This is a genomic window from Moritella sp. 36, from assembly GCF_018219415.1.
GTDB lineage: Bacteria > Pseudomonadota > Gammaproteobacteria > Enterobacterales > Moritellaceae > Moritella.
In genome coordinates this window covers 2,652,886-2,710,556 of sequence record NZ_CP056120.1, presented here as the reverse complement: position 1 = coordinate 2,710,556, position 57,671 = coordinate 2,652,886, and the positions used below count along the sequence as shown (strand labels likewise).

Annotated in this window: 36 protein-coding genes (2 of these 36 only partly in view); 31 read left to right on the top strand and 5 right to left on the bottom strand. The window is 39.6% G+C overall.

What is annotated here, in order from left to right; all coding sequences use genetic code 11:
• The 3 genes from HWV03_RS12020 to HWV03_RS12010 all read left to right on the top strand — a co-directional run.
• Positions 1-3,399: the 3' portion of a beta-ketoacyl synthase N-terminal-like domain-containing protein gene (locus HWV03_RS12020; RefSeq protein ID WP_211676125.1), read on the top strand. The gene continues 2,487 nt to the left of window position 1, outside the view; the window shows 3,399 of its 5,886 coding nt (coding positions 2,488-5,886); its start codon lies off the left edge, out of view; it ends in the stop codon at positions 3,397-3,399.
• 185 nt (positions 3,400-3,584) lie between these two features.
• A complete protein-coding gene (locus HWV03_RS12015; protein ID WP_211676124.1) occupies positions 3,585-5,225 on the top strand; it encodes a PfaD family polyunsaturated fatty acid/polyketide biosynthesis protein in 1,641 nt (546 codons plus the stop codon).
• Between the two features lie 245 nt (positions 5,226-5,470).
• Positions 5,471-7,540: an alpha-amylase gene (locus HWV03_RS12010; protein WP_211676123.1), complete on the top strand. Its 2,070-nt coding sequence runs from the start codon at positions 5,471-5,473 to the stop codon at positions 7,538-7,540.
• On the opposite strand, the gene HWV03_RS12005 is transcribed toward HWV03_RS12010, so the two are convergent.
• Positions 7,537-8,337: a PEP-CTERM sorting domain-containing protein gene (locus tag HWV03_RS12005; RefSeq protein WP_211676122.1), complete on the bottom strand. Its 801-nt coding sequence runs from the start codon at positions 8,335-8,337 to the stop codon at positions 7,537-7,539. The two genes, HWV03_RS12010 and HWV03_RS12005, sit on opposite strands and share 4 nt — an antisense overlap.
• Before the next feature lie 368 nt (positions 8,338-8,705).
• Between HWV03_RS12005 and HWV03_RS12000 the strand changes: the two genes are divergently transcribed.
• From HWV03_RS12000 to HWV03_RS11980, 5 genes are all read left to right on the top strand, one after another.
• Positions 8,706-9,158 carry a hypothetical protein gene (locus tag HWV03_RS12000; RefSeq protein WP_211676121.1) on the top strand — a complete coding sequence of 151 codons (453 nt, stop codon included), beginning with the start codon at positions 8,706-8,708 and terminating at the stop codon, positions 9,156-9,158.
• A gap of 226 nt (positions 9,159-9,384) precedes the next feature.
• Positions 9,385-10,272: an MbnP family copper-binding protein gene (locus HWV03_RS11995; protein WP_211676120.1), complete on the top strand. Its 888-nt coding sequence runs from the start codon at positions 9,385-9,387 to the stop codon at positions 10,270-10,272.
• Between the two features lie 5 nt (positions 10,273-10,277).
• Complete coding sequence (locus HWV03_RS11990) at positions 10,278-11,441, top strand: methanobactin export MATE transporter MbnM (protein WP_255546791.1); 1,164 nt, start codon at positions 10,278-10,280, stop codon at positions 11,439-11,441.
• A complete protein-coding gene (locus tag HWV03_RS11985; RefSeq protein WP_211676119.1) occupies positions 11,438-12,583 on the top strand; it encodes a hypothetical protein in 1,146 nt (381 codons plus the stop codon). The genes HWV03_RS11990 and HWV03_RS11985 overlap by 4 nt, the downstream gene beginning before the upstream one ends.
• A 36-nt stretch (positions 12,584-12,619) precedes the next feature.
• Positions 12,620-13,057, top strand: coding sequence for a copper chaperone PCu(A)C (locus HWV03_RS11980; protein ID WP_211676118.1), 438 nt, complete (start codon positions 12,620-12,622; stop codon positions 13,055-13,057).
• 497 nt (positions 13,058-13,554) lie between these two features.
• Here the strand turns inward: HWV03_RS11980 and HWV03_RS11975 are convergent, their stop codons facing one another.
• On the bottom strand, positions 13,555-14,265 hold the full coding sequence (locus HWV03_RS11975) for an SDR family NAD(P)-dependent oxidoreductase (RefSeq protein ID WP_211676117.1): 711 nt from the start codon (positions 14,263-14,265) through the stop codon (positions 13,555-13,557).
• A 476-nt stretch (positions 14,266-14,741) separates the two neighbouring features.
• Here HWV03_RS11975 and HWV03_RS11970 point away from each other — a divergent pair, with 476 nt between their 5' ends.
• Positions 14,742-15,257: a hypothetical protein gene (locus HWV03_RS11970; RefSeq protein ID WP_211676116.1), complete on the top strand. Its 516-nt coding sequence runs from the start codon at positions 14,742-14,744 to the stop codon at positions 15,255-15,257.
• A gap of 148 nt (positions 15,258-15,405) precedes the next feature.
• Here HWV03_RS11970 and HWV03_RS11965 read toward each other — a convergent pair whose 3' ends face one another.
• Positions 15,406-17,340, bottom strand: coding sequence for a serine/threonine-protein kinase (locus tag HWV03_RS11965; protein WP_211676115.1), 1,935 nt, complete (start codon positions 17,338-17,340; stop codon positions 15,406-15,408).
• 619 nt (positions 17,341-17,959) lie between these two features.
• On the opposite strand from HWV03_RS11965, the gene tagH reads away from it, so the two are divergent.
• From tagH to HWV03_RS11855, 22 genes are all read left to right on the top strand, one after another.
• Positions 17,960-19,213, top strand: coding sequence for a type VI secretion system-associated FHA domain protein TagH (tagH, locus tag HWV03_RS11960; protein ID WP_211676114.1), 1,254 nt, complete (start codon positions 17,960-17,962; stop codon positions 19,211-19,213).
• A gap of 56 nt (positions 19,214-19,269) precedes the next feature.
• On the top strand, positions 19,270-19,761 hold the full coding sequence (gene tssJ, locus HWV03_RS11955) for a type VI secretion system lipoprotein TssJ (RefSeq protein ID WP_255546788.1): 492 nt from the start codon (positions 19,270-19,272) through the stop codon (positions 19,759-19,761).
• Between the two features lie 89 nt (positions 19,762-19,850).
• On the top strand, positions 19,851-21,146 hold the full coding sequence (gene tssK, locus HWV03_RS11950; RefSeq protein ID WP_211676113.1) for a type VI secretion system baseplate subunit TssK: 1,296 nt from the start codon (positions 19,851-19,853) through the stop codon (positions 21,144-21,146).
• Between the two features lie 68 nt (positions 21,147-21,214).
• Positions 21,215-22,567: a type VI secretion system protein TssL, long form gene (gene tssL / locus HWV03_RS11945; protein WP_211676112.1), complete on the top strand. Its 1,353-nt coding sequence runs from the start codon at positions 21,215-21,217 to the stop codon at positions 22,565-22,567.
• A gap of 6 nt (positions 22,568-22,573) precedes the next feature.
• Complete coding sequence (gene tssM / locus HWV03_RS11940; RefSeq protein ID WP_211676111.1) at positions 22,574-26,122, top strand: type VI secretion system membrane subunit TssM; 3,549 nt, start codon at positions 22,574-22,576, stop codon at positions 26,120-26,122.
• Positions 26,104-26,859 (top strand): type VI secretion system-associated protein TagF, encoded by a 756-nt coding sequence (gene tagF / locus HWV03_RS11935; RefSeq protein ID WP_211676110.1) that lies wholly within the window; start codon positions 26,104-26,106, stop codon positions 26,857-26,859. Before tssM ends, tagF begins: the two co-directional genes overlap by 19 nt.
• Before the next feature lie 15 nt (positions 26,860-26,874).
• The gene (locus tag HWV03_RS11930) at positions 26,875-27,660 is read left to right on the top strand and encodes a Stp1/IreP family PP2C-type Ser/Thr phosphatase (RefSeq protein WP_211676109.1); all 786 of its coding nucleotides are present in this window, start codon (positions 26,875-26,877) and stop codon (positions 27,658-27,660) included.
• A gap of 36 nt (positions 27,661-27,696) precedes the next feature.
• Complete coding sequence (tssA, locus tag HWV03_RS11925) at positions 27,697-28,887, top strand: type VI secretion system protein TssA (protein WP_211676108.1); 1,191 nt, start codon at positions 27,697-27,699, stop codon at positions 28,885-28,887.
• 72 nt (positions 28,888-28,959) lie between these two features.
• The gene (gene tssB, locus HWV03_RS11920; protein WP_211676107.1) at positions 28,960-29,466 is read left to right on the top strand and encodes a type VI secretion system contractile sheath small subunit; all 507 of its coding nucleotides are present in this window, start codon (positions 28,960-28,962) and stop codon (positions 29,464-29,466) included.
• The gene (tssC, locus tag HWV03_RS11915; RefSeq protein ID WP_211676106.1) at positions 29,466-30,953 is read left to right on the top strand and encodes a type VI secretion system contractile sheath large subunit; all 1,488 of its coding nucleotides are present in this window, start codon (positions 29,466-29,468) and stop codon (positions 30,951-30,953) included. Before tssB ends, tssC (HWV03_RS11915) begins: the two co-directional genes overlap by 1 nt.
• A 77-nt stretch (positions 30,954-31,030) precedes the next feature.
• Entirely contained in the window at positions 31,031-32,656 is a 1,626-nt protein-coding gene (gene tssC / locus HWV03_RS11910; protein WP_211676105.1) for a type VI secretion system contractile sheath large subunit, read from the top strand.
• A gap of 54 nt (positions 32,657-32,710) precedes the next feature.
• Positions 32,711-33,550 carry a type VI secretion system accessory protein TagJ gene (locus HWV03_RS11905; protein ID WP_211676104.1) on the top strand — a complete coding sequence of 280 codons (840 nt, stop codon included), beginning with the start codon at positions 32,711-32,713 and terminating at the stop codon, positions 33,548-33,550.
• Entirely contained in the window at positions 33,550-34,041 is a 492-nt protein-coding gene (gene tssE, locus HWV03_RS11900; protein ID WP_211676103.1) for a type VI secretion system baseplate subunit TssE, read from the top strand. The genes HWV03_RS11905 and tssE overlap by 1 nt, the downstream gene beginning before the upstream one ends.
• Positions 34,042-34,128: 87 nt before the next feature.
• Positions 34,129-35,964 (top strand): type VI secretion system baseplate subunit TssF, encoded by a 1,836-nt coding sequence (gene tssF, locus HWV03_RS11895; RefSeq protein ID WP_211676102.1) that lies wholly within the window; start codon positions 34,129-34,131, stop codon positions 35,962-35,964.
• Positions 35,965-35,979: 15 nt separating this feature from the next.
• Complete coding sequence (gene tssG, locus HWV03_RS11890) at positions 35,980-36,957, top strand: type VI secretion system baseplate subunit TssG (protein WP_211676101.1); 978 nt, start codon at positions 35,980-35,982, stop codon at positions 36,955-36,957.
• 115 nt (positions 36,958-37,072) lie between these two features.
• A complete protein-coding gene (locus tag HWV03_RS11885; protein WP_211676100.1) occupies positions 37,073-37,729 on the top strand; it encodes a PGRP and LysM peptidoglycan-binding domain-containing protein in 657 nt (218 codons plus the stop codon).
• A 50-nt stretch (positions 37,730-37,779) separates the two neighbouring features.
• Positions 37,780-40,773 (top strand): toxin VasX, encoded by a 2,994-nt coding sequence (locus HWV03_RS11880; protein WP_211676099.1) that lies wholly within the window; start codon positions 37,780-37,782, stop codon positions 40,771-40,773.
• A gap of 13 nt (positions 40,774-40,786) precedes the next feature.
• Positions 40,787-41,746 carry a hypothetical protein gene (locus tag HWV03_RS11875; protein WP_211676098.1) on the top strand — a complete coding sequence of 320 codons (960 nt, stop codon included), beginning with the start codon at positions 40,787-40,789 and terminating at the stop codon, positions 41,744-41,746.
• Positions 41,747-41,777: 31 nt separating this feature from the next.
• Complete coding sequence (locus HWV03_RS11870) at positions 41,778-42,689, top strand: hypothetical protein (protein ID WP_211676097.1); 912 nt, start codon at positions 41,778-41,780, stop codon at positions 42,687-42,689.
• Between the two features lie 144 nt (positions 42,690-42,833).
• On the top strand, positions 42,834-43,766 hold the full coding sequence (locus tag HWV03_RS11865; protein WP_211676096.1) for a hypothetical protein: 933 nt from the start codon (positions 42,834-42,836) through the stop codon (positions 43,764-43,766).
• A 21-nt stretch (positions 43,767-43,787) separates the two neighbouring features.
• The gene (locus HWV03_RS11860) at positions 43,788-47,330 is read left to right on the top strand and encodes a toxin VasX (protein WP_211676095.1); all 3,543 of its coding nucleotides are present in this window, start codon (positions 43,788-43,790) and stop codon (positions 47,328-47,330) included.
• Positions 47,323-48,054: a hypothetical protein gene (locus tag HWV03_RS11855; protein WP_211676094.1), complete on the top strand. Its 732-nt coding sequence runs from the start codon at positions 47,323-47,325 to the stop codon at positions 48,052-48,054. The genes HWV03_RS11860 and HWV03_RS11855 overlap by 8 nt, the downstream gene beginning before the upstream one ends.
• Positions 48,055-48,218: 164 nt before the next feature.
• On the opposite strand, the gene HWV03_RS11850 is transcribed toward HWV03_RS11855, so the two are convergent.
• Together HWV03_RS11850 and HWV03_RS11845 are read right to left on the bottom strand one after the other, a co-directional pair.
• On the bottom strand, positions 48,219-49,121 hold the full coding sequence (locus HWV03_RS11850) for a S1/P1 nuclease (RefSeq protein ID WP_211676093.1): 903 nt from the start codon (positions 49,119-49,121) through the stop codon (positions 48,219-48,221).
• Between the two features lie 259 nt (positions 49,122-49,380).
• A protein-coding gene (locus tag HWV03_RS11845; RefSeq protein WP_211676092.1) for an RHS repeat-associated core domain-containing protein crosses the window boundary here: on the bottom strand, positions 49,381-57,671 show its 3' portion. The gene runs 190 nt beyond the window's last position; the window shows 8,291 of its 8,481 coding nt (coding positions 191-8,481); its start codon lies beyond the right edge, outside the window — the gene reads right to left on this strand; its stop codon occupies positions 49,381-49,383.

Below are 57,671 nucleotides of genomic sequence, written 5' to 3'. Positions count from 1 at the left end.
ACGTTTAATGCATCCGGTATTGCTAGTATTATTAAAAGTGCTTTACTGTTAGACCAACAAAGTAGTCAAGAGCAAGCAAGTACCAAACAACAGCAAGCGGTACAACATATTGCGATTAACGGTCTTGGTCGTGATTACAGCTGTGCACATCTTATTTTGTCGACTTCGGAGCACGTTCATCAAGCTGCGCCAGCGCCAATCGGTAAACGACGCCCGCAACTGGTTAAAACTATCAAGCTTGGTGGTCAGTTAATTGCCGAAGCAATCGTGAATAGTGCCAGTTCATCGTTGAATGTGATCAAGGCGCAGTTTGCGGGCAAAGTCTTAACTAAGGTTAACCAGCCTGTAATTATGGATAATGTGATACCACAAGGTATTCGTCCTAATTCAATCAGATCCTCAATCCTTTCCCAACATCAACATACAGCGCAGCCAGTATTGGCTCAGAGCGTTGTTGGAGTGACAGTGAAAAGTAAAGCCAGTACAGAAATTTATCAGCAAGCGTCTACGCATCAGGCATTCTTACAAAGCCGCTTAGCTGCACAGAAAAATCTTTCTCAACTTATCGAACTACAAGCGAAAATATCAGCTGGTTTGCCAGTGCAAGATAGCGTTGAAAGCGCAGCCTCAGAAATAGTGACGCCATTAACGGTAGTACCAACTGTTGTTTCTGAGAAGCCTGTAGTCGCTGCTAATCTGACAAGTGTGGAAGCACAGGTTCAAGCCGAAGCGATACAAGCTGGTTTCCAGATCAAAGGGCCAGTTGGTTACAACTATCCACCATTGCAATTAATTGAACGTTATAATCAACCAGAAAATGTTATTTATGATCAAGCTGATCTGGTTGAGTTCGCTGAAGGTGACATTGGTAAAGTATTTGGTGCAGAGTACAACATCATTGATGGTTATTCACGTCGTGTACGTTTGCCAACCTCGGATTATTTGTTAGTAACACGCGTTACCGAGCTTGATGCTAAGATTAACGAATATAAAAAATCATACATGTGTACGGAATATGATATCCCGGTCGATGCACCGTTTCTTATTGATGGTCAGATCCCTTGGTCAGTAGCGGTGGAATCTGGTCAGTGTGACTTGATGCTGATTTCCTACATAGGTATCGATTTCCAAGCTAAAGGAGAGCGTGTTTACCGATTACTTGATTGTGAATTAACTTTCCTTGAAGAGATGGCTTTCGGCGGCGATACATTGCGCTACGAGATCCACATTGATTCTTATGCACGTAATGGTGAACAGCTATTATTCTTCTTCCATTATGATTGTTATGTGGGTGATAAGAAAGTACTTATCATGCGTAATGGTTGTGCTGGTTTCTTTACTGATGAGGAACTTTCTGATGGTAAAGGTGTGATTCAAAACGATAAAGATAAAGCTGAATTTTCAAATGCAGTTAAATCATCATTTACACCGTTATTGCAGCATGGCCGTTGTCAATATGACTACAGTGATATGATGAAGTTGGTTAATGGTGATGTGGCTGGTTGTTTTGGTCCGCAATATGATCTTGATGGACGTAATCCATCGTTGAAATTCTCATCAGAGAAGTTCTTGATGATTGAGCGTATTACCAAGATCGACCCAACAGGTGGTCATTGGGGATTAGGGCTATTAGAAGGCCAAAAAGACTTAGATCCTGAGCATTGGTATTTCCCTTGTCACTTTAAAGGTGATCAAGTGATGGCGGGTTCTTTGATGTCGGAAGGTTGTGGTCAGATGGCTATGTTCTTTATGTTGTCACTCGGCATGCATACTAACGTTAATAATGCTCGTTTCCAGCCCCTGCCAGGTGAATCGCAAACGGTTCGTTGTCGTGGTCAGGTATTACCACAGCACAACACGCTGACTTATCGCATGGAAGTGACTGCTATGGGTATGGAACCGTACCCATATATGAAAGCCAATATTGATATTATTCTTGATGGCAAAGTGGTTGTTGATTTTAAAAACCTTTGCGTGATTATCAGTGATCAAGACGAAAACTCAGACTATCCAGTAACGCTGCCTAATAATGTGAAGCTGAAAACTCGCACGTCTCCAGCCGTTGTAACTGCTTTAGCGCCAGTGGATGTAGCAGCTAACAGTGCGGTTCTGGACGAACGTGGTATTGAACCATTTAAGTTCCCCGAACGTCCATTAATGCACGTAGAGTCAGATTTGTCAGCACCCAAAACGAAAGGTGTAACGCCGATCAAACATTTCGAAGCGCCAGCGGTTGCAGGACACCATAGAGTGCCTAATCAAGCACCATTCACGCCTTGGCATATGTTTGAATTCGCAACTGGAAACATTTCTAACTGTTTTGGTCCTGACTTTGATGTCTATGAAGGTCGTATTCCACCACGTACGCCTTGTGGTGATCTACAAGTCGTTACTCAGGTTGTTGAAGTGCAGGGGGATCGTCTTGACCTGAAGAATCCGTCAAGCTGTGTAGCCGAATATTATGTACCGGAAGATGCTTGGTACTTCACGAAAAACAGCCATGAAAACTGGATGCCATATTCATTGATTATGGAAATTGCGCTGCAACCGAATGGCTTTATTTCTGGTTACATGGGGACTACCTTGAAATACCCAGAAAAAGACCTGTTTTTCCGAAACCTTGATGGCAGTGGAACATTACTGAAACAGATAGATTTACGCGGTAAAACTATCGTTAACAAATCGGTATTAGTCAGCACGGCAATTGCTGGTGGCGCGATCATTCAAAGTTTTACATTTGATATGTCGGTTGATGGCGAGCTGTTTTATACTGGTAAAGCGGTATTTGGTTACTTTAGTGGCGAGTCTCTGACTAACCAATTGGGTATTGATAATGGTAAAACCACCAATGCTTGGTTTGTTGATAACAATACACCGACAGATAATATTGATGTGTTTGATTTAACTAATCAGTCATTGGCTCTGTATAAAGCACCTGCGGATAAACCCCATTATAAATTGGCGGGCGGTCAGATGAACTTTATCGATACCGTGTCAGTAGTTGAAGGTGGTGGTAAGGCCGGTGTTGCTTATGTTTATGGTGAACGTACGATTGATGCTGATGATTGGTTCTTCCGTTATCACTTCCACCAAGATCCGGTTATGCCTGGTTCATTAGGTGTTGAAGCTGTCATCGAGTTAATGCAAACTTATGCGCTGAAAAATGATTTAGGCGCACAGTTCAGTAATCCACGTTTCATTGCGCCAATGACGAAAGTTGATTGGAAATACCGTGGTCAAATTACGCCGCTGAATAAGAAAATGTCTCTGGATGTACATATTACCGAGATCATTACTGAAGCAGGTGAAATACGTATCGTCGGTGATGCTAATCTATCTAAGGATGGTCTGCGCATTTATGAAGTGAAGAATATTGTATTAAGTATTGTTGAGGCGTAGCGTCTGCTCAATGTTGCATTGGTTAAAGACGCTTAGTAGGCTTACTTTAATCAATATGACCGAGGTGATCCAATTAGGAACACTGTGAACTTATTAGATAATAAACGGAATAGTTCGGCTGTTGAATTCACTATTATTTAAAATGTGAATAAAGTGTTCAGCAGCTGCAAAAATAGGAATGAAGTATGTCGAGTTTAGGTTTTAACAATAGCAACACGATCAATTGGGCTTGGAAAGTCGATCCGGCGTCAGTGCATACGCAAGATGTAGAAATTAAGGCCGCCTTGATGGATCTGGCTAAGCCGCTTTATGTGGCGAATAGTGTTGCAAGTAGTGTCGCTAATAATTCGGGTGTTATGGGTATTACTAACCATACTTCAGTACCTGGTGCAATCAGCAACAATGTTGACGTTGATGTACTGGCATTTGCACAAAAACTTACCCCAGAAGATCTGGGCGATGCAGCTTATAAAAATCAACACGGGGTTAAATATGCCTACCATGGCGGCGCGATGGCTAACGGTATTGCGTCTGTTGAGCTTGTTGTCGCGTTAGGTAAAGCGGGACTGTTATGTTCTTTCGGTGCCGCGGGTTTAGTTCCTGATGCCGTTGAAGATGCAATTCGTCGTATCCAAGCGGAATTACCAAATGGTCCATACGCGGTCAACTTGATCCATGCACCAGCAGAAGAAGCACTAGAGCGTGGCGCGGTTGAACGTTTCCTTAAACTGGGTGTTAAAACAGTAGAGGCTTCAGCTTACTTAGGGTTAACAGAGCATATTGTTTGGTACCGTGCTGCAGGCTTATCTAAAAATAGTGATGGCACTGTTAATATTGGTAACAAGGTTATTGCTAAAGTATCGCGTACTGAAGTTGGCCGTCGCTTTATGGAACCTGCACCGCAAAAGTTACTGGATAAATTATTAGCACAAGGCAAGATCACACCACAGCAAGCGGCATTAGCACTGTTAGTGCCAATGGCTGATGATATTACTGCGGAAGCGGATTCTGGTGGTCATACTGACAACAGACCATTTTTAACGTTATTACCGACTATTATTGGCCTGCGTGACGAAGTGCAAGCTAAGTATAACTTTTCTCCTGCATTACGTGTGGGTGCTGGTGGTGGTATCGGAACACCAGAAGCGGCACTCGCTGCATTTAACATGGGCGCAGCTTACATAGTGTTGGGATCTGTTAATCAGGCTTGTGTCGAAGCTGGTGCATCTGAATATACCCGTAAACTATTATCTACCGTTGAAATGGCCGATGTGACAATGGCACCTGCGGCTGATATGTTTGAAATGGGCGTTAAACTACAAGTATTAAAACGTGGTTCTATGTTCGCTATGCGTGCGAAGAAACTGTATGACTTGTATGTCGCTTATGACTCGATTGAAGATATTCCTGCAGCGGAACGTGAGAAGATTGAAAAACAGATTTTCCGTTCAAACCTTGACGAGATCTGGGCTGGCACGATAGCGTTCTTTGCTGAGCGTGATCCTGAAATGTTAGCGCGTGCGAAAAGTAGCCCTAAGCGTAAAATGGCATTAATTTTCCGTTGGTATTTAGGTCTGTCTTCACGCTGGTCAAATACAGGTGAGAAGGGCCGTGAAATGGATTACCAGATCTGGGCAGGTCCAAGTCTAGGTGCATTTAACAGTTGGGTGAAAGGATCTTATCTTGAAGATTATACCCGCCGTGGTGCTGTTGACGTAGCCTTGCATATGCTAAAAGGTGCCGCGTATTTACAACGTGTAAACCAGTTAAAATTACAAGGTGTGAGCTTAAGCACTGAATTGGCGAGCTATCGCACTAGCGATTAATATCGGTTACTGAAATTAAAATATAAAAAGCCCCCTTTCTTTAGGGGCTTTAATAGAGCCGGACTTTTTGAATTTAGTTTGGCGTTAACTTACAGAATGAACTTTGTTCTTTCGCAGATTCTACTCCCTGTTTAACTAAAACTGTGAGTTGACTAACTATTTGGGGCGTAGTTTAGCAGGATGATGTCTGACCAATGGTTCCGTTTTATTATTATATTAATTAATGGAATAACTTAGGTTTGAAGATGAAATTAAATAAAATAAGTCTTGTACTCATGCTTGTCAGCCCAAGCTTGTTTGCCTCACCCAATCTAACCATCTCAACCAGTACCACTAGTCGAGACTTCTTGCTCACTAGTGAATCTCCGCTGGCGGTGCCACTTACTAAAGCAAGCTATACCTTAAATGTTACTGGAATTGAAGGAAGCTGCATTAAGCCAAAAAAACAAAAGGTAAGGTTTAGTCAACCACTGGCTTTGAATTGTGATTCACCGACTGAACTGTCTATTAAGATCAGATTTAATGGTGATTATGCATTTATATTTGATGCAGAAAATAAAACACTGTTAATAAAACGTCAGCCCAAAAAATCCACTGACAAAGCATTCAAACGTCCTTTACCACAAGTGCAATGTGACGTCTATAAAGGTGGAGAGGTTACTATTAACCTTGCCGATACCTATAAAGATGGCACTCAATTAAAAGATAAACTAAGCGGGCAAGTTGTCACTGTTATTCAACAGCAAGTAACCATTACGCCTGCAATTAATAGTGGGGGATTAATATTATTGGAGCCACTAAAAGGTCAACTCAAAGAAGCTAAATTTAACTGGCGCAACGCAAATATTTATTTTGTTATGATTGATCGTTTTAATAATCAAGATACAAGCAATGATAATAGTTATGGTCGCCGTAAAGATGGAAAAGATGAGGTTGGAACCTTTCATGGTGGCGATTTAAAAGGGGTTATTGAGAAGCTTGATTATATTAAGAGCTTAGGAACAAGTGCTATTTGGCTTTCACCTATTGTAGAACAAGTACGGGGATTTGTCGGTGGTGGTAACGCTGGCTCGTTTCCATTTTATAGTTATCACGGCTATTGGGCTCGTGATTTTACTAAAATAGATGCGAATTTTGGCAATGAAAATGATCTCAAGCGTTTGGTTGAAGAAGCGCATAAGCGGGGTATTAAAGTTTTACTCGATGTCGTCATAAACCACCCCGGATATGCCACCTTAACAGATTTACAGCGTGATCAAATTCCTGTTGTAAACCCTGCTCAAAGCTGGCCTGTACAATGGCGTGATTGGCAACCAAATACGGGCCAAAATTGGCATAGTTTCAATGACAATATTGATTATGATAATGTTGCATGGAGTCAGTGGTGGGGAGGTGATTGGGTTCGTGCCAGTTTACCTAATTATCCAAAACCAGGCTCGAATGACCTAACACTTTCACTTGCAGGCCTGCCAGACTTTATAACAGAATCCACCAAGTCTGTTACCCCCCCACAATGGCTATTAAATAACCCCGGAACACGAGTCATTAGCCGTGATAACTATACTGTAGCGGATTACTTGATCGAGTGGCAAACAGACTGGGTGAAGCGTTTTGGTATTGATGGTTATCGTATCGATACTGTAAAACATGTGTCTGGCGATGTATGGATGCGCTTAAAAGAAGCTGCAACAAAAAGTTTAAATGATTGGCGCGAAGCGAATGATGAAACAGGACAACCATTTTGGATGATGGGAGAGGTATGGGGGCATAGCGCTTACCGTAGCCCTTACTATGATGACGGTTTTGATGCTCTGCTCAATTTTGATATGCAGAAAAAAATGGATGAAGGGGCTCTCTGTTTTAGCAAGATGGCCGATACTTACCAACATTACGCAGATACACTCAAAGAAAAACCCGACTTTAATCCTGTTAGTTATATGTCATCTCATGATACAGAGCTTTTCTTTGGGCGATTTAAATCATTTGAAATGCAGCGGAATGCAGCCAGTGCGCTGTTGCTAAGTCCTGGTGCTATTCAAGTTTATTACGGTGATGAAGTAGCAAGAGATATAGGCGCTTATGCAGATGATTTCCATCAAGGAACTCGTTCTGATATGAATTGGTTATTGGATGCTAACCGCCAGAAATTACTCAAACACTGGCAAACACTCGGGCAATTTAGGCAGGCTCATCCAGCTATTGGTGCTGGGACCCATAAGGAGATTAAGCAACAAAATGGCTATGCATTTTCTCGTACGTTAGGTGGTGATAAGGTCGTTGTTGCATTTGTAGGTAAATCAACTGAGCCTTATTAATTTCGATACTGTTTGTTATATTTTCGTGAGAATAACCCCATTATAGCGAACGCGAAAATGACAAGTGTTGATGGTTCTGGGACTTGTTCCACAGAGAAATTTGGATTAATAACATAACCTAAATCTGCGAACGAATTTATAGTTGTTAAACTAATCGTGGTATTAGGATCTAACCAACCAGTCATTAATTCACTGAGCCCGCCTCCATAAGGCTCATTCCAATGGTAGCCCGCAGTTCCTGGGCCGCCATCTTGTTCTACAGGGACAAATGTCGCTTCTGGATTACTAAGTTGATATGTTTCTAATCCATATTGGCCTATATAATTACCAGCGCTATCTAATAAATCATTTAATGTCGGTCCCCATAAAATACCAAAACCAATGGCATGTGCCATTTCATGCATGACAACATGAAATAGATTTCCAGCTGTTTCTATAGAAAGCAGATCTGCACTATCAATTTGTATCGTCCCCTCTGTGGCATAAACATAGCTAGGAATAAATAAACCATAAGTAATTCCTGTTTTTCCAAGAGTGCCTCCAACACCATCTATATTCTGGCCAGAAGCACTAATATCTAAACCTGGGCCTGGGAACTCATCTCGGTATCCTACGATGAATAACTCCCAAAGATTTTCTGCATCAGAAAAAACAGTTTGTTGTGAGTTAGTTAGGCCACTGTCAAAATTGACTCTTATATCAAAGTCATAGATGGTTCCCGCATTAGCTAAGTTAATAAAGTAGCTAGCAGACAAAGTAATCCCGGCTAGAGCAGCATATATAGACTTTAAATACATTTATATTCCTTTTGAAGCCCCTATGGAAAATAAGGCTGTGATTAGGAAATATTGTTTTGGTATTAATTAAAGATATGCAACAAACGGCAACAAATCAATTTATCATTCACCACGTTAAAGTGCTTGGCTTAACGAGCACTGGATTACCGTGAACAGAAATAATATATGCTAGGAAATTATTTATACTACAATGTTTATTGGTACCTGTAATGTGTAATAAGTTACTGTAAATAACGGAGTTAGAGCGAAAAAACAACAATTCCTTACTTTATTATTAACATTGCTACCAAAGTGTGAATTAATTACTACAATTATAAATCTTGTTTGTTATTGTTCTGACCGACTAATTTTTACGGTATATTAATTTTATGCATAGAATAAGAAATAATAATGTATCTCAACAGATAATGGCATTTTTTGTTACTATCTCTTTGCTATTTCAAATTTATATCGCCGCTACAATCGCTTTAAATCCAAGTGAAGTACTGAACAAAAATTGGTTGAGCAAATTACAAGGTGAAAAAATCTTGTTGTGTACGCCGTTAGGCTTTAGGTGGGCTAATGTAAACGAACTTATTACTCAAAATAGTGAAGGTTCTCATTCTGCCGAGGAAGAGCACCAATCGTTACAATTCAGCTGCCAACTTCTTAAAGCATTTCAACATTCTATTTTTTTTGCCGTTCTATTAATATGTTTACTGTCTGTATGGCTTAATCGCTCGACTCCTCGTGCCCCGCAATATAACTATACGAGTTGCCAACAAAAAGTATATTTATCACTCGCGCCTAAACAATCACCGCCTTTTACCTTTTATGCATGATTTATGGCGACAGGGTTAAGTTAACGTTCAAGTGTAACTCGGTCTAGTTATTCCATTATCACGCATTTCCATCACTAAACATTTATTTTCACTTGCTCCAACCTTGTGATGATTTTACGCACCTTATATAAACGGTATTTTGCGTCTCATCACCATTGGCCTTGTGATCTTTTGGCTGCCTGTTAGCAGCCTATATTTTGGAAAAAGAGTTAAAAGGAAGTTAAATATGTGGATGAATAAATTATTGGCAGTGGCAATTGTTGGCGCTTTATCTGGTTGTGGTAGCAGTAGTAGCAGTTCTGAAGATACGACGCAACAATCTCCAACGCCAAGTGTGACTACCACACAGAACGTCGAAATAAAATTTGCTGCTCGTGTCGGCAACGAAGATATATCATGCGATCCAATGTTCAGCCTTGTCGGCCTTAGCAACCTGAACCCTGAATTTAAAGATGCACGTATCTATATCTCGGAAGTTGCGTTGGTAAATGATGCTGATGAGCTGGTTAGCGTAATGCTAGATCAAGATAAGAAGTGGCAGTACAAAAATGTCGCTCTTCTCGATTTCGAAACCGGAACAGGTAGTTGCAGCAACGGTAATACCGCGCTTAATCATGTGATTAAAGGTACTGTCCCAAGTGGTAACTATGATGGTATTCAATTTACTTTAGGTGTTCCCACAGAGTTGAATAACTATGGCATTGACGGTGATGACGCTGTATCTCCGTTAGATGTTATGGGGATGAATTGGAGTTGGCAGATGGGACATAAACATCTGAGAATGGATATTAAAGGCTTGATGATTCACCTTGGTACTACCGGGTGTGAAGTTGTAGATGCGGATACCGAGACCGTGGATTGCAGCAGTTCTAGACCAAATCGCCCGAAATATCAATTTGATAGTTTCAATCCAGCGAGCAACAGTATTGTCTTTGACTACCAAAAGTTGGTGGCTGGGAATGACATAGATGATATGGCGCCGTCAATGTGTATGTCATCGAGTACAGATAGTGTTTGCCAGCATATTTTTGGTCGCTTAGGTCTAGATCTAACGTCAGGGCAATGCATAGACGGTGACTGTAGTGCTGTACAAACCTGGATAGCAGTGGAGTAATAATCATGTCAGCAAACTATATGCTTTGTTTGCTGACATTACTCGCCATGGTAATCATGGCGGGTTGTGACAGTGAATCCAGCTACGAAGTTGTGCCACCGAGTACGCATAATACCAATCAGTTTGATTTTCAAACTGGTTCATTACCTTTGCCTAAAGAACCTGCAGATAACTTGGCGACCGAAGCTAAGTTTCAGCTAGGTCGGCACTTGTTTTATGATAAACGCTTATCGGGTAACCAAACATTCTCATGTGAGTCTTGTCATCACCAAGAACTCGCATTTAGTGATGGCTTAAAAACGCCCAAAGGTTCAACCGGAGAGGTGCTGCACAGGAACTCTCAAACACTGACCAATATAGGTTATAACGCCAGTTATACTTGGGCAAATCCCTTACTTAAAGGGATTGAAGACCAATTGATTATTCCTATGTTTGGAGAATTCCCCGTTGAAATGGGGATCCACGATGCAAACCGTGATGATATTAAGGCGCGTTTTAATCACGAGACAAAATACCAGAATATGTTTGATATGGCGTTTCCAGACGAACAACAGTCAATTTCCTTTCCAAATATAATTAAAGCGCTAGCGGTGTTTAACCGAGCCCTTATTTCCAAGGACTCTGATTTTGATAAAGGCAGGCTAAGCTCCTCTGCGCAGCGCGGTCAAAATTTATTTAATAGCGAAAAGATGGAATGTTTCCATTGTCATAATGGTTTTAATTTTAGTGACTCGACACTCCACGATGAAACGGTATTTGTAAGTCGACCTTTCTTCAATACTGGGCTTTATAACCTGGATGAGGAGGGCAGTTATCCTGCAATTGATAATGGTTTGTTTGCAGTAACTCAAAAAGTCGAGGATAAAGGTAAATTTAGACCGCCGACATTACGAAATATTGCTTATACCGCACCTTATATGCATGACGGTAGTATAGACACACTAGAAGAAGTATTAGGATTTTATGCAGCTGGTGGGCGCCACATCATCAGTGGAGAATATGCTGGTGATGGGCGACAGAATCCTAATAAAAGTGAGTTTGTAACGGGCTTCTCGATGAGCAAGCAAGAGCGCGATGACTTGTTGGCTTTTTTGAATGCTCTCAGTGATCCCGTTTTTATTCGTAATCCCCGTTATTCCAATCCATTTAAGGCGGAGCTGGCACAATGAAAAAGAAATATATTTTAGGTTTGTTCTATACCCTGTTTAGTGCGTCCTTATTGGCACATGGGGATAAATCAGGTCTCCTTGAACGGAGTGATTTTGGTGGTAGCCTGTTTGCCCAACTTGGCTATTATCAAGACAGTCGACAGGCTGAGACTTGGTCTATTCCTGGGGTTATCACAGGTGATGATGCTGTACACAATGAGCAAGGGTTGCAGCTGATACATGGGGAAGTCGCTTTCACAGTTAGCATCGAATCAGTACTGGCCGGACACCTTATACTTGGTAGTCATAATGCTGAATCAACAACTGTTGAAGAGCTCTGGTTACAACCTGATATTGGGGAAAAGTGGCAACTTCGGGTTGGCCGACAACTGACTGATATCGGTCTGTATAACGCTACTCATGACCATGATTGGCTGTTTATCGATGCTAATTTGTCACAACAGGCGTTTTTAGCCAGTCAATATAGTGATGATAGTATTCAATTACGTTGGTCCAATGATACCCAGCAGTTTACCACTTGGATTGGCCGTGGAAACGGCTACCCGGCATCAGTTGATGAGAACAGCGCCACGCCACATGCTTATGGGCTAGCATATGAGTTGCAGTGGTTTGGAGAGCAAAATAGTGTGTTGCTTAAAAGCTCGTTGACGCACTTTAATGCATATCAACGCGGTGACGATGAGAAAACTGGGCATACGCACGGAAATGCGAACAATATTACTTTTACGGGTGATACAAACTTAGTCAGCCTAGGATTGCAGTGGCAGTGGATAGCGTTAGGCTGGGATATTGAATGGATGGCACAACAAATTGATGCAGACCTAACTGATAGCCAGCAATTTCAGACTAAACTCGATGCTACAAACCAGGGTATAAGCTCACAGTTATATTGGCAATGGCAGGATGTCCAAGTGGCATTTCGTTACGACACCTTACTCACTGATAATAAAGTGACTCAAAATAGTACAGAGTTTGCGAACACCTTAGACAGTAAAGGCCATAATCCTGAGCGACTCAGCCTTATTATGAACTGGTTTGTTGGCGATAATCAAATTTTGCGACTCCAAGGTAACTTTGACCAAACCCAAGAACAAAAAGAACAAGCTTTCTGGTTGATTTACCAAGGTAATCTATATTGGTAAATCGAGATTTATAAGAATAAATAAAATAGGTTTAATATGATGAAAAAAATAATTATTGCATTCCTTATTACGATAAGTTTTGCTTTTTCTACATTTGCGGTAGCCCATGATTATACTCAGGCGCATATGCGAATTGACCATCCTTGGAGTAGATTAGCGGCCCCAAACAGCGAGGTGATTACGGGGTATTTCCAGCTTAAGAATAACTCAACGAAAGATGATTACTTGGTTTCGGTATCCACGCCTATTGCTGACAAGTCTGAGATCCATATGCATGCTATGCAAGATGGCGTGATGATAATGAAAAAGGTTAACAAGGTAAAAATTGGCTCGATGAAAACAAAAAAATTTGAACCAGGTGGGTTGCATTTAATGATCTTCAATCCGAAATATATACCGAAAAAAGGAGAGAGATTTCCATTAGATTTGAATTTTAAATATGCAGGGAAAATCACCGTTCAGGTCGCGATTTAAATGCAAGGCCACGTGCATAACCATTAGAAATTATTATAATTAATAAAAATTAAGTTCTGTCAGGGGTATTTAACCCCCTGACTCTAATAAGTAGATCATGATCAAATAAGCGCTAGTGCTTCACTGTGCAATGCGATTGTGTGAGTTCATAAGAATCATACGCAGAATTATCAGACATAATCCGAATAATGCCACCCATAAGCCTGAAGTCGAATTTCTAGACGCCAAAATGAACCTCTCTTAACAAAACAGGGAAGGTGATGGATAATGATGCTGTAAGTACGAATGTCATTAGTTCAATCATATTTTCACTTTAGTGGTGGGGGGATGCACTAAAGCTAGCCTTAGATGTATCATTGGCAAAAGTATTGAATACTTTGGTTTTAAGTTGTGAGTTAGTTTACTGTAATTAAAATTTGGACGTGATGCTAGTCTAAATCTTGAAGGTTAACGCCTAAAAATAGGCGTTGGCATGACTCCCACCTGATTCTAAGTCACTACTTCTCTAAATCAATGGTTTTACAACGTATAGATAATGTCGACATAGTGGCGCTAGGAGATAAACTGCGTATAAAATCGATAGCTTTGGTTAAATCTTGAGTTTCAATTTTGAGGTCGTTCATAATACGCCCATCATTGGTCATGTCAGTATCGACAACACTTGGGCATAGGCAGCAAACCTTAATGCCAAAAGGAAGAAGTTCCTGATAAAGAGATTGACTATAACTAACGATAGCGGCTTTTGTTGCTGAATAAGCGGCTATTTTAGGAACAGGCTCTAAGCCAGCGGTTGATCCGATATTATAAATTTCACCGTAACCTTGTCGTTTCATTTTTTCGATAACCAAATTACATGCTGTAATGGTCGAAAGTAGGTTTACATTTATTAATTCAGAAAGTTGATTCAGTGTTAGATCTACGTGCCCTGCCATGAGGACTCCGGCGCTATTAACCATAACATCGATAGAATCGTGGTTAGTAATAATCGATTTTATTGTAGATTCAACGTCTGCTGGCTTATTAAAATCGACTGTCATTGTTTCGATATTAGTCGACGGATATTGTGATTCTATCTCTAACTTAGCTAACTCTAGATTTGCCTTATTTAATGAAACTAAAATAAGCGAATATCCTTGCTGGGCAAAGTAATGAGAAATAGCCTTTCCTATACCACGACTCGCTCCAGTAATTAGCGCAAATTTAGTCATGATGAGTTTCCTTGTTGATTCGTTTTTGGCACCATAGCACCTTTCAGTACTTTCGAGAAGTGCCAATATTGTTAGTGTTTTCATGGCTCGTTGCGTTTTGGTTGGGATTTTTAAACTACCAATTGATCAGTTATAAACTTTCATAAAATACTTTGTGACCCACATCAAACTTATGTCGCTAATGTTTAGCGATTGTCTTGTATGTTAAATTTGTATCCTATTGTAATTATGATGGTATATCAGTATATAGGCTCGCAGTAGGGTAGGGCGTAGAAATAGAGCAGTGAGCTATAAATGTATTTATATTTATGGTGATTTATTTTCAATTAACAGAATAATTTAATAATCAATACTAAAAGCAATGTAATTCATTGTTATTTAACAATAATGAAGTGTTTAGTTATTTTATGCTCGTGATTTTTAGGCATCATACGGAATACCTGGGAAATCACTAATTAACTCATTAGGTATATTAAATGAAGTTTCTATTAAGTCTTATGGTTATCACGCTCTCTTTTGCTTCTTTGGCAAAGAAAATTAGCGTTTCTAACACTGATATTTCATTCGTGTCACCTTATGAATTTCGGCCATTACCTCAAGAGATTATAGATACAAAGTGGCCACACAAGAGGGCCCCTAAATGGGTTCTTGGCAATGCTTCGGCTTCGACTACTATTACATATGACCTTAAGCCAAATGATATTTCGGCAGCTCCGTTGCCAGTTATAATGGATTCCTTTAAGAAAATTTTTGATCGTATGATCCCCGGTGTTGAATGGAAAAAGAAAGAAATTATAGAGCTTTCTGGAAAAAAATGGGTGTATCTTGAGATGTTCTCAAACGCGATTGATACAGACATACACAACATCATGCTTATTACTAGCTATGGTAAAGAAATGCTTATTTTCAACTTCAATTCAGCGAAAGGAGAATTTCCAAAGTATGAAGATAAACTTCGAGCAAGCATTCAATCCATACAGCTGTCTAAGTGAGCTAACCATAATAAACAGTGCCTTTTGAAATCTAATCTTTAGCTCACTCGTATTGATTGATGATGACAGTCTGCTCTTTGTTGTAGACTGTCAGACAGGAGGGCGAGTTACTGCCCTAATGTCTCAACCCCGCGTTTTATTTCAATATTTAAATCAAATCTTCTTGCCCTTTATCTGCTTTTGTTAACAGACTCTCCGCTTTTTTAATTACTTTTGACTCTGATTTAATTTTACCTGTCACAATTAGTTTCAAATAACGATTGGCTAAATCTCGGCGTAACTTGATTAACGGTTTAAAATTGACGGGTAGTGATTTGTTATACGTGTTTTGTTGATTATAAATTCGGTCTAATGTCCGTTGACTTGTCGCCATTTTTACAGCAGCAATCCATGCATCAAATCGATCTCGATAAAATAGCTCTGCAGCATCGAAAGGAAATGATCGTGATTTATCTGAAGCTTGATAATCAGTGAGCGTTTTAATCGCAGTGATTAGTTCTGGCTGATCTAATAATGTTTGTAGTTCCGAAGCTGAATTTTTAAATAGTAATTCGCCGGGTGCCAGTAGTGTATTAATGACGTTATAATTGTACTCACTGACCGCAGTACGGAGTTGTTTACGATATAGGTTTACCGCTTGCTTTGAAGGGATGATCTTGTAATCTGTATCAACTTGTTTCATATCTTGACGTAGTGTGAATATATCGGTTCCATCGCTGTCAGGTAGGTAGTTTGCATCTAGTAGGCGTTGTTCAATATTCGCGAGCAGTATCGCTCTTGCTGACTCTCTTTGGTCTTCAACATACAGTTCCATATCGGTAAGTTTAATCGAGTCTGGATATAAGGTTGTCGTTTCTTCAATCAATGCTGCCATCTGGTCGAAATCAGGATAGCGTGATTTTGGATCCTGCATAATTCGGTTTATTTTTGCAATATGGAAGTTGATCACTTCCCCACGTTTCAGTCGCAAGATACCGGCTTTAATCGTCGCTGTTTCACCATCTAGCTCAGATAATGAATTCATGAATACTTCAACGCTTGAGTTAGCTAAGTTATCAACATTCGATGTATGAACCCGTTCAGTCAATTGCTGTGTAGTGATTACATTTTCCATATAATAAAAATAACCGACAGAACCTAAGATAGTAAGTAAAGGTAATATGGTTGAAAAAACAGGAAGTGGTTTGCGGGTTAGTTTAGATTGCCACGCTTGAATGCTTTGTGGTCGATCTGCATTCGATAGTTGCAATGCTGAATAAATAACTTTCCATTTATTATTACTGAGTTTAGTTAATTTTTTTACAGTGATCTTATCCGTAATTGCTTGATCTGCCGGTTTACGTAAATAAGGATGTTTACTTGATAGTAATTCGTAAAAAATACAGCCTAATGAAAAGATGTCATCGCTTTCTGATGGTTGCTGACCTTGCAACAACTCCGCACTTGCATAAGCAGGTGTATAGCCACTCAGTGAGTTATGCTGTTCAATATTATCGTTGGCAAATTCATCTGCCTTATTCTGGATTAATCTGGCAACACCAAAGTCGAAAATCTTAATATCACCATTACGTGTGAGCATGATATTAGAGGGTTTTAAATCTGTATGTACAATGCCATTTTTATGGGCGAATTTGAGTGCATCAGCGACCTGTGAAATAACTTTCTCAGCACCTTTATATGTTAATCCCTTAGGTTTAGATCGTGAAATCACTTGATCAAGTGTTTCGCCATTTAACCATTCCATAATGATAAAGCAAAGATTATCTTCCTTATCTACATCATAAACACGGATAATATTGGGATGAGAAAGAGACATCGTTTTATGTGCTTCCCGAAACAGCAGTTGTTGTGCCTCTTTATTTCGTGTGTATTGTGGTTGCAAGACTTTTATCGCCACGTAAGGTTCTTCGACACCTGCTTTATCTAATAACAAATCTTTTGCTTTATATATATCACTCATGCCGCCAGAGCCAATGTGCGCTTCTAATTCATATCTATTTTTTAGTACCTGTCCTGTAAGTGTCGCTGTATCAATGTCATGTTTTGAGTTTTTATTACCTAATAGCATTTTATCTTTTCCCACACTAGACTCCTTGTGTTTTTTTGAAAACTTAATGTATTAAAAGTACTAGTTCCATCTAGTCCTTTTGTATTGATTTATGCTTTTTATTAAAATTAATACTTTAGTTAACTTTAATATTAGCAAATGAAAGTAAGTTGTAATTACGATTTTTATTATGCTTTTTGTCAATAGTGAATAAAGCGTTTTATCATTTTCCTATTCATTTACCATGATCTTGAAAAATGAATTGCGCCATGGTAAGTTATTGTTTTTAAAGTGCTTTCGGGCTACCTTGTCGTTCTGTCAACTGACGTGTCTAAATACGGTTGAAATTATGCTTAGCAATAAATGAAAAATTTACTTTTCTTAGCGAATAATAAATCCTTGTATTTCATTAACGACAATCAGCATACACATTTATTTACCGGAAATAGTATTAAATGTAGTATTAGATATCTGTTTAAATTGTAAATGTAGCGGATTAGCTTGTTTGACTTGGTTGTACTTATTTGGTTTTATGATTATATCAATTCGTATTAAATACAAAACTTCATGAACTTAGAAGTTAATAACATTGATAAATGTATAGGGCCAGCTGGATATTTATTTAGCGTTAACAAGATAAGTCAAGGAATGACAAATGGGACTGCTTTTATCTGTAATAAGTTATCAACAATTATCACCAAATTTACAAGCAACCTTTAAATTAGAAGGTGCATCTGCGGTAATTGGTCGTTCTGATTCAAATGATTGGGTACTACCTGACAGCGATAAAATTTTATCCAGTCGACATGCCGAATTAACGTTAGTGATGGGTAAATATTATATTACAGATGTATCGACAAATGGTGTGTTCGTTAATCAGTCTACTAAGCCCCTTGGTAAAGGCAATCGCCATACATTGGCATCTGGCGAGCAAATTATTCTTGGCGAATACGTCATTGAAGTGAACATTGAGGTCGAATTATCAGATGATCATTTACTGGCTTCAAACTCAACATCATCTCCTTTTTCTTCTTATGATTCTTCTGCATATATAGAAGAAGATCGTGTCAATCATGATAAGCCGGTTAATCTGACGAGTGTAAGCGACCCTCATTTAATCGGCAGTGAATTACAGGATAGTTTAGTACTAGATAGCAACATTATTCCTGACGATTGGAATTGGGCGAATGATGGGAAAAGTGCCTGCGCACCTAAAATCGCACCAAAACCAATTGTCGATATACAGGAAGCAGCATCGACAAAAAAAGATGAGGAAGTCGCGTTAGTAAGCAAAAAAATCGTTAGCGATTCTCCGCAGTCTAAAGTTAAAAACACAGATAAAATGGCTGCGTTTCTTAAAGGTCTAGGCATTGAATCGTCACCTGTTATTGATGATGAGGAATGGTGGTTTGACCTTGGAACATCAATCCGAACTATAAATGATGAGCTTATGGCTTCATTACGAGACCGAGCTTTATTTAAAAATCAGTTCCGCGTTAATCACACCATGTTTCAGATTAAAGAAAATAACCCATTCAAATTTTCAGCTTCTGTTGATGACTTATTTCGTAATTTATATTTGCGCACCAATGGCAGTTTTATGTCGACAAACAAAGCCATTACAGAAGCATTTGGTGATTTACGTCAGCATGAACAGAGCATGCGGGCTGGTCTAGAGGGCGCGGTTGTCGGTGTTTTAGAACAACTCTCACCAGATAATATGGTCCCGGATCAAGACGAAAAAGGATTTTTTGATAAGTTTAAACGTAGTAGTAAAGAGCAGAAAATGTGGCGTAATTTTATTGAAATGCATGAAGATATCCGCAACGAAATCACTGTTAACCGTGAAAGTATCCTTTCTGACGCGTTTGTTCGAGCTTATGAAGAAAGGCAGAAACAGGGTAAATGATATTTTGTAATAAACCGAATTTACTTAAAAACCATAATATTAAAACAGGCAGAGACATGAAATTATTAAACTTAAAAAGTAATCGCTTTAATCGCATCGTTTTTATGTGCATGGCAATACTAGCGGTAAGTAGTCTGGCAGGGTGTTCGATGATGAACTTTGTAATAACGCCATCTACAACATTAAATTTTGTTGCATCTAGGAATTTAAACCCCGACATTGAAACGCGCCCATCACCAGTCGTTGTTAAAATATTTCAGCTAGCAAGTCGTGGGCCGATTGAAACAGCCGATTTCTTTAGCTTGTATTCAGACTACGAAGAGATACTTGGGCCAGAGTTGCTTGAAAAGGAAGAGTTAGTATTCAACCCAGGCCAACAGCTAAAATATGAACGTGAATTAAACAAAAACACACGATTTATAGCAGTACTAGTTGCTTACCAAGATATTGAAAACTCACGTTGGAGAGATGTAATAGCCGTTGATCCTAAAGCGTACGATAATTTCAATGTGTATTTAGAAAAACTAAGTGTGTTTATTCGTGATTAATAAGCAATTTTATTACGCGGTGATGATAGATATCAGCATGGGGGATTACAGTAATGAGTGACTTCAGTAAAGTTGCATGGAGTGAGGGAATGTTTCTTCGCCCCCAGCATTTTCAGCAGCAAGACCGACATCATGGTTATGTACAAAGGCGCTTATTGCAAGCTTTAGGATCTCACCAGTGGGGGGTTGTTGAACTTTGTACTGACGATGATTTATTAACGCTAGGGCGTTTTTCGTTAACGGATTTTGAAGGTGTTTTTAATGATGGTACACACATTAAGATGCCATCACAGGCAAGATTACCACCGCCGTTGCTTATACCGCCAGGGACGATTGATTGTAATATCGTGTTGGCATTACCTATAGAGAAAAGTATCGGTCTTAATATTACAAACAGTGAAAATGATGACGTTATAGTACGCTATTTAAATGTTTATAAAGATGTAATTGATACATCACTCGAGAGTTTACCCGTTGAATCAATTGCGATGGCTAAACTAAGTGCTGAATTTAAACTCGCAACTCAAGATCTCACGGGTTATGTAACGATTCCGATTGCGCGTGTGATTAATGTCAGTGATACAGGTGATATCAAGCTTGATAAAAAGTTTATCCCACCTTGTATGAGTATTAAATCTGTTGCCCATCTCGTTGACTATATCAATGAAGTTACCGGTATGGTCGTGCAGCGCGCAGAAGCCATTGCCGCTCGTTTAACAAAAGGCCAGGGTCAAGCATCTACAGTTGCAGACTATATGATGCTGCAACTTTTAAATCGAATCGAGCCCTTATTGATGCACAATTTACAGCAGCGTACATTACATCCTGAGCGATTATTTGAACTGTTTATTTCGATTTCGGGAGAGTTATCGACCTTTTACGGTGAAACAAAAAGAGCAGCGAAAATGCCTTTATATAAGCATGATAACTTAGCTGCAACCTTCGGTAGTTGTATGTCGTTATTGACTCAAACCTTGAGTGTTGTGGTCGATCATACGGCGGTAGGATTAGCGCTTATTGAGAAGCAATTTGGAATTTATGTCGCACAACTTGCAGACAAAAGTGTGCTGGAAAATAGTATTTTAGTCTTGGCTGTAAAAGCAAATATGTCGGTACAAGAGGTAACAAAAAACTTACCGGGTCAAATAAAAATTGGCCCGGTCGAACTGATTCGGGATCTGGTTAATGTACAACTTCCAGGAATTAGCGTTACATCCTTACCTGTTGCCCCAAGGCAAATTCCTTATCATGCAGGGAGTGTTTATTTCCAATTAGATAGTAGTAGTGAATATTGGCATAAATTAAAAAGTAGTGGTGGTGTTGCTATCCATTTATCTGGACAGTTTCCAGGGCTCGCAATGGAATTGTGGTCAATAAAGCAATAAGTATCAGCAGGAAATTTTACATTGAACGTTAACATGGACCGTTTAGCAGTAAGCAGGGATAGATTAGTATGAGTGAAAAAACAATATTTAAACCTAGACCTGGAGGTCGGAGTCAACCCGAACCAACACCGTCTAGTACTGTCGCCAACGCTGTACCCAAACCAGGTCTTGCAGCAGATGACAATAATACCTTATTTGTACAGCCACAGCATAAAGCATTTAATCAGACAATTTTAACCATTGGGGCGAATCCTCTGATCGAACACGCAGGGATAATCCTATCCTTGATTAACCAGCTTAGGGTTAATAATGAATACGAAAAAGTAGATGTATTGCATGGCCAGTGCATCGATATAGTGGATAAATATGAACGTCAATTACACGCATTAAAATATGAAAACAAGTTAAGTGGAAAAACAGAAACAACGGATAATAAACTCATTGATGCCGCTAAATTTTGTGTTTGTGCATTTATTGATGAAACTGTAATGACAATGCCTTGGGGGCGTAACAGTGCATGGGCGCAAAACTCACTGCAAAGTCATTTTTATCATGAAACATTTGGTGGCGAGCATTTCTATCAATTATTGGACGAGTCAGTCGCGAATATGGTCGAAATGGTATTTGTTGTTGAATTACAATATTTATGTTTGTCACTGGGCTATCAAGGTAAATACCGTGTTACTAAAAACGCAGAACAATTAATTGAATCGTTACGCGATAACTTAGGGCTTGCTTTAAAAAATCATTATGGACGCAGAGAAAAGCGTTTATCTGAAAACTTACAAGTAGCTCAAGTAGGTAGTGTCAAAGCCAAGTTCGAATTACCTATCTGGGTTACAGCATCAATTGCAGCTGCATTGCTTGCTGCGAGCTTTATAGGATTACGTTTGAATGTTAACGAAAACGCCGATTTAGTTTACCAACAAGTATTGAATCTTGTTGACCGTAAGCCGGAAGCCACCTCAGCGGTCAGAGCCAGTTCATTAGCATTAAAATTAGAACAATTATTACAAACAGAAATTGGTCGGAACATTGTCGTTGTTCAAGAACTGTCTGACCGTATAAGCATCCGCTTAATTAGCGCTGATTTATTTGCCAGTGGTAGTGATAAAATTAGTCCTGCATACCAACCTATCATCCGTAAAATTGCGCGTGCACTTGAATCAACGCAAGGGCAAATCTTAATTACTGGGCATACGGATAAACAACAAATTATTTCGAGCCGATACCCTTCAAACTGGCATTTATCACTTGCTCGTGCGACAAGCATTGCAGATGTACTAGCCAAAGACACTCGTTTAAGTGGCAGGTTATTACCTGAAGGTCGGGGGTCATCAGAACCATTAGTTGCAGATTCTACGATCAGTCATGAGCAGCACGCGTTAAATCGTCGTGTCGAAATCGATATTTTGAGGTAATAAAAGATGTCATTTAAACAAGGTATATCGAAACTATTCGCGTTATTAACGTTAAAAACCCTTTTTATTGTTATAGGCATCATTGCCATTGTCGTCTGTGTTTGGTTGGCTGGTCCTCTCATTGCTATTGATGGCGTCACACCATTAGCAAGTGTGATGAATCGGTTGGTTTTTTTAGCGTTATTATTTTTATGTTGGGTCGCAAGCTTACTCGTCAAAAAGGTTTTAGTAAAACGCCAAAATAATAAGTTAGCTCGCGAGATGATCAAAGGGCAAGACAATGAAATAGATGATATTGCAGCAGAGCAAGATATTTCAGCGATTGAAGACAAACTTAAGCAAGCGATTAATATTTTGCGCACCGCTAAATTGAGCAAAGGTAAAAGTATTTATCAGCTACCTTGGTATGTGCTTATCGGCCCTCCGGGTTCGGGTAAAACGACAGCATTACAGCAATCTGGACTGCAGTTTCCTTTGCAGAAAGAAATGGGTGTAAACGCACTGGCCGGTATTGCTGGTACTCGGCATTGTGATTGGTGGTTTACTGATAAAGCTGTATTAATTGACACCGCAGGACGTTATACGACTCAAGACAGTCGGAGTGCGACTGATTCAAGAGCATGGTTTGGCTTTTTAGGGCTGTTAAGACGTTATCGTGCAGAACAACCTATCAATGGTGTCCTCATTTCGATGAGTTTGTCAGATTTATTAACCTGTACGCAAACAGAACGTAATCTCCATGCGCGTGCAATTAAGCAACGAATTCAAGAATTACAAAATCAATTGAGCATGACTTTTCCGATATATGTCATTTTCACCAAAGCCGATCTCGTTGCTGGTTTTAATGAATATTTTGCAGAGTTGAGTGAGGAAGAGCGTGAACAAGCGTGGGGCTTTACGCTACCGATGGAAAGCAGTGAAGATACACAAGGTGTCGTGTCACTCTTTAATAAAGAATTTTATCAACTTATCGTTAAAGTTAATGAAGGCATGTTACAGCGCTTAAATGGTGAGCGAGACCCAAAAGTCCGTGCGCTAATTTATGAATTTCCAAAACAGTTACGCATGTTGCAAGGGGCCGCAGATGATTTTTTAAAAGAGATATTTGCACCCAATGCATTTGAAAAATTACCACTATTACGTGGTGCTTTCATCGCGAGTGGTCATCAAGCGGGTAACCCGATCGATCGCGTGAGTAGCCAAATGGCGAGTGGTTTTGGTTTGAAACCAAGTGCCCCTCTGTCTATTAATCATAACGAACCGAAAGGTTTTTTCCTTAAGTCTGTACTTAACGATGTCATTTTTGCAGAGCAAAATATTGCAACTGTTAATACTGAGCACGCGCGTCATAATCGTTGGTTACGTCGTACTGCAATTACATCGATTTGTGTTTCTTCGGCTGTATTGGGAGCAAGCTGGTGGGCAAGTGCAAATTGGAATCAAGCCTTATCTGCACAGGTTAGCGACGGTGTCGAGGCATTTAAACAGAATGCAAATGGTGGTTTAACTGAGTCAAGTGATCTCATTACGTTAGCAAACGGATTAACGATTCTACGTAATCTTCCAACGGGCTATGAAGGTAATTTGCCTGACGGTTGGCCGAATCATTTAGGCTTGTATCAAGGTGACCGATTAGGGCAGGCAACGAACGAAGTGTATCAACGGGCATTGCAGCAATATTTATTGGCATATGTATCGAAATCGTTAGTCAGCGATATGGCAAACAATAAAACACATATTGATTATTTATATGAAACCTTAAAGACTTACTTAATGTTGTTTGAGCGTGAATACTATAACGCAGAGCAAATTAAATCATGGTTTTCATTCCACTTAGAAAATAATATCCCTGGTGATGTTAACAAAGTAATGCGTTTAGCGCTTAATGAACATTTAGAAGTGTTATTAAGTAGTAGCGCGATAGAACCTGCATATAACGAGCTGGCTGTAAGTGAAGCGAGAGAAATTCTACTCTCAGTGCCTTTAGCTGAACGCGCGTTTGCTCGAATTCAACAAAAGTCAAAGCAACATCAGCTCGGTGAATTTAAGCTCACCAATGTCTTACCAAATGAAAGCATAGGGCTGTTTTATCGCCACAGTGGTGAGTCGATGAGTAAACCGATACCTGCGCTTTTTACTTACGAAGGTTTTTATAAAGTATTCCTCGCGGAACACAAAAAAATCATTCAAGTATTAACAAAAGATAGTTGGGTTTATGGTGATGAAGTTAAAGGTATGGGGGATGATGTTGAAGAGCAAATTATTAATCAGGTCAAGGAACGTTACTTCAAAGAGTACAGTTATTATTGGCGTGATTTAATTGATGATGTTGCACTTAAACCATTTGACACCGCATCACAAGGTGCTTACACCACTAAGGTGTTGACGGGACCGGATCAAGCAATACAAAAACTATTAACAGCGATTCAAGATAATATTGAGCTAACTAAGCTACCAGCATCAGAAGCAGCGGGCAAAGCGGGTGAGGTAGCAGGAGCGATAGCCGCGCACAAAATGCCAAGTACGACCAACCGCTTCCAGCAGTACATGCCACAAGATGTCAGCATTAATATCGCATTACCTGGTGAATCGGTTGAAAACGTATTTCCAGGGATATTGGGACTGGAAGATACCGATGTATTACAAGTTCAAACACAGATGAAGAAGGTGCATGCACTTTTAGCGAAACTGAGTCGAGGTCAAACGAGTGGAGACAAAATAGTTCGACAGCATGTAAACCTAAGACAAGCCGGAGAACCTCTTGCTGAGTTGGATAAGCTTGTTGAAGATCTACCATCGCCTTTTGCTGCAATGGTTAAAGGTGTTGTCGAAAGTACAACACAAATATCATTGCAAAGCTCACGTTATCATCTGAATGATGTATGGCAAGGTACGGTATATAACGAATATAAAAAACGTATACGTGGGCGTTATCCGTTTAAGCGTAATGCGCAGGATGAAGTTAGGATCAAAGATTTCTCTCGCTTCTTTAGCCCCGAAGGCACCATGTCTAAGTATTTTGAGACTTACATTAAACCTCATGTACGAATGGGTGCTAGACGTTGGACCTTTAAGAATAATATTGGTTTAAGTAATAAGTCTTTAGCCGTGTTCCGAAAGTGGTACAAGATCAAAAATGAATTTTTTGAATCAGGTAGTACGCCAGAGATAGAATTTGCATTGAAAGCAAACTACTTAGATCGCGATATGCAGCAAATTAAGCTGCAAATTGATGACCAAAATTTTGTTTATCGTCATGACCCAATAAGAGTGACTGAATATCATTGGCCAAGTTCGGCAAACTTCGCACAAACCCGAGTGATATTTACACCTGCAAACTACATGCGCACGGTCGAAAAGTCATATGAAGGTGATTGGGCTTGGTTCCGGTTCTTAGATGACATCGTGGCTAAGCGACCAAAAACCCTAAGAGATAACATGTTAGAAATTGAAATTCAGGGTCATGTAGCGAAGATTCAGCTGATCGCTGGTAGCGCTTCGACCCCATTTAAAACACGTGAATTGGAGGCGTTTTCATGTCCGGCCAAGCTGTAATAGACGAACAATTAATGAATAGTGCCAATATGAATACTAAAACGGTTGATATCATCACGGGATATTGCGGGAAAATTCCGAGTTTAGGGGATTTTGTTAGCCTAGGTCTTGATTCAAGCTTAGAGCAATCTTGGAACGAATGGGTGCAAGCAGCACTTGCAGTCAGCCGAGAAAAATTGCAAGGCAAGTGGCTAGATAATTATTTAACGTCACCTATTTGGCATTTTGCAGTGAGTGGCGGCGTGTGTGCAGATCGAAGTTTCGCTGGCACCTTGATCCCAAGTGTGGATAACGTCGGGCGATATTATCCGTTTACCTTGTTCTATCAAGCGGATCTAGACCCACTACAGTTCTGGCAGAAACAGGCATTTTTTCAGCAAAACGAACAGCAATTGTTAACGATATTAGATGACAACTGTGTCTTGCTGAATTGGTATAAAAAGCTAGCACCGCTAAGCCTTGATGTCACACCTATTACATCCTACAAGCAAACTTTGCTATCTCCGAATAGCCACCAGCAAAATTGGCTGCTAACGGCGGTAGGAGAGCAAACGGGAGATATTGGGAGTGATCAACTTGGTTTATTACAACAGACATTAAATCAGCAGTTTAATCGTTATAGCATATGGTGGACAGCGGGTTCAGACAAGATTGATCCTTGTACATTAGTTTTTTCTGGGATGCCAAGTGCAGCCACTTATGCTGGCATGCTAGATGGTAATTGGACTCGGTATTAAGAAGGGTAAATCGAGATGTTAACAGAAATAGTTTTACAATCTTTTGGTCAAACTCATGTTGGCGCTGTGAGAAAAATAAATGAAGACAGTTTATTGGAATACCCAGAGCAAAATATTTGGGTGGTTGCTGATGGCATGGGTGGACATGAGGCAGGAGATGTGGCGAGCCAAATCCTTGTCGAAACAATCAATACTTATATTAATGAGAACGCCTATCGTGGCATTACCGTTGACGTATTAAAGCAAGCGATACTGACAGCAAACGAAAAAATCATTGCTTATAGTCATAGCCAACTTGCAGGGAAAACCGCAGGTTCAACCGTTGTTTTACTCTGGATTGATCGTAATACCGCACATTGGTTGTGGGCTGGTGATAGCCGAGGTTATTGCTTTTACCATCAAGATTTAAAGCAAATTACACGAGATCATTCCCATGTGAACGAATTAATCGACCAGGGAGTGTTGAGTGCTGAGGATGCTGAAAAACACCCGATGGGTAATGTCATCACTCGTGCGATAGGCGTGGTTGAAGATATCGAAATTGATCATGTGACACATCCGATTATCGAAGGTGAAATGCTATTACTCTGCAGTGACGGCTTAACTGGTGAGTTATCCGACGCAAGTATTGCGCAGCAGTTACAGCAGCATAGCGTAATAAACGCCGGTTCATCGCTCATGCACGCAGCACTGGGTAAAGGAGCAAAGGATAATGTCACCTTAATCTTAGTGTCGGTAGCGCGACAGAATCAGCTTAACAGCGCTGAAAATGATGATCTTACCGTACCGTTATTTAGCTAAATTGTAGTGCTTATCGACCTTACATGGATGTAGTAGATGTCAGTATTAAACCAAGAAATTATCGAAGATGTAGTAAAGCCCATTAATGGCGAATTGTTGTGTGGTATTGATCCTCGCACTGACACGTCACCTTTGTCTCAATACTATCGCTTGAAAGAAATTCGTACACGCACTCGTGCAAATGAACGAAATGCATTAATTGGCATAGATGGTGATGAAACGACGGCTGACTTTGTACGAGAGTGGCATCCGATCAAAGATGAAATACCACAAATACTCGTTAGTGAAACGAAAGATCTTGAGTATTGTGCTTGGTTAATTGAAGCGCTATGCCGTACCGATGGTTTTGCCGGATTAGCGATTGGTTTCAAGTTGGCACACCAACTGATTTGTCACTTCTGGGATGGATTGTATCCAAGTCCCGACGAAGATGGATTAGAAACTCGTATTGCACCGTTGCTTGGACTTAATGGTTTTGAAGGGGAAGGGGTATTGTTAATGCCAATCTTATCCATCCCTTTAGTTGAAACTTTATCTGGTGAACGGTATGCAACATGGCAGATTGAACAAGCAAGCCAACTAAACAGCTTAAGCGCAGATAAACAAAAAGGCAAAATTGAAAGCGGTGCTATTTCATTGAAACAGATTAAGGAAGCGTTAACCGAAATCGGCGATGAAGAATTAATTAAACTAAAGCACGATATTGAAGACGCCATTTCGGCCTTTAGTGAATTGTCAGAAAAAATGGATGAAGTGATGTCAGGTAATGCGCAACCGACGTCAAAAATATCTGAAAAATTACAAAATTGTCAGAATATTTTTACCTTTATTATGACAGAACGTTTTAACGTGATTAATGCGCAGTCTCAAATCGAGATTGATAAATCTGAGTCAATTAATGATTTAGATAGTGATGATACGGCTGATGTATCAGACTTAAATACCGAGTCCGAGCCCACTGCGCGTGTTAATCCGACGAATGGTTATGACTTTGTGCAAATGGAACAGTCGTTGAATAATAGGCAAGAAGCGATTAAAGCATTGCATAAAATTGAACAATATTTTCGTACAACAGAGCCTCACTCTCCAATTTCATACGCGATAGCACAAGCGATACGTTGGAGTGAACTTAGTTTGCCTGAGCTACTCGCAGAATTAGTCAGTGACCCCAGTGCGAGAACAGATTATTTCAAACTTACTGGCATAGCCCAGAGTGAAGAAACATAAAAGATTAAACTCAGCAGTAAATACCAATACATAAGTAATGATAATCATTACCTCATAATTTAAGGAACAGCTATGGAAAGCGTACAGTCAAAATTATCACGAGTTCGTACCCCACGGGTACATATTACCTATGATGTTGAAACCGGTGGTGCAATTGCTAAAAAGGAATTACCTTTTGTGGTTGGCATTATGGGTGACTTTGCGGGAGAAAACAAAAGCTCGTTAAAACCATTAAAAGATCGTCGTTTTGTTCAGATCGATAGAGATAACTTTGATGATGTATTAAAGCGAATGAATCCGAAATTAGAATTTAAAGTAGACAACACCTTGATCGATGAAGATGGCCAAGAAATGAGTGTTAGTCTTGAGTTTAATTCGCTAGCCGATTTTGAACCCGCTGCAATTGTTAACCAAATTGAACCATTACGTAAATTAATGGAAACACGTAATAAGTTACGAGATTTAATGACAAAAGTAGATCGTTCTGAAGAGTTAGAAGATATTTTAGAAAAAGTATTAAGCAACAGTGCTGATTTAGACAAATTAGCAAATGAGTTAGACCTTGGGGAGAAAGCATAATGTCAGATTTTGCAGCAGCACAAGAACTCGAGTCAGCAGAAGAGCAAGTATCAATACTTGACCAAGTCATCGGAGCAACAAAGCAAACCGAAGTATCGCGTTCGGAAGAGTTGATCAAAACCTTAACGGAAGAAGCGTTGAAGGGGACGGTGAGTTGGAATAAAAACTTAACGGTTACATTCAATGAATCGATAGCAGCATTGGATGAGAAAATTTCAAAGCAATTAGCGAAGATTATGCACAATGATAAATTTCAAAAGTTGGAAGGATCATGGCGCGGCGTTCATAATTTGGTTACAAGTACAGATACAGGCGGTACGTTAAAACTGCGTTTAATCACGATAACTAAAAAAGAGCTGCATAAAGATTTGAGTAAAGCGGTTGAGTTTGATCAAAGTCAGATCTTCAAAAAGGTGTATGAAGGGGAATTTGGTATCGCTGGTGGTGAACCATTTGGTGCTATTGTCGGTGACTATGAATTTAGTAATCACCCAGAAGATATTGAATGCCTTTCACTTATGTCTAATGTCTCTGCGTCTGGTTTCTGCCCATTCTTATCCGCATCTGCGCCTGAATTATTTGGTTTTGATTCATGGAATGAAATGGATAAACCTCGAGATTTAAGTAAAGTATTTGAGTCATTGGAATACACCAAATGGAATTCATTCCGTGACAGTGCAGATTCGCGTTTTGTTACGCTTACTATGCCACGTGTTTTAGCGCGTCTACCCTATGGTGAAGCAACGTCGCCAGTTGAGGAATTCCGTTACGAAGAATTTGCGCTGTCAGAAGATGGTCATATGTCTCAGTCTGCTGACAATGATAACTATTGCTGGTCAAATGCAGCCTATGCGTTAGCATCTCGCCTTACCGAAGCATTTTCAAAATATGGATTTTGTACTGCGATCCGTGGTGCAGAAGGCGGTGGTAAAGTAACTGGTTTGCCTACGCATACTTACATGAGTAGCGATGGTGATCCAACGCTAAAATGCCCAACTGAAATTGGTATCACCGACCGTCGTGAAGCTGAATTGAGTAAACTTGGCTTCTTGCCAATCTGCCATTATAAAGACAAAGATTACGCGGTCTTTTTTGGTGCACAGTCTTGTCAAAAAGCCGCCCAGTTTTCTGATCCTAATGCGCAAGCAAATGCGTCAATTTCCACTCGTTTACCTTATATTATGGCAACCTCTCGCTTTGCGCATTACCTTAAGGTGATGGGCCGGGATAAAGTCGGTAGTTTTGCAGAAGCGAAGGATCTTGAGAATTGGTTGAATCGTTGGATCTTAGGTTTTGTTAATGCCTCTGAAGGTGGTGGTCAAGAAATTCGAGCGAAATACCCACTGGCGGATGCGAAAGTTAAAGTCACAGAAATTCCGGGTAAACCTGGTAGCTATAACGCTATTGCATGGATGCGACCTTGGCTACAAATGGAAGAGTTAAGTTCGTCACTACGTCTTGTAGCCAAAATCCCAGAAGGTAATTAATCGTTATAATAACAAATAGTAAGCAGGTGTGTTTAACCTGCTTACTTTCAATATATGCATATTGTTAAAGGAGTAACATGGTGCAGCAAACAGTTATCAAACAACCCGAAACAATCAATATACAAACGTCGACTACTAGAAAGAAGAATACTAAGGGTCAAACGAATAGTGCTTTTATACTGAATCCAGCTGATTTATTGCAGCAAGAATTTTTGCAACAAATGGATGTTGAAGACGATATCATTATTGAAGAATTATTGGTTTGGCTCGTAGACAATGGATTAAAATCAAATGGAAATATCAGACTCGAACTTAACGCAACGCTAACTCAATTATTAACAGATTTAGATAAAGCGTTGAACATGATGATGAACAATATTATTCATCATCATAAATTTCAACGACTTGAGGCGAGCTGGCGAGGCGTCCATTATCTTGTTCAGCAAGAGCAAGCGATTGATCGGGAAGAGATAATTAAAGTCAGTATGCTCAGTATTTCATGGCAGGAAATATCACGAGACTTTAGCCGTGCCATCGAATTTGATCAGAGTAACCTTTATCGCCTTATTTACAGTAACGAATTTGGACAAGCAGGAGGTCAACCGTTCGGATTACTGCTTGGTGATTATCAAATTACTAATCGAATTCAACCGGGAAATGCGTTATCAGATATTGATATTCTACGTAATATGACGCAAGTTTCAGCCGCGGCATTTGCCCCCTTTGTTGCTTCTGCAAGTCCACAACTGTTCGGCGTTAATACCTTCTCAGAATTAGGCTTAGGTATTGATCTCAACGCTCATTTTGAACAAGTTGAATATATACAATGGCGACGGTTACGTGAAACAGAAGACGCTCGATATCTTGGGTTAACAGCGCCGTATATGTTAATGCGGCGTCCTTATTTGGATGACGGTCGTTTTCATCATCAATTTCGTTTCCGTGAACGGATTAAGGATGCTGAAAAAGATAACCTATGGGGCAATATAGGTTACGCGTTTGCCGTCATATTAATGCGATCTTTTGCAAGTTCAAAATGGTTTGCTCAGATCAGAGGGGTAAATCAAGGTGAGATAAATCGTGGCGTGGTTGATCAATTTCCTCATCATTATCTTGGCGCAGAGTCATCACTGAATATGAATAATGATGTGTATAAACGCCGCAACGAAATTCCATTGAATATGTTTGTGAGTGATAGATTAGAAAAGCAATTTTCAGAAGCTGGTTTTATTCCGTTGTCAATTTTACAACACACAGATAAGCTTGCTTTTTTCAGTAACTCATCAGTACAGAAAGCGGTAAATTATATCCATAACGGTATACAAGTGACTGCCGATACTAAAGTGGCACAAGTTAACGCTCGACTCGCGACTATGTTGCAATACATTCTCTGCGTATCACGGTTTGCACATGCAATTAAGGTGATTGGCCGTGAAAAGGTGGGCAGTTATTTGACTGCACAAGAGATACAAAGCGATATTCAAAAATGGTTGCAGGGATACACAGCTGCAGCGGGAAGTGCTTCAGATGAAGTCAGGGCAAAACGTCCTCTGTGCGAAGCACGGGTAGAAGTACATGAAGTGAAAGGGAAAACAGGGAGTTTTTATTCTGTCATTCACTTAAAACCACATTTTCAATTAGATCAAATGGTGTCATCTATCCGTTTAATTACGGAACTGGCAGCAAGTGACGTTACGGTTTAGCTGTTACGTTAAGTTAAAATTTGAAAAAAATGAGATATGCATAAGGATATGAACATGCAAGAAATAAAACAGTTAGTTGAAACCGGTAAGTTACAAGACGCAATCGCGTATTGTCAGGCAAGGTTAAAAAAACAACCACTTGATACTGATATTCGCAGTGCTTATATCGAGCTGCTATGTATTAATGGTGAGCTAGATAAAGCCGATAAACAAATTAACTTGTTAACCAATCAAGCCCCCGAAACGGCGATTGGTGGTAAAAATGTCCAACAACTTATTCGAGCGCAGCAATCTCGCGTTGACTTTTCGCAAGGTGGGGCAACGGCAGAAGTATTTAGTGATGCAGACGCAGAGTTAGAAGCCATTGTGACACTGCAAGTCGCCATTAAAGATAACAACCTAGAAGACATCATGACTCAATGCACGGCTTTAGAATCTGCGCGTTATCAGCATAGTCCTACTAAACCACGGGATCTTGATGACAGTTTGGCTGGCTATTTAGAAGTGCTTGGAACAAATGGTAAATTTTACTTAGTTAAGTTCTCACAAATCACCCTGCTGGAATGGCAACCTGCAAGTTCGATTCTAGAGCAAGTATGGCGTCGCGTTCATATTGATATCGAAAACGGACCAAGTGGTGATGCATTCATACCTCTCACTTACCTAAGTAGTCAATCAGACGCTGAAAAGCTTGGGCGTGAAACGGATTGGCAATCAATGAATCAAGCAGCAGGTGAAGGCCAGGCTATGTATCAAGGTGTTGGTCATAAAATGCTATTAATTGGTGAATCAGCTGTTCAGCTGACAGATTTTTACTATGACCAAGAGAATAAAGACAACTGTGATAGCCAAGACGTAAATATAGGCGTGTCATCACAAGCTGAGTTAGCTTAATGGCCGTTCATAATAAGCAGCTTATTGAAGCGTCGTTATTAGATAAGCTTATCGATCTAGAACCGAATATCAGTAATGCACAAGAGAAACGCACAGGCATAACAGTGCGGTCATTACGTCGTTCAATGAAGCGCGACCTCGAAAATCTATTAAATTCGAAGGTGAAATGGATGACCTGGCCTCATTATTATCGTGAGCTTGACGATTCGTTATTTAACTATGGACTTCCGGATTTTTCGGGGCTTCCAGTAGGAACCCTTGATGGAAGACTTGCATTATGCGCTCAAGTTAAACAAACCATTATGCGTTTTGAACCACGTATTATCGAAGTGAATGTAGAACCTGTCGATATCAATGATGACATCGACCGATCATTAAAGCTAAGAATTGAAGCTTTAATGCACGCAGATCCGCATCCGGAATTAATCAGCTTAGAGTCTGAAGTTGAACCTGTTTATCTGGGTATTTCGGTAACAGATAATCTGTACTAATTTTCCAATTTATAATCGAAACGGCAGCAAATAAGTAATTATTTTTTGTCATTGGTATCGCTATAAAAATAACCATAGGCTGTATATATGAGTGATGATTTATTAAGTTATTATAATCGTGAATTAAGTTACCTGCGACGAATGGGCGCTGATTATGCTAAAAAATACCCTAAAATAGCAGGTCGATTAAAGCTTGATGATGATTCAGTCGAAGACCCGCACGTCTCTCGGTTACTGGAAGGCGTGTCGTTATTAACTGCACAGATTAGACAAAAACTTGATGACAGTTTTCCTGAATTAACTGATGCGTTATTAGGGCAGCTTGCACCCGATTATCAAGTTACGATCCCGTCGCTTGGTATTTGCCAGCTTAATGTAAACGACATTGTCAGTAATGGTAGCTTATTTGAGCAAGGTAGTCGTGTTGTTACCCATGTCGCTGGCTACAAGGCTTGTGAGTTTACAACGTGTTATAACACGGATGTTAAACCATTAAAAATCGAAGATATTTACTTTAAGAATGCACCTTTCAATGCGCCTGACTCACCTTGGAGCACCAAACCTAAATCCGTCTTGCAATTCACGCTAAAACATTTTGTTGCAGGTGATAATTTATCGCTGGTTAATCCAGACAAATTACGCTTTTATCTTGGTGGTCAACTGCAGCATGCATTTTTACTGTATACACATTTATTTCAGCATCTTATTGGTATTGGTATCAGTGCCAAAGACGGTTTAAGTCACTGTAAAACACTCGAATCAAGGCATCTTTCAGCAGTCGGCTTTGGGCATGACGAATCTGTTTTACCTTATGGTAATAAGTCGTTTGATGGCTATCGATTATTAGTCGAGCAGTTTGCTTTCCCACAAAAGTTTTTGTTTGTTGAATTAGTCGATTTGCTTTCTAAATTAACACCAGAATATGAAGATGAAGTACAGTTTCACTTTTATTTTTCAGCGTCCTCGTCAGAGCTTGAGTCAAATATTAATCAGGACAGTCTTAAATTAAACTGCACGCCAATCATCAATTGTTTTGAACAGCAGTTAGAGCCCGTTGTATTAGATCCCAGTGTATATGAATATCGGATTGTTGCAGATAACCGCGATGAATCATGTTCTGAAGTCGTGTCGATTACGGACGTTGCCTTGTATGATAGCGAGATGGATAAAATCAGGCTCGGTCCTTTTTATAGTCAGACTCATCCACGTTATCAAGACGTGAAACATTTTTGGGTTGCAAGGCGTGAGCATTCAGATTGGTCTGGTGGCGTTGCACAAAAAGGCACAGAGTTATTCTTATCAGTCGTTGACCGTGAGTTTAATAGTTTTACGGGTATCGCGGCAAATGGCAGTCGCCAGCGTTTAAGTTTACACGGGCTTTGTTCTAATCGTAACTTGCCAGTACAACTGCCTTATGGTGGGGGAAACCCAGTATTACATACGCCATCCGGTGGTCACATGGTACAAAGTGCCACTTGCATGACAGCTTTCACCGCAGCAGTCAGACCTGAATTAGGTAAAGCAACCCGTTGGCAGCTATTACGTTTAGTTAGCCTCGAGCATTTCTCTGGGAATGGAGGTCGAGATAAACTACGTGATTTATTACACCTATTTAACTTTGCAGACAATGCGGCCAGTAATACACAGATCCAACATATTGAGGGATTAACGATTACGCCTTCTACAGCCAAGTTACTGATACAAGGTCGCATGGGCGTTTGCTATGGTAGTGATATTAATCTAATACTCAATCCAGCGGGTTTTCCTGACAATGATTTATTCTTCTTCGCGACAATCTTAGATCGTTTCTTTGCATTGTTTGCTGCAATCAATAGCTTTACCCGTCTTAAGGTCACTTGTAACGGCAGTACGCAGTTATATCATCAGTGGCCAGCGCGGATTGGCGAACGTGCTTTATTATAAGCTGAGGGAATCGATATGTTAGACAAAGATTTAATACAATACCCGCAGGATTATGATTTTTACCAAGCCGTGTATGCATTGCAAAACCGTGCAAATCGGGCTGGTTTTGAGCATGGTGCTATTGGGCGTGATAACTTTCCGAGTCTTGAAGCCGTTCGTTTTTCTGTCGCTCAACAAGTGGGTTATGCTGGCGCACCAATTAATAAGGTTTCTGAGGTTACTGACAGTCACCAGTTAGATCTCGCCGTCACATTTTTAGGATTGACGGGAATGAATGGGGTACTGCCATTTCATTATACCGAGGCCATACTCCAACGAATTCGGCATAAAGATCATGCATTGTGTGATTTTTTTGATATGTTTAATAACCGCATTATTGCCTTGTACTACCGCAGTTGGGAAAAATACCGATTTGCAATAGGGTATGAACAGAATGCGTGCAAGCCAACAGATCCAATTAGTGTGGCACTCAGTAATTTAATCGGTGCTGAAGACGACCTAGCGTTATATTTCGCCAGTTATTTTAAACATGCTATCCGCAATGAAGCCAACCTGCGCAACATGTTGCAAGAGATCGTTGATGGTGAAGTTGTCATTAAGACACTACAAGGTCAGTGGGTTAACATGGGCGATGATGAAGTTACGCAGTTATGCTCAAGGCAGCAACCTGAAGGGGCATTTGCCTGTTTAGGGGTTAATAGTATGCTTGGTGAGAATATGTGGGATCTTAGCAGTAAGATTGATATCGTGATCAAACCCAGAAATGGCAGGGATTTTGACCAGCTAAAACCTAATTCTGCAACACGTAAGGTAATTGAAAAGGCAGTTTCCAGTTACCTTGGACCCGCAGTTAAAAGTTCTTTAAAAGTGGAAGCCAATTATGATGCGATCATAAAGCCGCGTTTAGGCTCTGTCGAAATGCAGTTGGGGGCTGGTGCGATGTTGCTGCATGATGAATCACAGAGCTGTCAGCCTCGTAAAGTGTGTTTATAAGCAACAAATTTCATACTTTTTTCATATTTAAGCCATTGATATTGATGATAAGCTGATTTTATTACGGGATGGCGTTACGGCTATTCCCAATAAATTGTTGTATTAAGGATTGATAATGGCAGAACAATACACGGTAGTGCAGGGCGATACCTTACCACGGATTGCCAAACATCATGGTTTTGCCAATTACAAAGCCATATATGAGCATGAGTCGAATACGGATTTTCGTACCAAACGTGATAACCCGAACATCATCTACCCGGGTGATGTCATTACGATCCCCGACCCTGAACCTGTTTTTAAATCCCTTACCAGCGCAAAGATTAATGTGTTTAAAATTAAAAAACATGCGGAGTATTTTCGGGCCGATTTTAAAGATAGTGAAGGTAATTCATGGGCTGGTAAGCGCGTGGTGTTATCGCTTGATGGTGTGGAAACTGAATCACTTGTTAATGACGATGGTACTATTGAAATAGAGTTAGAAGAAAATAATGCAGAAACAGGCACATTAAGTCTTTATTTTGATGACGGTTCCCAAGAGCCTAGTGAGATATTTGATGTTAGCTTAGGGCATTTAGATCCTGTCGATACAGAAACCGGCATTCAGGCTCGCTGTCGATTACTGGGCTTTGATTGTGGTGATATTGACGGCAATATTGCCGAGAAATCAACGGCAGGTATTAAAGGTTTTCAAGCTGAGCATGGATTAGCTATCGATGGTAACGCTGCAGCAATAACTCAGGCTAAATTGAAAGAAATATATGGCTGTTAACTTATATGGCTGTAAAAACATTAGGCTGTAAATAGAAAAATGGATTTTATATGACTCAGCAAACTATCGCCGCTCCTGTGGCGAAAAACGACATTAATAAATTTATCATAGATACAAAGGTAACGCCGATTTACCCTGTTCGTTATGCGTATGCTAACTTTTTTGAGGAAGAGTTGGTTGGGGCTTCTGAACCACCGGCGTTATCGACATTACTTGACCTTGATGCGACAGATAACAATGGATACATCAGAGAAAGTAAGGGTTACTTAATTAGACTATTACGTGAAGGCTGGGTATATCTTCGTGAAGAAGACGACGAAGCTAATGGGTATTTACATATTTTTAAATATGAAAAACTTCAGAATGAAGGTCAAATAGTCGAACACTTCACGAAGTATCTGTTTAAAAATAAAGCGAATGCGCAAGATGGACTGATTTTAGACGAATCGAAAAAGGATAAGTCATACCCGTTTGTGTTTGTACGTAAAGGTATTAAAGAGATCAGTATCATTTATACAGCACATGAGCTACATCCAAATGTTATTGATAATTTGAATCGTAACGTTGATGAACGCAAGTTAGCAATGCAGCGAGTAGATCTAATTGCTGAATCTCATGAACATGCTGTCAAAGCCAATCCAGATAATTTCAAGAAGTTAATTGAAGACTATAAATCCAGACAAGATCGATTCTTACGATTAAAGGAAACAGATAATCCTGATATACAAGATCTTAACTTAGATGTTTTAACCACTGAATCATCGTATGAATTAGTGGCCGAACAGATCGCTGCAAAGTTACAACGTAAAATCGCATATGGTGAAACTGCACGTATTATAGTGCTACACGATCCTGTTGGACGACAAATTGAAATAGCCGAAGCACATGCGAAACTATCTATTTGGGAGAAAAATTTTTCAGCGTCTAATATTTATCCTTACACCATTGGTAGTATTGTTAATGACTTAAATAAAACTAAAGATGCCGATATGCGGAAGATCCTTGATGAGTCAATAGCTTGGGATAAGCATGAAAAACATTGGGGAGAAATGAATGAGCAATATTCTAAGTTTAAACAGAGACAAGATCAGTACTCTGCACTATATCTCGATTTTATGTGTGGTTCGGAACTCACAGTCGGCTCACTGAGCATGTATTTTCAACAATTCTTTTGGTCAGAACCGTTATCTGCAAACGATACTGAAGCTGAATTAATCAAACTGTGTACCGTCGGTGCTGAAATGTTTATGGGTATTGTTTCTTCTGCACCGGGTAAAGCAGCAATGGAATCGATCATTACTGATGCAGTTGATAATAAGAATAACAATGCTTATTCAATAAAAATTGCTGTTATGGTTAAATTGTTGACTACGCCCGGTGTTGAATTTTCAACGCATGCTGTCCAGTCTGTTGATAAGTTTTTTGCTGGTTTAGGTTCGCTATGGGGGGAAATGCTCTCCTATTCAGATTATTCAATACAACTATCTAAAAGACAATTTAATAGATTAAATGTAAAAGCACTTACCTATACCGTAGAAGAAGTTGTGCCGCATTTATTGAAAGTGTTTGGTGTAAAAATTGATCGCCATAAAAAAGTGCGTATTTCCGATGATGCCTTGGCAAAAGTCTTTGCTAAGGCACTTTCAGGTAAATTAAATTCAGATGCTAAAGCACAGGCTGAAGTCAGTCGTAATGAAAGGGCTAATTCACGCGGGAATAGACTTTTTGCGACATCTAAAAAATTAAAAGAGATGTCCTCATTTTATTACTCTCTTGCAAACATTACGGTAGATAAAACAGCTGCACACCATTATAAAACCGTTATTGCGGGGGATATAGCCGCTGATGCGAGTGTTACTGGTAATCATAAAGGCAAGGCGGTGCTTTTTTTAGATACGACATTTTCGGGTTTATCGGCCTTTATTAACGTACAAACTCTTTTTGATATAGCAAACGAATCTAAATATGCGAATGCAGACCCACTTAAACAAGCTGCAATAAATAATTCTGCTGTGAGCTTGATAAGCAGTGCATCTTCTTTAGCCGTTGATACTGTAACCCTTGCAAATACGGTTACTCAAGGTGCGGCGATGATCAGCAAACATGCTCCTAAAATTGCGAATATGTCAAAAGTAATGATCCCTGCATTAACTGCACGTGCAGGAAGTGTTGGAACGCTGTTAGCTGGCAAACTGGTGGGTAGTGCTGTTGCACTTGCAAATCTAACCGCGTCTGTTGCTGCGGTCTATAGCGGTATGCGTGCCTATGAATTAGGTCATACTGAAGAGGCCACTGGACATTATCTTTCTGCTTTTGGTTCTGGTGTGTTATTCGGACAGGCTGCAGTTGCCGCGGGACTGTATTTAACTACTGGGGCCACGATTCCAACACCCGTTACATGGGCAGTTGCTGTCGTTGGCTTAGTGGCTATTGGTGCGGGTGTTGTTATCACAATGGTTTACGGTAAAACTAGATTGGAGTTGTTGCTTGAGAGTTGTTTTTGGGGGGCAGGTAAAAAACATTTATTTTGGGATGATGAAAAACGTGGTGATATTGATGACGTTTTGGAATTATCATCTCAAATCAAAAAGAATGAAGTAATCCAGTCAGCTTTTCAAAAAGAATTACAAGAGTTTATGAATTTGTTTTATATGCCTAAATTAGATATGCAACAAACCTATAATGGTAAAGGTGCAGCACGCACGGTTAAATATAAGTTCTCACTACCGAGTTTCCAAGTGGGTCAATCAGATTTACGATTTGATTTCTTCAGTACAGATTGGTTGGACTATATTGTGGATAATAAATTAAATAGTGATTTTCAAACAGCTTTTGATGCTTATTTAGCTAATGCGGCCGATCACCTTTATAACAAAGGTAATCTTGAATTTGAAATAACGATGCTGGTTCCAAATAGTAGTCATATTAAATGGTCTTACGAATGGCAACCTAATATTACCGTGCCAACTCGATTTTTGACCGAAGATGGGATAATAATGGGTAAAACCTCTGATTTTGGTATGCGTAATGACGATGTTATTTAAGGAAAAATAATAGATGAAAAAGTTTAAATGGGTTGAACATCCTATTCCTCTTTTGTTTAAGCGTGATGAATTGTTGGAGTATGAACTTGATGAAAATAGTAAAGCACCTAGACCGATAATCTCTATTAGTAATGATTTTTTAGTATTAAGTAATAGCTTTGTTATTATTCGGAATTTATTTTTAATTCCAGCGTTATTATCGGTTCTATATCTGTGTGCGACAGAGGTGCAAGATGTATATAAAAGCTGGAAAGCATCAGAGCAAAGTACATTGAATTTTATTGAATTCAGAAAAAAGACCTATGGAAATGATTATTTTGAAACATTAGCTCTGAATAAGAAGCACCGAGACATAATCTTATATAAATACAATCGACTTGATGAAAACAATAAACTAACTTTCGATCAATTTTTAATAGACAGATATGGTGATAAATTATATGAATTTGGTGATTGGAGTCGCCGTCATGACCGAAACAGCATCATTTTCTTCGGAACAACCATCCCACTATTACTCATTTGGATTATAGGCTTTAAACGTCGTGCTCCTTTGATTTTTGACCGTAAACGTCGCCTTCTTTATACATGGAGTAAAGGCAAGGTTGTAGCACAGCGTTATGACAATCTACGTGCTTTGGAAACTCCGTCTTTCTTAGCTATCATGCTAAGAGCTACTGTAAAAAAAGGTAAATTAGGTTGGGGTCGATTCTCTGTCACGCCGCAGGGTAATACTATCTATAACAGTAAAGATTCTTATCAACAGATCCTTGCTTACATCGTACAGTTTATGGAATACGGACGCGAACACGTGATGCCTGAACAAACAGAGTGGCAGGGGCGTAAAGGGTGGTTCTTATTTGAAGATAAAAAGCCCGATGACTTTGAAGAACAGCTTTCGGCATTGTTAGTGAGAATTGATGCTGCGACAGACGAAGTTGAGTTTGATGAACATGGGCAGCTTATTGAGTCTTAATAACATTAATTATTAGTGTAAAAGGATTTACATGGGTGTATTTATAAAAGATCTATCAAAACTGGCTCTGCCAATGCGACATGATGAAATTTTGAATGTTGAGTGTAAAGCTACAAATTGGCCTCCGCAGCCAGTTATTGAGATTGACCAACGCTTTTGTTTTTTAAATAATACAACTGGCGTACAACGTAACTTGTTCCTTATTCCTTGGTTATGCGCACTTATCTTGCTATGTGGTATATATAGTTATGATTTTGTTGATGGATGGGGGAAATCAGAGCGTTCTGCAATACGCTATATTGAAGCTGTTAATGAAAACCACGGTATTGATTATTTTAGCATTACAACAAATAAAGTTGATTTATATGCAATTAAAAGAATAAATGAAGAAGGTGTTATGACCATAAATCAATATATTAATGATCGCTATCATTATTATGTTGGTGGCGAAAGGATGCTCCATACGGATGTATTCATATTAATCATCGCTTTTATTGCTATCCCAGGACTATTGTATTGGATTATTACTTTTCCTCGTTATGCGCCCCTTATATTCGATCGTCAACGACGATTAGTTTATTCATGGCGAAAAGGGGTTATTACCGTCGCACGCTATGACGATCTACGAATCTATGAAAATAGCACCGCATTAATGTTTTTGTTACGCAGTGAAACGAAAACAGAGTCTGCTGGTTACTTTAAATTTTCGGTACAGCCATCAGGTAATCCAATCATTAATAGCAAAAAATCTTATAAAGAAATTCTTGTTTATGTGGCTCATTTTATGGAGCACGGACTTGAATCTGTGTTAACTGAGCAGGAGTTTTGGGAAGGTAATAAGGGTTCATTTTTATTTGAAGATAAAAAGCCTGAGAATTTTGATGAGCGATTAGCTGCTTTGTTGGTGATAATTGATGAACATGGACAGCTTATTGAGTCTTAATACAGAAACATCATACTAGCCCTCAGTCCTTGGTTTAGTTAAGGTATTAATTTAACGAAGAAACATAGGGCTGATAGTTAAACAGATGTAAGATGCAAAGGAATAGCATCATCGTACTTCAATTTTCGCTAAACGGATTTGGCAATGTCTTATAAATTAATATTATTAAGTGAATTAAAACCCACAGATCTTAAAATGGTATTAAGGCCGTATGTTGCTATTGATATTATCCGCGAATGTCACCTTAATCACACTCAAATTTGGGATCTTGATTGGCATAATGATCATGCTGATTTCATGGCCTCACCAGCAGATAAATATACTCGTGTAATTGATAAACTCCTTCTCGGCCATATTGTTTTACTGCAATGGCCACAAGCACAGTTTGATGGTGTTATTAACGATAGCGGAAATGTACACCAATCTATGACAATGGGTATTGGTAATGAAGTATTGGTGAGTAAAGTTAGGACACTTCAAGCGTCAATAACAAAACAAGAAAGCCATTCACCAGCTTCCGAAAGTAAACCATTATCAAAGCCTATTATTGCGCCAGTTAACACTACTACCGCGCCTGCTCGAGCCATTCAAGATGCGGCTGTCGACGGCCCATTCGAAATAGAAGTTGAATTATTGGATGAAACTGACACCCCGATAGCGAATGCAGAATATATTTTAAAATTGGCGACGGATGAAGAGCGAACCGGACAATTAGACGGAAATGGTTATAAATTATTTTCCGGCGCTGAATATAAAAGCTCGCAGATCCATTTCCCACAATACGAAGGCTATGATTGGGAAAGAGGGGCAGCTTCGCAAAGAAATCAACAGGTAAGTAGTAGTACCCAGAAAAAGGCCATTGACCTGGTTCAGGCTGATAAGCCTGTTTTGTTAGAATTTAAATTGCTAGACCATGATGATGTACCGATGGCAAATGCCGCGTATTTAGTCACACTGGCATCTGGAGATGAAGTTAATGGACAATTAGATACTGACGGTTACGTGAAACTTTGTGGTGTCGAATATAAGAATGCAAAAATTTGTTTTCCAGAGTTTGATAGCGGAGATTGGTCATAATGACAACGTTAGGGATTGATAATGTCAGATAAATCTAGTGTATATACAGTTGTAAGTGGTGATAACCTTACTCTCATTGCTCGTCGTTTTGGTTTTCGTAATTATCAGACCATATATGATCATGAGCTCAATAGCGAATTCAAAAAATCACGCCCAAATCCTAATATAATCCATCCTGGCGATGAGATAATTATTCCTAATAAAGTCATGAAAACTGTACCTGCGGCAGAAGGAAAAGTACAAGTTTATCGATTGGTTAAAGAAAAACAGATCCCTTCTTCAGGAGGCCAGCAGATCGGTATTTTACCTGTCCGGTATGCTTTTTCTGACAAAATGGCTGAATCACTCGATGAAGAGCGTGAGCAACTCGATAGCACCGGAACTAACTTAGAGTCAGGGCTGATGTCGAGTGGTATGCGTGATCACACTTTGCGTCAATTACGTGATGGTTGGCTATATGTGTATAACGACACAAAAAGTGAATTAGACGAATACCAAATAACAGGGTCAACGTATACCAAATATGAATGGGATACGATAGATCAACACGCGGCCAGTCAGGCTGGAGACGTAAAAAGTATTCTGTTATACAACACTAGCGATAAACTGACCATTGCGTTTGCACCATTGCGTTGGACAGACCGTGTTTGTGAACACATAAGTAATGATGCTGCTAGCCGTGATGCATGGATGCGACAGTTGAATGTGAGTGACTACAAAGTTGCACCGCACACAGCTAACATTACTAAACTAAGCGAATTAGTTGCAGATGTGGATATTGAAGGAGAGGAAACCTTTAATAATACCTGTACACCGCTATCTGATCCTGAGTTAGAGGGGAATAATGATGGTTTGGTTAGTCACAAGGCTGCAAGCACAGAGGCTGATCATACTGTCGACCTGCCAGAGAAAACAGCTGCTATTATTGTTGCGCTTGATGATTCCCTTGCCGATGTCAAAGATCTGTATATTGCTTTGGCACAACCTTACGCAAGGCACTCTCTGGTCATGGGGTCAACGGATGAAGAAGTTGCAGAGAATACCCGTAAATGGGAAATGGCGCAGTTTACGAAGAGCCTAGCGAGAGTACAGTTAAGTGGTGATGAATTACCATCAAAAATTAAAGATAACCCTAAACTAAAAAGTAAATTCAACATTGATTTTAATGAATACTTAAATCGGGTTGAAGTTAAGAATGCTTATTCACAAACATATGCTGCGACACAAGATATGCTCGGAACTGTAGGCCAAAAGTATGATGATAAAATTGCGGAATCTAAAAATAAATTATTAGCAAAATATAATTTTGAATCTACGGGAAAACAAGATCTTGATTTTATTGCACAGCAAAAAAGTAAGTATCAAGATGAAGTTAGGTGGGATGAATTAGATGCATTTTGTGATGATATTGAACCTAAGTTAAAAGCCAACTTACCGCTAATTAAACAGGCTCATCAAGATTTATTAGTAAGTTTGCAAGTTATTGGTATTGATGCAATGAAGCTTGGCTTTGATGTTGAAAATACTGAGAGCATGATCTATCTATTGAACCTTTCGAATGCGCTAACCTCAATGCTTATGCTTACCGTGTTCGATGAGGAAGAGGGAACGTGTCTCAAATCATTTTTAACTCAGCAATCCCCTGACAACCTGTTATCACTGACTACTTTCTGCTTTTCAACTGAGTATAAAAAAGAGTTTGAAGAACGAATGTCATTGTTCATTGAGCTAAAAACCGAAACGGATAAGGGTAATTTTGATTGGGCAACTGTTAGTAATGGTTCGCTATGGCTTTCACGATTAAGTGAGCTTGATACCTTCATGGGCTTTAACGTGGCAGGCGCACAGGGTTCTACATGGTATCCGTTGGTTCAAACTGCTGTACAACGTACATTCAGTGCCTTTAAAGACGCTGCAAAAGGCACTGCTAGTTCAGCGTGGGGAACGCTACAAAGCTCACTGTTTACTAATGCTCTACCATCGAATATATCAAATAATGTGAATAGTTCATTTGTTCACCATTTACGATTATCGTTATTAGCTGGTGCTATTGATGGGCAATCTATCATCTTAAATGAGCAATTTGATATTAAGATGAAACAATTTAATGCTGATCTTGATGCTATCGACAATCGGCTTAAACCACTTCTTAGAAGCAAAGCGAGCTTAAATTCAAATAAAAAGACCAGTGGTAAAGGGAACTCTTTCTACGCTAAAAAATTCAAGAAAGAAGCAATAGATATAGAAATTGAAAAGCTAGTTAATCAAAAGCAAATTCACATCGAAAATAAACCTGATTTGCTTGTTTTTGAAAATGAAAAGATGAAACAGATTGATGCTATATCTAGCCAAAGTACAGCAGAACTTGCTGGCACAGAAGTGGCAAAGCGAACACAGAAAGCGCAAGTTATATATGAAAAGTATGGTGTAACATCACCAGCATTAGCTATGTTGAATTTTGTTAACCTGCTGTATAAAGCTGAAGATTATGCAAATAACTATGATTATTTGGATGACAAACAGAAATCTAGAATTAATAAAGACCTTGCTTCCACTTTCTTTTGGACTGCCTCGTCTATCAGTGATGTGTTTAGAGGCGTGCATTGGGCGCAGGTTCAGAATCAGGGTGAAACACTATTAGCCCTATCGCTTCGGGAGGCAGTGTCTCATGACACATATGGTGCTTTGGTGAAACGGTTTAGTATCAGCATGGGAACTATGGCAGGTTTTGGCCTAGTAGCTGCAGGTGTTGAAGCCTGGATGACATGGGATGATATAGATGATGCAGGTAGTGAGCTTGAAGATTCGTTGTTACAAACAAAATTAGCAGCATTAAGTGTTCAGAGTGTTGTATTTGGTGTTCAAACTTATCGTTGGTTACTTTCACTATTAGGTAGGCGCGCATTAGGCACAATATTCCTTCCATGGATGACAGCTGCCTTAGCAATCTCAGGTATTGTATATCTTATTGTTTCTGTTTTGCTCAGTGCTATACAAAAGACCCCACTTGAGATTTGGGTTAATAAAAGTACGTGGGGACAAAGGCAAAACAAAGGTTGGACGGCTGAACACGAATTGCTTGAATATGACAAAATAATTCATCAACCCGTGGTTGAAATTACTACATTAGAAGAAACTGCAGCATCACAGCAATGGATGGATGAAGGACGTAAATCATATCAAAAAAATCTAACTATAACGATGCCTGGTATTTCAATTAATGATGAAGTCGATATTGCCATTTCCAAATGTTTAAATGTATCAACAACATTACGTATTCGTAACACGACTGAAGTACCTGCTTTAACTGCACCGCTTACATTAGATGAACTAAATCAAGGGAGGTGGACTGAGCGAGAAGGCTCATGGCAGTATAGTGTAGATATTGATGTTGAAGCAGATAGAGATAGCTTCAATGTAGATATTGTAGTCCCTGTTGGTGACTCGGAGATAAAGTACATAGCTAAAGGCACTGAAGGTTCTTTGGCTGTCATGGTGAAAGGGCAAGTAATCAGTGACAATCGTTCAAATTTATATACTAGCAGAGTAGGTCAGTATGAGTAAAACAGACGGAATAACGGAACAGACGATAAACGAGTTGCGTTGTGAAGAAGAGTGCAAATTACGTGATGTTTTAGATGCCAAATTATTAAAATCACCTGCTAGTTATGAGTGGGGGCTTAGATTAAAAGAGCCTTTACACGACAGGATTTTTGGAGCAATTTTAAGCATGATTGCTGGTGGTTTATTTATTTATATGGGGGTTTCTAAAGTATCCATAGGAACTATTATCTTCGGTATCATCTTCACTTTTATGTTGTTAGGTATGACGCGATATTTATTTAGCCCTGATAAGGATTTGCACTACAAGCTCACTCCTTTAGGTATCATTTATACTGAAAAAGACACCATCCCTGATGTAGCTTATACAATCATGCGTGGTTTTGCATGGTTCTCTGCGGTGGCCTGTTTGGCGACGGTTATATATGTTGGCCCACTTGCTTTTGTAGGTGCTGGTGGGATGGCGTTATTAGCAGTTAAATTTACTGGTTTTCATGCAGTGACGAAAACTGTTACGGTTCAATTTGCTAAAGATTATAAAATAAAGACGTTAAATAAAGCTGGTATTATGTGTTTGTGCAGTCAGCCCGTCGATATTTATTGTACTCGCCGAATCCATTACGAGCCGAATCAAGAAGCCGAGCTACTCGAAGCGTTATCACAATATATAAATATCGAGCAAGTAATAAAAGTGAAAGGGCATCGTGCGCTCGGGTATTATGATTGAATCTTAAGTTCATATATCTATGATTAAAGATTAGTTACTGAGATCTTGGATGCTGAATTATTAAAAACTCCTGTAAGTTATTAGTGTTAGATACTTGTTCCCAGAGACACAATTACAAAAAACGAGTCGAAAGTGACTCGCTTTAGGCGGTATCAGACCTGAGGTTACTTGGTTGGGTATGCCGAATTTATTTCATCAGCTAAACGATAACCAGCTTGAGATAAACGCTGTTTAACGTCTTTGGTGCCTTGCTTATAGTATGCAGTACTTGGTGTTGTGTTTTTCTTCACACTGTATCCGAAGTCTGCCATTTTATAGCTTTCTTGTATCCACTGATTGATATTACCAGTAGTACCTAGTTCAAACGACTTTTTAGGGTGCGTTTTCTGTAGTGTTACTGCCACACCATGGATATTATAAAGCGTGTCAAGGAAGCCCATACCACTGTCCCATAAATGGTGGAGATCGCGTTGTGGAATATTAAGCGTATATTTATTCGCACCTAGGTCACTATTACAGCTGTTAGCGGAAATGTCGCTGCTAATTGAGTGCATTGGTTGGTGTGAATCGCCAACAAGGTGGCTAATAAACATCATGCTTGCTGCTTGATGATTTACTTTGAAGCTTTCAAATAAGCTTTTAGATACGACTTCCACATTTGGAATGTGAATAAAATTACATTTACTACTTGCTGGATACGCTTGGTTAATATAATGCCAAGCACCCGTGGTTTTTTCATCCCACTGGTTTAACGATGCCGGTATTTGTTCGCCCATCGATTCCCAAATTTTTTCTGCTGGAACCTTACGAATTAAATCCGGTACCATAGCGAGTTTTGCAAATTGACTTGCACCTTCAAAAGTATCCATTTTATTTTTGATATCTTGAGGCATTGAGCGATATGCTTTTTCTGCTAACACGTCAACTTGTCCACGTGCTGTGTCAGATAGATTCTGGTAGGCAATTTCTGCAACGATTACATGTCCTTGGTAGTTCCATGCGTTTGCAGCCTGTGGGAGTAGGGCTAATAGTACAACAGATGATGCAATCAGATTTTTATTCTTCACGTTCGTCTCTATTTTATCGTTCAATAAGATAGGTTCCGATTAGGCATTTTTATGTGAGGTACGTCAAATAATATCTTGTAATCTTTTTTATCAAAGGCTGAATTTTGTTCCGTTTGGTCTTGAAGCAGGTCATTGATACTAATTCAGGAAGTATGAATGAGTGTCTATGATTGTTAAGGTGGGATAGGTATTAAAGCTCCGTCAAAGCACAAATTACATACTTTGACGGGCCATAATACCACTAATTTCTTAGTGGAATTTACGCAGGTTCACTTGGTGTCACCGCATTTGTAGTGTAGTAGTCAGTGGTTGACGTTAATGCCGTATTCAGTTTAGAGCGGCTAGTTAAAAATAAAGCACCCTTTAATACTTTCTGGTTTTTAGTAAATAATGAAGGTAGCGGCAATACAGTCATCTCTGAATAGATGTTAAGGGCTTCGCAGACTTGCCCAAGCGAGCGATAGTTGTAAGATAAACTTGACCGTAACGCGGTCAATTGTGCTATCGAACCTCCATGCCCAACAAGTCCGCCACCGACAGCGCCAACAACAGCGCCAATACTGGCACCCTGTAGTGCTGCATCCCCAATTGTCCCCGAATTCTTAACCCCAAATGCCTGATTATTTAGGAAGTTTAAGGTATTGCTACTCGCACTAAGCAAACTGGTGCTTGCCGAGCCGAAGGCTGCTCCGGCCACAACACCTGCAGCAGTAGAACCCGTCGCAGAAACAGCCGCAGAACCCGCTGCGAAAGCCCCAACACCTCCTGCTGCCGATGCTGCACCACCTACTGCCCCAATGGCTGTACCTGTGGCAATATAACCCACAAGATCCCACCCGGTTTTGTTCGCTTTTACACCTTGGTATGCTGCCGTTGCACCACCGATAGCGGCCCCAATTAACGCCCCTATAGCAAGAATCGCTAAAAATACTTCTTTACCGTTTGGATCGACAAATATGAGAGGGTTGTTGCCCGCGTATACGTAAGGTGAAAAGAACTCCATTTCAGGATCGATCATAATAAAACGGCCAATCATCGGGTCATATAATCGAGATTTATAATTATATAATCCAGTTTGTGGTTCATACTCCTGCCCAGTATAAAGATAATCAAACATAAACTGCGGTGATTTAATTATCTCTGGCGTACCATAAACATCATAGTTGTATTGGCCGACGACATTATTATGTTCATCTAGCAGCATACGTGTTGATCCTAAATGATCTTTGAGTGCGACGAAATACTGATTGTCATAATATATCACGGTACATCCTGGCAGATGTATGTAACGTTTTATTTTATTTTGACCATCAACTTTATCAATTTCAACAATAGGATTATTTGCTAAACCATGGATATAAGTACGCTGAAGCACTGAATCCTGATCTAATGTGACCTGTTTAATCACTCGCTGATTGTTGGCATTATAATGATAATCGACTTGATCATGAGTGTTGTTGCCTGGTAGTGAGATGGTATTTGTCAAACCATTACCACGACTATAAGCAAATTGCATTTGAGTACCGTTACCGTCTGTAATGGTATCAACCTCGCCATTTTCAGTATAAGTTAGCGTTCTGTTGAACGTGTCGCCTTGGATGCTAGTGAGACGATTACTATCTGTTTTAGTCGTGTAACTGTGAATGGCATCATTGATTGCATGGCTCTCGAAATTACCGTTAGCATCCATACTCCATTGATCCGTTGTACTGCTGTTTTTTGCACTCTCTATTCGGTTAAGGTAATCGACAGTAAAACAGCGATCATCATCCTGTTGTACTCCCTTTTTATATTGCACACTCTGCTTGGCAATAGCGCCGGTGTAATAACCGTCGCCATCACAGCCTGCTTCAGTGTATTGTAATGTCTGATCTATACAATCATCGTTAATATTCGATATCCAACCCGTCGGTAAGTAAGAAAAATCACGAGTCGCCATTGCTGTATTATTTACAGGGAGTAGGCCAACTTGTGCTAAATCACCTTCCTGCGTGTAACTATAATTCGCTAATCGGCGTGATTCTGACTGTGGCGTTTTACTATCAACTCTAATCAGTTGCCCCAGTGGGTTGTAAGTGTGAGCGACGGTTAGATTAGTCACACTATCTGTGGTGGTTAACAAGCAACCCGCTGAGTTATAAGTATAATCTATAACATAAGTGCAGTTCTCTGGTTCGGTAAGTATTTGCTGGCATTGAGTGGCATTACCCATTCGATTATAATTATAACTTTCATAAATATCACCCCTGAATGTGTCTCTGTTGTTGCTAATTGTTTTCCACAACTTATCAAGCATATTAGTCATGCGGCCATCATCACCAAACCAATGTTTCCTACCATCACCATCAAACCAATGCTTGGTGCAGGTGGCAACATCTTCGGATGTATCTCTGTTATTGCTAACGGCCTGCCACAACATACCAATCATATTAACGGTGTCATCATTGCCATCAAACAAATATTTACTACACCAAGTATCCTCAATAAGAGGCAATTGAGGCGAATTGTTTGCTCTTTCCTGTAAAAGCTCTTCATCCCAGCTAGACTCATCACTGCCTTTTTCTATGATCCTTTGTTGCTGGTCATATTTGAAATAGTTAAGATAGTTTTTTTCTGCCGCTGTGGCACTTTGTATAAATCGCAATTGGTCGAGATGATCATAAATATATAAGCTTTTCCCGACATCAGGGCTAAAGCTACTGATTTGCCGTCCTAAGAAGTCATAACAATAGGTCGAAGCTAGAGTCGGCATAACCTCAGTGTTATGAGCTGAAGCTCGTTCAGCATAATACTTGGGTGGTAAGCTTGCTATAACTTGGGATTTACGGTCATAAGCCCAACTATATTTTATATCAGCAGTCGCGTCAGGATTTTGTTGTATCACACCGAGGTATGAAGGTTCCTGTTCACTGTCTTGATTTTTTTGGTTCTTCTTATGATTAAGCACATCCACATAACGGGTTGTATTATTGCCATCAGGATCTGTCGTTTTGGTTATAAAATACTGACCAATTGGTAGTGGATAGAAAAATCCTGGATCATTCTTATTATTTCCATACTCCATTGTCGTTATATGATTATTACCCGTATTGGTAATAGCAAAACCTTTACCCGGTTTACCGAGTTGAACAGGGCGTTGGATTGGCGAAGGCTCAAATACAGTACGACTAAAAGGATAACCTTCGGCATCACTATGATATTTGACTACGTCACCAGTGATAGGACTACCTAGCCAAATTGAATCGTTACAACCGCCATTTGTTACATAATCAGTATGATAGGAAAATGGATTGACAACATCTTTACTGGTAACTCGCGAAGGTTTCACCATGATTGCAGCTCTACCAATATTGTCATATAAGGTTGCAGTTAAGATCACTGAATCGCTAGATTCCATCTGAATCGTTTGTCGTTCTTTGCTTAAACCATCTTTATAAGACAAACTTAAGGCGATGTTTTCACACACCTGAATAGCAGAAAAACTGCCCGGTTTTTGCATTCCCAGCAAGACTTGGTTTTGCTGTAATCCACTGGATTGATAATTGAATAAACAAATACCATTGGCGTAGAATAATACTCGGTCATCAAACACGGTTAACAGCCATTGTGCTTGAAAATCCACATCCTCAACGGTTTGTAATTCTGTCAATGTACCCGCGTTATCTTCAACTAATAACCATTTGCTGCTATTCCATATAACGTATATTTTACCCGTGCCTAATGAAACGGTATTGCTGCTATCGCTATTCACAATGACATTGACAGCAAGACTATCGGCTGCAAAATCCTTTCGTTGTATCTGTGCACCTAATGTTGCTGAGTTTGTATTCTGCAGTTGTAACTTACGCTTAGTGACCTGCCAGTCATCGACACCACAGTTAACAAAAGTATAATCTTGTAACGCGTCAATATTGAATTGGTCATAAAACCCCATATCCTGAGCATCGATTACGAGGTCAAAATTAGGTGTATGGATGGGAAAGTCTATGTCGTCGTCAATTTCTGTGATTTGACGTGCCATAAAGTCGGCATTAATATTTAAGGTATTTTGATCAACACCAGTATGGGAAATAGCATTGTAGCAAAGATCGTAAAACGTTTTTTCACATCGTCCATTCGCTGTGAGTTTCGCCGTAGGTAAAAGCAGGTTTAAATCATAAACATCTGCTTTAACATCGCTGTTTAGCGGCATCCACAATAATGAATCAATCCGTATAAAGGTGTCGGCAGCATTGAAATCGGTGCGAATATCAAGTTGTATTTCACTGCCACTTAAACTAGAGTCATCAGGGTTAACCACCCATTGCACATACTGCCATTTTCCGTCAGGTACAATATTGATAGATTTACTTACTTGATTTGAACTCGCATCACTTAGCGCCATCGTCATTTGATAGGTACTCGCTGATGGTGTTGTTTTAAACCAACCGGAGAAAACATAATCTTGCGTTAATGCACTAAGGGTAATCGTTTTTCTCAATATTCCAGAACTGGTTAGATTAAAACTATTAAAACCACTAAAGGAGTCAGTCGTGATAATGCCATTATTTTCGCTAACAGGCGTACCTTGTCCTTGTGTAAAAACCCATTGTGTAGTCTGGTAGTCTTCAAAGCTATCGTAGCTCACACCATTTTCTTCAATACCTGCATTGTTGAATGAAGCAAGGCTAAAGCGTTGATCATCATCATAAATAATAGTACTTTTTACTTGGTTAGCATTGCTTTGTTCAACAATACCACCCATTGCGTTACGGGAAAGTATATTATTTGTTTTTAACCATTTGTCATCAGATTGGGGTTCATCCCAGTATGGAAAATTACCCACATTATCTTGAGTCGCGACATAAGTGGCATTCTCTGCCCAATATTGATTATCATCGCATTGCCATTGTTTCCAAGTGTATGCATTCGCTGACAGTAGTTCAAAATCGTGTGCTACAGCGTCTTTGGCCTGTACCTGAGTTTGTACAACGGGCTTAAGCAAATTCTGTTGCCACATGCCGACGTATTTTTCATAAGCATAATCGGTTAGGGTTTGCTGAGTTAACTCTTCACCTGTACTTGAAAAATAATTGAACGATGTTTTTTTAGGATTACCAGAAGCCAAAGCATATTCAATCCGATTAATAGTCGCAACGCCGTCCTGCATTGATGCTGATTGGTATATTTGTGGTATGCCACCATATAATGCCCGTAATTTAGAATCTAACGCATCTATAGCGATTTTTGTTTGTACCCGCCAACTCGATATATCTGAACTAATCAGGGTACCAGAGGCATTATATTGTTGTTTAGACCACAGTTGGCCGTCTAGCATTGTATAGTGCTGATTGGCTATATCATTATCAACGGGATGAAGGAATTCATCTTTGCCCTGAGGTAATCCATTGAAAAATTTAGACACGATGTAACCATTTTGCTGATCATTACTTTTTAAACAGCCGCTGTATTCAGTGACGGTTTGGAATTTAATAATCGTGCCTGTGGCATCTTGTGCGGCCGATTGATCGCTGTACTGGTAGCATTTATTTTGCGTATCATAGCCGGTTTCGATTTTAATATTATCAACCACATAGGCCGAGATTGGTTTTTGTGTCGATTCATTGGCATAACGGTGTAATGTGATTTGTTTAGACGCGTTAGGATTAGCCTTTATAGCATATGTGACAAATCCCATCGGAATAGCAGGTAATTTACCATTCAGTGACTGTTGATAGTGATATTGTTTATCCAACAGGGTAGTCACTTGTTGTTTTTCAAATTGTTCGAGTACCGGGTGACCGTCACTACCGCGGATGAAATCACCATTACGCAGAAACGCAATATAAGTTGCAGTCGGCAGACCTTCCTCATCCACTGTCATAAACGCAATAAAATAAGGCGCTTGATTAATAATAGTACTGGTATTAATCGTCAATCCTTGTAATGCAGGCAATTGACTAAAATCAGTTAATAGAAAATCTTCATTGATTATATTTTGGTCTTTTGGATCTTTCCATTCATTATATACGCCACGGTTATAAACTTTACTACCATAAGTACAGTAGGTGGATGTTAACGAAGGGTAAGCTTTATTTTGCCTTAATGACTCTGACTCATGCTCACTATCTTCCAATACTATTGACTGCCAAGCTGCGGTAGTATCATTCTTATTTAGGTAACTTAATTCAACGAAAATCCCGGAATCAGTATTTTCTGATTTTAAAATACTGTCTGCAGTATATTCATACCAGTAATATTGAACACTAGGATTGCTAAATTGACTATCAAATTTAATATCGACATATTTGTGTTGCCATTTTATGCCATCAAAGTAATAAACGTTTGGACCCGATCCAACCAAGGTATTATCTACAACCTGAGGGCCTAGGGCCCCTTGTATAGGTGCTGGTATGCTGGTGAAATTATTGAGACAAACATTATCGATTTTAGCCAAAGCTAGCTGTTTAAAATCTTCATCCCAAGTTAAAATTTGCAGTGCGTAGTTAAATGTCGTCATATTTGAATTACCAATATAATCGGTGATATAAGACATTGCTGCAAAACTTTCGGCAGGGGCAAAGTTAAAATAGGAGGTGTTTCTAGAAGATGGAATAGAAATAGCGCTAGTATCTAATGTTCCACCTCGATGCCAGTCAAGCGTTTCATCATCCTTAAGACTTGAAGACTGGTAGTCAATAACCAATTTACTTGACGGTGGTTCCTGGGTCTGATCATGGCATAAAATGACATAATAGTTACTCGATGCTGTCGTGTAATACTCAACCTGACTTGCCGTACTACCTTCCGGACACAGTTGTGGGTCATCTGTTAAGCTGCTCACCTCCCAACTTTGATTATTTCGGTTCCACCCGTAACGATCAATGACCTTATCTTCATTATTATCGACACCATTGACAATAAAGAAGTCATCGCCATTCGATATATGTAAAGTCTCAGAACCATACTCGTGGCTTTGATATTCATTTTCTTGTTGTTGAATTTCCCAATTACCTTGACGTAAATGAGAGCGGTTAAATAAATACACGCTATTAACATACGATTGACTCATTGCCATTAAGAAGCTGTTATCGCTAGTGGCAATTTGTAGTTTATCAATATCGATGCTTTCATCAAAAATAAACCATTGCTCAGTACTTTGATACCAGGTTCCTAACCAGGTGAAAACATTAACCATCAAGCGGCTTTCGTCTTCACTATACCAAGCACTTACAATATAATTTTCACCAAACCAGACTCTGGGTTTATCTTCTTTATCTGCACCAAAAGGGTTATCAATGGATTTGTTTCGTGCGCCTTGCTGCTCGTTTTCAGCGCCATCACCGACCATAATCTCTTTATAGTTGGCGGTAAATTTTCCTCCTTCAGGGTAAAGTATCTCGGTTAATACACCACGGTTTTGATTCGTATCTTTGGTAAAATTATAAGTGAACTGAATACCAGGCTTAGTGACATCTTGTTGGAAATATTGCTTAATACCTTTTAAATAACGCTTGTAACAGGCTCCATAAGCAAGTTTGGCCAGAGGTTTCGCATTACTTGAAGGCTCAGGCGTCAGATTTTGTAACTCATAATAGTCAAATACCACCCGACTGATGGTAGTTTGATTCGCATTAAACAAGCCTATTTCACTTAGAAATAAGGTATCGTATTGGCTCTGGAAAGCATCTGCAGTTTCAGCTGGCTGTGACGGATTTTTATGGGGATCTAGATATTCTTTAGGCGCAGTTAATTCACTATTATCATACACTTTATTGTCATAAATATATTGTAGTGACCAGCCAAGATCATTACTGATCTTTCGTACGTGGCACTCTTTAGTGTAGAAGAGAGAGTCCGCTCCGTTGCCCACTGTTTGTTTTTGGACTTGATAGTCATATAAATAATGGTTGCCATAAATGTTTTCTACTTTGGCTAAATTCCAAGCGGTAATCGTTTGTTCACCTTTTGCTTCACAAGTATCACCGACCCAGTTATTCCACTTAACCCCATATTGCAACGTATTGGCATTTTTCTCGACGAGGTTACTACCATAGGTACAGATAGTTCCATCTTCTTTGATTATTTCCCATCTTTGGTATTCCTGATAATAGCTGATTTGCCAATACTGGAAATTTTCTAGCTCAAAACTTTGGCCTGCGGTGGTTAATTCATATTGCCCATTGTCAGTAATGTGTAAGTTATAAACTCGCTCATTTCCATCGTCATAGAGTAAATAACTGCTATCGTCTTGTTGTTCAATACGAGTAGATGTTGATAACTTACGATTAAAATTTTGCCACTGCTCTTGAACAATGTTATCACTTGACCTATTTCGTAACAGGCTTTGCACTACATCAGATGTGAGTAATCCAATAGTCCAAGATCGGGGTATCGCTACCAGTTTTTGTGTCGCTCCTTCAGTGAGCATATAATAATTGTCATCTAGCTTTGAGCCACTACGTTTAGCCGATATAACGATCCGTTCATAAGGTATACTCCAGCCCATACCTACAATGCCAGTTGGTTTATCCTGATTCCATTTTTCTACAGAGAATTGCGCATTACTTT

Coding starts and splice junctions, on each gene's coding strand:
- tagF (WP_211676110.1), top strand. CDS start 26,104: ATGTCCGGCCAAGCTGTAATAGACGAACAATTAATGAATAGTGCCAAT.
- HWV03_RS12015 (WP_211676124.1), top strand. CDS start 3,585: ATGTCGAGTTTAGGTTTTAACAATAGCAACACGATCAATTGGGCTTGG.
- tssB (WP_211676107.1), top strand. CDS start 28,960: ATGGAAAGCGTACAGTCAAAATTATCACGAGTTCGTACCCCACGGGTA.
- HWV03_RS11995 (WP_211676120.1), top strand. CDS start 9,385: ATGTGGATGAATAAATTATTGGCAGTGGCAATTGTTGGCGCTTTATCT.
- HWV03_RS11975 (WP_211676117.1), bottom strand. CDS start 14,265: ATGACTAAATTTGCGCTAATTACTGGAGCGAGTCGTGGTATAGGAAAG.
- HWV03_RS12005 (WP_211676122.1), bottom strand. CDS start 8,337: ATGTATTTAAAGTCTATATATGCTGCTCTAGCCGGGATTACTTTGTCT.
- tssC (WP_211676105.1), top strand. CDS start 31,031: ATGGTGCAGCAAACAGTTATCAAACAACCCGAAACAATCAATATACAA.
- HWV03_RS11930 (WP_211676109.1), top strand. CDS start 26,875: ATGTTAACAGAAATAGTTTTACAATCTTTTGGTCAAACTCATGTTGGC.
- HWV03_RS11970 (WP_211676116.1), top strand. CDS start 14,742: ATGAAGTTTCTATTAAGTCTTATGGTTATCACGCTCTCTTTTGCTTCT.
- HWV03_RS11980 (WP_211676118.1), top strand. CDS start 12,620: ATGATGAAAAAAATAATTATTGCATTCCTTATTACGATAAGTTTTGCT.
- tssJ (WP_255546788.1), top strand. CDS start 19,270: ATGAAATTATTAAACTTAAAAAGTAATCGCTTTAATCGCATCGTTTTT.
- HWV03_RS12010 (WP_211676123.1), top strand. CDS start 5,471: ATGAAATTAAATAAAATAAGTCTTGTACTCATGCTTGTCAGCCCAAGC.
- HWV03_RS11990 (WP_255546791.1), top strand. CDS start 10,278: ATGTCAGCAAACTATATGCTTTGTTTGCTGACATTACTCGCCATGGTA.
- HWV03_RS11875 (WP_211676098.1), top strand. CDS start 40,787: ATGAAAAAGTTTAAATGGGTTGAACATCCTATTCCTCTTTTGTTTAAG.
- HWV03_RS12000 (WP_211676121.1), top strand. CDS start 8,706: ATGCATAGAATAAGAAATAATAATGTATCTCAACAGATAATGGCATTT.
- HWV03_RS11865 (WP_211676096.1), top strand. CDS start 42,834: ATGTCTTATAAATTAATATTATTAAGTGAATTAAAACCCACAGATCTT.
- HWV03_RS11905 (WP_211676104.1), top strand. CDS start 32,711: ATGCAAGAAATAAAACAGTTAGTTGAAACCGGTAAGTTACAAGACGCA.
- HWV03_RS11870 (WP_211676097.1), top strand. CDS start 41,778: ATGGGTGTATTTATAAAAGATCTATCAAAACTGGCTCTGCCAATGCGA.
- tssM (WP_211676111.1), top strand. CDS start 22,574: ATGTCATTTAAACAAGGTATATCGAAACTATTCGCGTTATTAACGTTA.
- HWV03_RS11880 (WP_211676099.1), top strand. CDS start 37,780: ATGACTCAGCAAACTATCGCCGCTCCTGTGGCGAAAAACGACATTAAT.
- tssE (WP_211676103.1), top strand. CDS start 33,550: ATGGCCGTTCATAATAAGCAGCTTATTGAAGCGTCGTTATTAGATAAG.
- HWV03_RS11885 (WP_211676100.1), top strand. CDS start 37,073: ATGGCAGAACAATACACGGTAGTGCAGGGCGATACCTTACCACGGATT.
- tssA (WP_211676108.1), top strand. CDS start 27,697: ATGTCAGTATTAAACCAAGAAATTATCGAAGATGTAGTAAAGCCCATT.
- tssG (WP_211676101.1), top strand. CDS start 35,980: ATGTTAGACAAAGATTTAATACAATACCCGCAGGATTATGATTTTTAC.
- tssK (WP_211676113.1), top strand. CDS start 19,851: ATGTTTCTTCGCCCCCAGCATTTTCAGCAGCAAGACCGACATCATGGT.
- tssC (WP_211676106.1), top strand. CDS start 29,466: ATGTCAGATTTTGCAGCAGCACAAGAACTCGAGTCAGCAGAAGAGCAA.
- HWV03_RS11860 (WP_211676095.1), top strand. CDS start 43,788: ATGTCAGATAAATCTAGTGTATATACAGTTGTAAGTGGTGATAACCTT.
- HWV03_RS11985 (WP_211676119.1), top strand. CDS start 11,438: ATGAAAAAGAAATATATTTTAGGTTTGTTCTATACCCTGTTTAGTGCG.
- tagH (WP_211676114.1), top strand. CDS start 17,960: ATGGGACTGCTTTTATCTGTAATAAGTTATCAACAATTATCACCAAAT.
- HWV03_RS11855 (WP_211676094.1), top strand. CDS start 47,323: ATGAGTAAAACAGACGGAATAACGGAACAGACGATAAACGAGTTGCGT.
- tssL (WP_211676112.1), top strand. CDS start 21,215: ATGAGTGAAAAAACAATATTTAAACCTAGACCTGGAGGTCGGAGTCAA.
- tssF (WP_211676102.1), top strand. CDS start 34,129: ATGAGTGATGATTTATTAAGTTATTATAATCGTGAATTAAGTTACCTG.